Genomic DNA, 56932 nt, shown 5'->3' with positions numbered 1-56932 from the left:
GTGATCAATCGCGATCACCTGATGTGCCCCCATCAGCAATGCGCTTTGCGCGGCAAACAACCCGACCGGCCCGCAGCCCCAGACGGCAACGGTGTCACCTTCTTCGATGTCGCAGTTTTCCGCCGCCATCCAGCCCGTCGGCAGGATATCCGATAGAAACAGGACCTCGTGATCGTCCAGGTCTTCAGGGATGACGATCGGCCCCACATCCGAATAGGGCACGCGCACATATTCGGCCTGTCCGCCGGGATACCCGCCGGTCAGATGCGAATACCCGAAGAGCCCCGACATGGCCTGCCCGTACAAAGGCTCGGTCAGGTCCTGTTTCTCGGCCGGATTTGAGTTGTCGCAGGCCGAAAACTGTTGCTTGAGACAATGGAAGCATGCGCCGCAGGAGATCGTGAATGGCACGACCACCCTTTGTCCCTTTTGCAACGTGCTGTCGCGTCCGGTCTCGACAACCCGTCCCATGAATTCGTGTCCCAGGATATCGCCGTTCAGCACGCCGGGGATCACCCCATCATAAAGATGCAGATCCGATCCGCAAATCGCGGTCGAAGTGACTTCGATGATCGCATCACGCGAGTTGACGATTTCGGGATCGGGAACCGTGTCGACGCGGACATCATGGGTTCCGTGATAGGTCAGTGCGCGCATCTGTGCCTCCCAGTTCGGCTTTGCGGTTGTGCGCCGTGGACACCTCGCCGGTTTCCATCAGCATCTTGAATCGTTTCAGGTCGCGGCGGGTCTGGATCCGTGGCTCGGTCTGAAACAGCTTGGCAATCAGACGGCCAGCTTCACCGGCCGGAGGGTGATAGGCGATGATCGCCTCGACGACAGTGCCGCGCCCGCCGGGGGCGTCCCGAAACATCACCTTGCCCTCTGTCTTGACGTCCGAGCCGTCAACCGAGCGCCAGGCAATCTGCTCATCCGGCTTGTCCGCGACGATGCTTGTCTTGATTTCAACGCTGGCTCCGAGCGGGGCACGGATGGACCAGACTGTCACATCATCCTGCACATCCACCGAGTGGATGTTTTCCATGAAGGCGGGCAGATTGGAAAAGTCCCGCCAAAAGGCGTAAACTTCGCTTCGGGGCCGACTGATTGTGACGCTGCGCCCGATGACGGCCATGTCTTTGAACCATGTTTGACGGCTGGTGCGACCCGGCGCGCTGTCTGCCACACCAGGAACGCGGCCTCCGCTGCGCCTGTGAGCTCCCCATAGTGCAACAGTGCCCGTCGCCAGAACCCCGGCCGCTATGGCGAGGGCCAATCCGGTCTTTGCGGGGTCCCGATGTGTCGGATCGCGAGGTGGGTTTTCGTTCATTCCAGGTTCTCCTTTGTTGGAACGCGCAAACCTCTCAAGCCGCCAAATGTTCCCTGGAAAGGCGTTCGGGCTTCGGGTTCTGCGACGCAACGCGCACCGCAGTGATCCCAAATGCCAACGCGCCAGAAAAACGCGACACGATCTGCTGACACGCCCAAGGATACCGCCGCTGCTGCGGGGGTATCCTATTCTCCGGTATTTGGGTGGGCTGTCTTGCACTGTGTTGCGAATGCTGCGGCGCCGTCACACAGGTTGAGGCTGAACTCAATTAAGGGCTGCGCGAAGTTTGAAGCATGATTGAATGTCGATGCGTCTGTACTTGGCGTTGATATTTTGAAACCGGGTGAAAAGCCGGTCACCCGCGAGTCCGTCCCGCTTGGCAGGCAAGACGCCTAATGGATATCCTGCGGGTCGGCTTCGCCGCCGTCAGCCCTGCCTGTGCTGTGGCTCAGATAAAGCTCACATCGTCAAGGATTGCGCCGGTATTGGTGAGGCCGGTGAAGGTGAGCGTGTCGCCACCCCCGAAATCGAGCAGCAGGAAGCCGTCGGCGTCGAGGCTGGAGATATCGCGCAGATCCTCCGCGTCGGGGTTGCCGCCGCCCAGGAGCGCCGCCTCGAGCGCGACCGCATCCACATTGCCGAAATCCACGATCCGGTCATTGCCCGAACCGAGCCGGAACACGAAGGTATCCGCCCCGAGCCCGCCGCGCAGCACATCAGTGCCCGCGCCGCCATCGAGCGTGTCGCTGCCCGCGTTGCCCTCGAGCCGGTCGTCGCCGTCGCCGCCATTGAGCAGGTCGAACCCGTTGCCGCCCTCCAGCGTGTCGTTGCCCGCCTCGCCATTGAGCACGTCATTGGCAAAGCCGCCCTCGAGCAGGTCATCGCCCGCGCCGCCATTGAGCAGATCGTTGCTGTTGTTGCCCTGCAGCGTATCGGCCCCGTCACCGCCATTCAGTGTGTCGAACCCGCCCTGACCCTGCAAGAGGTCATTGCCGCCATCCCCGCTCATCACATCCGAGCCGATGCCGCCGATCAGCAGGTCGTCATCCGCGCCGCCCGACATGACATCATTGCCGAGATTGCCCTGCAACGTGTCATTGCCGGCACCACCATTGAGTGTGTCGAAGCCCTGCAGACCAGCCAGCAGGTTATGGCCCGCGTCGCCTCGCAGGAGATCCGGACCGGAACCGCCACGCATGTCGTCATTGTCATTCGCGTCAAGGCCCACTGGCGCCACAGAGGTTGCATTGGCAATGGACACGATCGAATTCTGACCCTGGAAGATGAAATCCGTGGCCGCGAAATGGTCGACACTGCTCTCCGACATACCCTCCAAAAACAGAACGGTTCCATATTCGTCCTCAATGCGAATGCGGTTATCTGACCACAGGATCGAGAGGTCTGCGAAAGAGCCTGCGGGAGCCTGCGAGAGATCAATCAGGTCAATCCCGAATTCGAAGTCCATAATGGTATTTCTTGATCCGTTCACCGGACCGATCACAAACCGGTCAGAGCCCGTTCCACCAACGAGCGTATCAGTCCCGCTGCCGCCGATCAGAACGTCATTTCCCCAATCTCCCTTGAGAATGTCATCCCCTTCATTCCCCCTGAGCGTATCATCGCCCCAGCCGCCCTTGAGCATGTCATTTGTCGATCCTCCTGAGATCGAGTCGTCTCCTTCATATCCGCTTATGGTGTTGTTTCCGGTGCCGCCAATTATAACGTCATCGCCCGGCCCGCCCCGCAAGAGAGCACCGGCATCGTCTCCGACGACGGTCCGTCCTGCCCTCCCGTCGCCATCCGAAACGGTGTCGCCAACTTCGAGGATATCGAAGCCCTCGATTTCCATCTTCACGACCGACCAGGCCTGCATGGTCAGAAGGAAATCATCGAAATCCTGGATCGTCATGACATCGGACAGCTGGGTATGACTTATGACCGGTTGTGCTGCTCCGTCGGTACCGCCGACCCCACCGTCCCAGAGTTCGGTCCAGGACACGCGGTAATATGCCGTGTCCAGGTCGGTCACATCCGTCAGATTCATTTCGAGCACGTTTTCGGAACCGCTTCGCTCCGAGAAAAGAAGAACACGCGTGTCTTCATCTCCATAGCCATGGATCGCATACTCACCCGATACCTTGAAATCCAGCACCGGTGTAAGACCGACCAGGGACGAACTCATAAGGGAAAAACCTTCTCCCGCCAGAGTCAGTGACTCGGCGGTATTGTGCACCAGCGTTCCGGAATTGCTCAGGTTGAAGATTGCGGGCCAGAAATGCGCAGCGGTCACATCATGGGTGACCATTTCATAAAAGATCTCGATATTCATGGAGACCTGCTGCAGGCCGCGATTGTTCGCTTCGTCTAGGATGCCGTTCTTGCGCGTGTTCCATTCCGTTATGTAATAATCGAGATCGGGAAGCGCCGTGTCGCGCGCGTGCAATTCAGCATTCCATAGCTCGAGCTGATTGAAGCCATATTGTTCGCCGGTGTTCACAACATCGAACCCACCATCCACGTAGTAATGATCCACGACCCCGTCGATCGCGTTTGCGACCCCCGGGATATCAAACTCGGACAGGTCGCCTTGCGCGCTTTCAACCAGCACATGCGCCTGCTCGAAGGATGCGATGATATCGCGTGCCTGCACGCGCGCATTGCCTTGGGCGGGTATGACAACTTCGTTCAACCGGGCCGCCACATCGTCATCAAGATTGGCCAGATCGGATGCGAGATAGATGAAACTTGTGACGGTATCGACATAAACCGTCTTTTCGCTCCGTGGCGACATGAACCCCGCCGAACTTGTCGTCTGCACAACGATGTCGGGTTGATCTTCCGGTGCCGCGTCAAGATCTGCCAGGGTCGTTGCGATCACATGGGACATTGCGGCGGCCAGCTTGCCGTATTCAGCGGCGGCCATCTGGCCTGACGCCCAGAATTCGTTTCCGATCTCGATTGCCGTGATGTCCACGCCATGCGCCTGCGCGATACCGGTCGCCACGCCGATGAACTCTTCCACATCCGCGAGATAGTCCGCGCTGATCACCCGTTGACCGTAATTCCCCGCTGCAAGCGCTTCGCCCGCGGTTTGCGTAAACCCATTCATCGTCGGAACGACAAGCGTGGCGCTTGCATCCAGCTCGGCGGCAAGCTCGATGAACGCGGTAAATGTGGTCAACGGGCGCTCGTTGCCCTGGTAAGACCCAAAGGAATTGTCGTGGCTGCCACCCAGGGCGTCTGATATGTCGAAGTACCATTCCGTTACAGACCCTCCCGGAAAGCGCAGGTTCGTAACCTCGAGTTCACGGTATCTGTCGTGCATCAGGACGTCATCCGTGGCCTCAACCGTTGTCAGGGCATTAAGGCCGAACATTTCCTCTGTTACAATTGTAGCTGAATTCTCGTCTGTCTGGTCATATATACAGGTCATGGCGGCGCTCGGCTCCTGAATCAAAACGGATGACTGTTCTGTTCGGAGACCCTCGCCCACGGGTGTTGTCGGCTTAGGTCGGGCGCTTGGAATTGCGTGCTAAAACTTTGCCCATGTGCAGTTACATCTTTAGATTGTGCAATCGAGCCACCTGCTCGCCTCAATCTCGCCACATTGCCCGACGGTCCCGAACCGGGCGTGCGCGGTCAGATGTCAGAACGTCGCGGCTCACCACGCATGCGGCGTGCGCGGGAGCGATCCGGTGCTGGTTGGGAGACTGGTCTGGCGGGTGGCTCGGGGCGCGCGCGATCTCTCGGGCAAATGATGCTGGCGCAGGTAGCGCGCGGGCGAACTGACCGTCGGCCCTCGCGCGTCGATTTCAGAGCGGCAGCGAAAATCTCAGGCCTCTGGCGAAAGCTTGCACCCGATTACATTCCCGAGCTGTCGAGCGCGGCGCGGATCCGCAAGGCAAGATCGTTGCGCCGCCACGGCTTGCTCAGCAGCATCACACCGGGATCGAGCCGACCGTGGTGAACAATGGCATTGCGGGTGTAGCCTGAGGTGTAAAGCACCTTGAGGTCAGGGCGTTCGGCGCGTGCGTGTTCATAGAGCTCCCGCCCGTTCATGCCGCCCGGCATCATCACGTCTGTGAACAGCAAGGCCACGTCGGGGGCGGCGCGCAGGGCCGCGAGCGCATCGGGTCCGTTCGCGGCCTCGGTAACCCTGTAGCCCAGGGCCAGAATCGTATCGCGCCCATGTGCGCGCAAAGCGGCATCGTCCTCGACGAGCAGGATATGCTCGGTGCCACCCTTGATGCTCGTATCGGGCATATCGGCGCTCTCCGATTCAACCTTCGCTCCTGAGCGGGCGAAGTAGAGGCGAACGGTGGTGCCTTCGCCAGGTTCGGAATAAAGCGAGACATGACCGCCCGACTGTTTGACGAAGCCCCAGACCATGCTCAGACCCAGACCGCTGCCCTTGCCGGTGGCCTTGGTGGTCAGGAACGGCTCAAACGCGCGGGCCCGTGTCTCGGCATCCATGCCCATACCGGTATCGGACACCGATATCATGACGTATTCACCGGGTTCGAGTTCGACATCACGCGCAGCGTAGGTTTCATCTATCGTGGTATTCGCCGTCTCCAGCGTCAGCCGACCACCTTTTGGCATCGCGTCACGGGCATTCAGGCAGAGGTTGAGCAGAGCATTGTCGAACTGGTGGGGATCAATCTCGGCCGTGCCAGGCTCCGCGTCGGGTATGACCTTGAGGTCGATCTCGGCGGCAAGCGTGCGCCGCAGGAAACCCTCCATATCCATCAGCTTTCGGTTCAGGTCGATCACCTTGGGTGCCAATGGCTGACGCCGTGCAAACGAAAGCATCCGGTCGGTCAGTTCGGCACCGCGCTCTGCAGCATGAAGGATCGCATCGGCCATTTCGCGCTCGCTGCTGGCGTCGTCAAAATGGTCCTGCAAAAGCTCGGCATTGCCGATGACGATTGTCAGCAGATTGTTGAAATCATGGGCAAGTCCGCCGGTAAGCTGTCCGACGGATTCGAGTTTTTGCGAATGCCGTAGCTGATCCTCGAGCTGGCGTGTTTCAGTGATGTCGGTGAGGCTGCCCAGCATACGCCTCGGGGCCCCGCCCCTGTCACGTATGAGAATCGCCCGGTCGAGTACCAGAGCCCATGACCCGTCGGCACGGCGGACCCGGTATTCCAGGTTGCGATCATTGGTCTTGCCGGCCAGGAATGCCTTGTTGGCGGCTCTGACGCGCTTGGCATCATCAGGGTGCAGGGCCTTGCGCCAGAGCCACTTCGGTTTCTGAAGCGGCGTCGGCGCATGGCCAAAGGTCTTGACCAATCCGTCACTCCACCAGATCCGATCCTCGGCGATGTCCCAGTCCCAGATGGCGGTGCTGCCGGCGTTGGAAATCAGGCGAAACCGTTCCTCGCTCTTGCGCAAATCATTCTGTATCGACTTGCGCTGCGTGATATCGCGATAGACGGCGATCCAGTGGGTGATCTGCCCCTCTGCATCATGAAGAGGGCGAATGCTGAGATCCTTCCAGAATGCCGTGCCATCCTTGCGGTAATTCAGGATTTCAGTCTCTACCTCCTCACCGTGTTCGAGTGCGGAGCGGATCCGGGCCCGCGTCGCACGGTTGGTCCCCGGCCCCTGCTGGATCCGGGGGGTCTGACCAATCGTTTCCTCGGCCGTATAGCCCGTCACACGTTCGAACGCGTCGTTGACATAGACGATACGCGGCCCGTCCGGCGGCTCGATATCGGCCTCGGTGATGACCAGGACGTCTCCTTGCTGTGCGACCGCCGCCTCGAGCAGGCGCAGACGGTCTGTGCCAGCGCGTTCCTCGGTTATGTCACGGAAATAGCCGATCAGCCGTTGGCCCACCGGGTAGAGCCGGATTCGGAACCAGGCGTCAAGGGGTGGATAGAAATACTCCAGGTTTTGCGGCTCTCCGGTCTCGACCGCCCGCTCGCAGGCGTGCTGAAACTCGGTATCTTTCGTCTCGGGAAATGCTTCCCAGATCGATTGTCCACGCAGTTCGTCATGCGTCTTGCGCAGCATGTCGCAGGCGAAGGCGTTGACGAAAATGAACCGCCACTCGCTGTCGATCACGTAAAACCCGTCGTTCATCTGCTCCAGCAGGCTGGACAGAAGCTCCGAGGTTTCCTCGGCCTCGCGCCGCATCTTCTCGAACCGGGTGATGTCCTGAAACGCGCCTTCCACCACCACGATCTGTCCTTCGGCATTGTAAACCGGTTGGCCGGTGGCCCGGGCGATGACATGCTGGCCGCGCGCGCTGATGATGTCGACGATCTCGTCGAACGAAACTCCCTCATTTGCGCAGCGGTCGAATACCGTGCGGATATTGGTGCGAGAGGGGTCATCGGCATAAAAGGCAATGGCCTGATCAAGACTGACCTGCCGTGTGCCGGGGCTGTCATGGATCTGCGCAACTTCCGGTGACCATTCGCACATCCCGGCGGCGAGATCGACCTGCCAGCCGCCGAACCCGGCCACCCGGCCAGCCATCCGCAACAGCTCGCCGGACCGGCGCATATCTTCAGAGGCAGCGATCATCGCTGTCACGTCCTGGACCACGCCGACCAGTTTCTCGCCCGTATCGGTCCGGACGGCCTCGCCGTAGCCGCGCAGATACTTGGTTTCGCCGCGCGGCGACATGACCCGGTGGGCAAACCGAAATGTCTCTATCTCGCCGGCCCGCCATGCCGCGAGGTTTTCCTGCATTATTTCGCGATCCTCGGGGTGAACGCGCGCCATGATCTCGGCCATATCCGGGGTCGGGCCGGCCGGTTCCATGTCGTGGATGCGGTAAACGTTCTCGGACCATGTCAGCGCCTCGGACTCGGGGTCGATCTCCCACCAACCGATATTGAGAAGCCGCTCGGCCGCGCGCTTGCGCGCCGTCAGTTCGTCGATTTGTGCCCATGCTGCCCGAAGTTCCTGTCGGAGCAGGCCAGCCTCGGTTTGCAGCGACGATGCAAATCCTGGCGACCTGTCTTGCGATGCTTCGGCCGCGTCGAGACGTAGGATGATCGCTGACAACGCCCCTTTGGCATCGCGCACGGGGATCGCGGTCGCATCGACCACCGCGCCCTCTTCGGCTTGCCCTTGCACGAGCGTGATCCCGCGCGCGTCCTGCTTCTCCATGGTGTTGCGCACATGATCCAACAGCCCGCGCAACGAAGCGATACCGTCACGCGCCTGCGGCGACCTGCCCGGTGGCAGAAGATCGAACAGGGCACGCCCGGTGACGGCCCCCTGTCCACCTGACACGAAGGCGGTGAAGGCATCGCTGGCGATGCGGACATGATCGCCGTCGGGTTCGAGCAGCACCTGACGGCCGGGCAGGGCGGCGGCCATCGCCGCGAAATGCGCCTTGGCCTGCTCTGCCGCCGCAACCTGTCGCGCCACATCCGCCTTGTGGCGCGCGCGCTCTGCCTTGAACGCGACCTGCGCCGTCACATCGCGAAACTGCCCCAGCCTTGCGGCACGGCCCTGCCATTCGATCGGACACACCCGGACATCGACATGCAGCAGGGTGCCGTCGCGGGTCAGGTGACGCCAGACGCCCAAATGCTGCAATCCAGAGACACGCCGCCGCGCCATTTCATGAACCGCCGGAACATCCTCCTCGGGACGCAGATCCTTGATGCTCATGTTCAGGAATTCCGGCCGGGTATAGCCGTACCTCTCTAGAGCGGCGTCATTGACCTCGAGAATATGCAGCGTCTCGTGGTCGAATACCCACATCGGATCCGGGCTGGCTTCGAAAAAAATCATGCACAATGTCCCGTCGACAACGTCACGGCATCTTGCAGCCTAATCACGCGTGCGGCAACCGCCATTCACCGCACCGACAGACTGTCCTCCCGCGACAACCGACCGATCCGTCCTGGTGCGCAACGCCGCTCCGAGGCGTACAGCCCTGCGCTACATTAACGCGTGGGCTTGGTTCCAGTCGGGTCGCGTTATCGGGCAGGCCGTCGTAGCCGCAAGCGTTTCGGTACCATCAGCAAAGCCGCAGCCGGTTGACAAGGCTCCGGCAAGTCGCCTTTTCATGATCGGCCACGCGGCTTTGCTATCAGGAACGTGTCAGCCCGCGCAGGCAAGCGTAGCATAGGCGACATCCCTGGACCGTGTCGAGTCATGACGAATCGAGATCGGATGAGGCTTCATGATCGCAGATTTGGCCGCATCCATTGCGTTTTTCTGATGAACTCGAAAGCGATACCCAATGCCGTATACCGACTGAATCCCGTCAAAATCTGGGTCCAGCTCACGCAACTTTGCGCGGATCCGTTTCATGTGGCTGTCGATTGTACGCTCATCGACGTGGATATTCTCCGCATATGCCTCATCAATAAGACTGTTCCGGCTTTTCACCACTCCAGGGTGCCTGATCAACGCGACCAGAAGCGCCATTTCCTTGCACGTCACCTCCATCTCCTGGTCCCGCCACTTTGCCGTATGGGCATCGAGATCCAGTTCGAGGTGATCGTGTTTCAGTACACGCCGTTCCTGGAACTCGGTCCGGCCGCTGTTTTGGGCCGCATCAAGCTTCAACGCATGCGATATCCGGGCCGCGATCAGCTCGCAGCTGGCACTACCGTCAAGAAACGCAGCAACGCCCATTTCCAGCGCCGCGAGCTCTTCAGACTCGTTGTGACTTTCAGAGACGGCGACCACCGGCACCTTCCCGCTCCGAATCAGCGTGTCCAGGAACGTTTCCTGATCGTTGCCTTTGCTTGAAAGTGCGACAACGATTCCCATTGGTCTAAGCCGATTGGCCTCAACCGCACATTGTTCCTGCGATGCCACACGGAACACGTTGGTATTATTTCTGAACAAGGCGTCAGCGATCTTGCAGGACAGCTTGAAGCTATGATCCAGCATTAAAACGGTGTTCATTTTAACCCCCAATGTCTGATTTCAGTCAGGACATGTTTAGGCCATGGATTTGACCGGGGTTTGCACCGCGCATTCAAGTTTGTGCAATTCTTTGGCTGATCTATTCAGACTGTGTAATCGTGCAACTACACGTCGTGCCCGAAGTTGCGATGTGTTTGACCGCCCGCGAAGTGACGGCATCCGCGCCAGGGCGGGGTACGGAGGAAACCCGCCACTTCCCATATCACGTCATCAGGACAGGGGCGGGTTCATAAAAATCACCAAAGGTCGGTATCATCGTCAATGCCTCTGACGCAGCATGATATGATCACTGACGCAGGCCGCGAGGTCGGTCATGGCGCGCTGCTGGTTCTTGCTCCAGTTGCGCGGCACTCGATCCAATGCGCAAAGTGACCCAAGCGACTCTCCGCGAGGACCGAAGACCGGCGCGCCGAGATACGCAATCAGCCCCATTTCCTCAATGATCGGATTATCCTTCACGCGATCATCCAGCCGCGCATCGGACACGACCAGCATCTCGCGCGTTCGCGTCACAAGCTTGCAGAACGAGTGGTCCAGTGATGTTTCGCGCAAGCCTGCTGGCAGACCTTTTGTAGCTTTGAAATACTGCCGGTCTGCGCTTTCCTGAACGAAGGAGACAAGCGCTATGCGTGCCTGCGTGACATGGCAGGCAAGGCGGGTGAACCGGTTGAAGCCGGGCTCGGGCGGGGTATCGACCAGTGACAATCGACGCAGAACGCTGGCGATTATATCGTCGCAGACTGCTCCCGAGGCTTCGCTGCTGGTTGTATTATGTCGTTCTTGCACGGTTCAAGTCTCCAGTTGTGGATCCAGTTTTGATGGGAGAACACACGATGGTTTACACTCGTCAGATGACCCAAGAAGCTTGGCTTATTCGTGTCCAAAGAATGACCATGCGCATGCCCGCAGGGCAGTACCCGAGAACGGTGAAGTGGCCGCCGTTGGTGACGGGCTGTCTGTTGCGGTCGATTCTCCGTAAACGGCGTGTCCGAGCGGGATCAGCGGGCGAAGGTCGTAGCGTGGTTTCCACCCGAAGTTGTCTTAAAATCGTCAAATGCGCATTTGGCGTTGCTCTTGTCGCCCGCATTATACAACAATAGGATGTAAACTTGTGCCTAAGATGTTTTCAGAAAGGCCTTGATGACCCATTTGGCAATCGTCGTCGATGACGAGTTGGAAATAACGCGGATCCTGGACAGAGCGCTCCGCGAGGAAGGCTTTGACGTCGTATGTTGCCACACCTTGCAGTCTTTCAAGGAAGAATTTGAGCAACATAGCGCTGATCTGGCATTCATCGACCTGGGCCTTCCGGACGGCAACGGACTCGAGGTCGCTCGCTGGATCAAGAAAGTGTCCGATGCCGGTGTCATCATCCTGACGGGACGCGGAGATGAGATCGACCGGGTCCTCGGGCTCGAGCTCGGGGCCGATGACTACATCGTAAAGCCTTTCGGGATCAGGGAGCTGAGGGCGAGAGCGAAGGCGGTCTTGCGTCGTGTTCTGGCCGCGCGCCAGCCGATCGAAGATACGCCCAGAGCCACAACCAACACTGTGAGAATCTTTCATGGGCTCACGATTTCATATGAATCCCGCATCGTCCGCAACAATTCCGGTCAGGAAATCGAACTTACGACTCTTGAATTCGACGTTCTATGTGTCCTCGCTGCACGTCCCAATCGCGTATTTTCCCGCGACCAGATCATGGACAACGTAAGAGGGCCTGACTGGGCCTCATATGATCGCTCGGTCGACGGATTGATCAGCCGGTTGCGGCGCAAGTTGTTCACGGATGGCAGCGGCACGAATAGGATCAAGACCATCCGCGGCGTCGGTTACATGCTTGTGGACGACGGATGACGTCTCATGACGGCACAGTTTCGGTTTCTGATGGGACTGAACCATGCCTCGCCCTATTGGGATGTCAGGTGGATCTCCGGCCCTGCGCCTTGAACGGCCCGTTTCATGTGATGTAGTGTCGGTCGCGAACCAAATTCTGGAAAACGGCGGGGCGCTCATCCGTCCAAATTGTCTGGAACACAACACGGCCAGCGGCTTGTTGTCGCTCCGATCGCTCACGCCGACACCGGGTCGATCGGCGGCACGAACGGAGTGAATGTAGAAAATGAACAATCTCGAAATCCAGGTACTGGGCATGTCCCGAAGTGGCAACCATGCCATTGCCGACTGGATCTGGCTTCAGTCGCGAGGGCCAAAGCTGCTGCTGAACTGCTGCGAAGGAAAAACCAATCCTTACCTCTCCTGCCGCCCCATGGACGACGGATCCAGCGGCTGGCGTGAGAGCGCGGCCGGACTTCATGTCGCGGGAAGGGACGGGCGGCATTGCGTGAAAAATCTGCTGCTCCACAGCTATGAAGACAGTTGGCTGCGTCACGCGTTCAGCGCCCGGCTTGAGGCGGACCATGACGTTTGGCTGGGTCCCTCCCGGAGGAGGATTTCAGTGATCGTTCTGCGCGATCCGTTCAATCTTTTTGCCAGCCGTCGGCGCGCTGGTCGGTCCATGGCGCCGCATATCGAAAGACGGATGTGGAAACAACATGCGCGTGTTGCGCTGAACCAGACAGGGCAGGGTTTACGCGGCGAGGTGTGTGTCATCCGCTATAATGACTGGGCGTGCGATCCCGCATACAGGGCCGCTGTCGCGCATCGTCTTGGGCTGTCATTCACCGATGCCGGGGCCGATCGCGTTCCCGCAACCTGTGGCGGCAGCTCGTTCGATGGCATGCGTTTCGACGGCTCCGCGGCTGCGATGGAGACACAGGATCGCTGGCGGCATTACATCAATGATCCAGGCTATTGCGCCCTGTTTGATCCCGAATTGATTGCCTTGTCAGCCCAACTGTTTGGTCCGCCGCCAACTGAGGTCGCACAGGTCGAAAGATTGGAGGACGTTTGATCGCCGAATGATCGACGCCGAAACCGGGATGACCAGCGGGCCCGCGCACTCTGCCCGAGGCGTGACAGGTCTCCTAGACGACAGCAGCCGATATCGGGGATCGCTTGCACGCGACCATCGACGCGGGAACCATATGCCGTTCAAATCGTTGATGTCCACAACCGAGGGACGCCACAGGCCGGGCTGTGTGATGGATCAGGACAAGGTGAAAACCGCGGCGGGGATTGTGCAACACGCCCGGCTGAACTCTTCGGCCCTGACGAGTCCGACCGATCCACTGAATGAGGCATGACATGACCCCACCAGACGCAGATCTTGACAAGCAGAAGCGCCGCCACCGCACTCCGCTGATCGGCATGGCCATCATCTGCGCCATCGGCGTGGGTGTGATCCTCTACTGGATCTTTGAGGAATCGGCGACAGCACCAGGACCGCAAGACGAGACCGAGGCTGTCGCACCTGCTGACATTCGCGAGGGCGATGTCAATGTTCCGCCCGCCGCCCCGAGTGAAACGGTCGACCCTTCTGCCCCAGATGTCGAGGTTGAGCGGTAAGTCCGGAACCGCGTCGAACTATTCTTGTGACGAGGAATAGGCTCCTATCCCACGCGCCGCGGTGAGCCCGTGCAACAGGACTGAAAGCACGATCACAAGGCTGGTTGCATGCCACAGGGTCGGATCATGTGTCCGCTCCTGGGACAGCAGCGCATAATACAGCGCCGCGACACCCATCGGGCCGAACCAGCCAAGAAACGCCAGGTCTTTACTCTTGAAGTCGGGGCCGAGCAGGGGGCCTACACAGACCAGCGCGACCGGGCGACGCAAAAGTATGACGCTGACAGCAAAAGCAAGTACCGGCCAGCCCAATTCCATCCAGGCGCGCCACGGCAGCAACGCGCCCAACAGCACAAAGATCGGCAGGTTGAAAAGTTTGCTGATCGCCTCCTGAACGTTCTGTTCCTGAAATTCTTCGCTGCGGTCAATCCCGAAATTGAACGCCGCACCGGCGGCAAAAGCCGCAAGAATGCCATCGGAGTCAACAAGCTTGACCACCGCAACCACGCAAAGCGAGAGTGCGATCGACAGCCCAAGCAACGAGTGTTTCTCGACCCAGTTGATCTTGTCAGCGCGGTGGAGAGCGATGGCCACCACATAGCCGATGGCCCCTCCCGTAATGACGGCCAGCAGCACGCCGACCAGAGCCGTGTCCAACAGCCCGCGCCAGAAAGCGGTCTGCCCCCATCCGTGTTCAACAAGAAGGATTGGCAGCAACACAAGCAGATAGGCCAACCCGTCATTGGCCCCCGATTCCAGGGAAAGCGCGGCGCGAAGCCGATCCGGCAGACATCTTTCGGCCAGCCCGCCTGTGACGATGGATGAGGCGACAACCGGATCAGTGGGTGTTAGAATGGCCCCGAGTAGCACCGCAGCCACCGGTGACAGACCCAGCCACACCCACGCCAGGCCAGCAGAAACTGCCCACATCACCAGGATACCAAGGCTCAACAGCAGGGCCACCGGTCGCATGAGACGCCGGAAATCGGATGTTGGCGTCCGCAAGGCGATACCGAACACTGAAATCGCAAGCGTGAACCGCGCGGCCTCTTGGAGGATCAGATGCGGATCATGCCAGCCATCTGGATCAATCCAGCCGAGCAGATTTGGTCCTGTCGTGATACCGACACCCAGCGCGACAAGGGGCTTCGTTACCGGCAAGGTTTCAATGCGTGCCGAGACAAGCCCGACAAGCACGACAACAATGCCAACGATGGCGATGACAGTATTCACCTGATGCAAGGGGTCCTCCTGGATTAGGTCCTCGATGGTATGTCAATCCTGATTGCCGCCCCGGTCCTTTCGGTGCGCGGCCGTCTGTTCCGTGCTGAAGTACTCGCTCAGCTCTGACTTGACGTTGTCGTCAATCAGCATGACAAGCTTGTCACCGGCACGCAGGCGAGTGTCTTCACTCACAAGATCCTCGTTCTCGCCTCGGGCGATGCCGAAGGCCCGGCAGCGACGCGGCAGATCCAGTTCTTTGAGCGTTTGGCCGTCCATCCTGTCCGGCACCTGATGGCCCACCACCTGCAAGCCCTTGTGAAACCGCAGTTCCATCGCGGCATCATCGTGGTCTTCGAGAAGTTGCACAATTGAACGGGCAATTTTCGAATGTGGCGCGATCAGATCTTCCAGCCCCAGCTCTTCGCAGACCGCGATCAGTTCGGCGCGCACGATCTGAGGCAACACCCGCTCGAACCCGATGGATTTCCCCACCGCCGCCGCCAGTATGTTCACGTCATCGGTATTCGTCAGCAACACCATCGCATCGGCATGATCGGCAAAGGCTTCGCGCTGCACGGACGGTAGTGAGCCGTCCCCGTGCAGCATCCCGCAATCCAGGTCCTCGCTCAGCGCGTCCAGCTTGGCGCGATCACTGTCGACCAACACGACCTCATGCCCCTTCTCCAGGAGTTGCTGGGTTGTGGCCTGTCCAAACCGCGATGCGCCCACCACGACGATCCGCATGGGATTACCTCCTTCTCATCCACGTTCCGGGCGAAAGCGCCAGCAATAGCGCAAGAAACTCCAGCCGCCCGAGAAGCATTGCCGCCATCAAGGCGAATTTCAGGTGTGATTGCATGTCGGCACCGGTCACTCCCGACGAAAGCCCCACCGTCGAAAGCGCCGATATGACATCAAACAGTGAAGACAAGGGCGGCTGCCCCGACAACAGAAAAATCATCCATACGACCAGCATGGAGATCGCATAGCACATGACGACCGCAACGATCGAAATGACCCGATCGGCAGGAACGTTGGCGCGACCCTCTTGCAGATTGGTTACGGCGCGGGATGGAACCCGGAACCGCAGCAATGTCAGGCGCACCATTGCAGTCGCCGTGATGACACGGTTGACCTTGATCCCGCCGGCCGTCGAACCGACGCCGCCGCCAATCAGCATCGCCACCATTACCAGGGCCACATGCCCCGGAACATCCGGGATCTGAGTGTTCGTGAATCCTGCCGTGGACAACCCGCTGAGAAAGTTTAGGACCGCGGCCAGCACTTCGGACCCAGATGGAGAACCTGTCAGGCCCAAGACCAGCAGCACAAGAAACATCCCGGCCAGCGCGATCTTTGCGTAGTCCTGCGCGGCGCTGTGACGAAGCGCGGCCCGCCAATCGCGTTTTCGCAAATAGACATAGGCAAGCAGTGATACAGATGTCGCAAGGCAGATAAGGATTGTGACCACCTGCGCGGTGTATGAGTAGCTTGCAAGACTGTCCGGTCGAGGCGTGAAACCGCCCGTGGACACGGCTGTCAGTGCAATCAACAATCCCTCTTCCCAGCTTGGCAACAGGATCACCAACAGGCCGATGGCAATCACGGTCAGACCCACATAAGCCAGCAGCAATTCGCGTGCCTGAGATCGGGTTGATTGCAGGATATCACGGTCAGCCACGCCGGCATTGCCCATGGCTCTCGCGGCATGACCGGGCCCCACGATCAGCACCACACCGGCTACGGCAATCGCAAAGCCGCCCGTCCACTGCAGCCAGCCGCGGAGGAGATGCCCTGCAAAAGGCCAATCCGTCGTTCCCCGGGCTACCGTCAACCCGGTCGAGGTCACGCCGGATATCGACTCGAACAACGCGTCGGTGGCCTCCATCCCAAGGACCATCAGGGCGGGCACCGGAAGCACGGAAAGTATCAAGAACAACATGACCAGAGTGCAGATTGCCTCAATCTCGCGGAGATCTTCCGGGACACCTACCCGCCGGCTGACCCCGGCCGATACAAGGCACACAACCAGGGGGCCGATCAACGCCACGCTCAAAGGCCACTCGGTCTCGGCCAAGGCGGCCAGCAGGGGCACCGCAAAGACTGCGGCAAGAATGATGCCATGCGACAGCACTGTCTGCAGCACGCAGAACGGGCGCGCCTGCCAACTTGTACTGGCCTGTCCCAGATTTTGTCGCCTCATGATCGACCTCTCAGGGCGGTCAACCGAATGCGCAACAGGATGTTCCCTTTTGGGCAGAGCGGCGTGCAGCTTTGCCGGCTTACCACCAGTGCTCGATCTGCAGACCGGCAGTGACCCCGCTGCGGCCGTCGAATTCCGGTGCGATGCCCGCAACCTCGGCATGTCGGTCCCAGGTTGCAGGCGTGACGAATAGCCGTATCGCCGGACGATCCATGAAATCGGGTCCGTGCTTCCATTCGAGGGCTGCGGTCAATTTTCCCAGGGTCCTCTCGGCTTGCGTTTCCGGCACCACGTGGTCAACGCCAGCTTCCAACGCGAAATAAAGATTGTTGCCCAATGACCAGACAGGTCGCAATCCGAGCGAATACCAGTCGGTGTTATCCGACTGCCATTCTGCCAGGGCGCTCGCCATGATCGAGAAGTCGTCATTGGCATTCCATAGATAGCTGCCGACACCGCGCAGGGCCTTGTCGCCATCACCGGCCTCGTCGTTGGAGACAAAGTTTAGACTGGTCCCGGCTCCTATCCCTGCCTGCGCGGCGAGTGTCATCTCGCCGCCCCGAGTATCGGTGCGGTTCCAGAGCAGCGTGGCCGTGCCACCGCCATCGTTGTTCAATCCCCCGTCATCAGGAAACCGAAGGTCAAAACCCACCGTCAATGTGCTGTCCTTGCCGAGCGATATGTCCGAAAACCGAATATCAGCGCGATCATAGGCCGAGCCGTCGAGGGTGGTGGCGAGGTCGAACGCGCTGTCGGTGAAATAGGCGACGGATGCCTTGGACCAGCCGATATCGACATCAGCGATACCAAAGCCAAGACCAGTCCCGTCCCAGAAATAATAATCAATGATATGAATGTCGTGCCGTTTGTAAAAGCGCTGCCCTGCCCAGATCTCTGCCTCGGAAAAAGCGCCATCGGCAAAGCCCTTGAGGCTGCTCCAGGCTTCCACGGTGTCGTAATCGACGTCATCGAAGCTATTGACTTCGGAGGCAATAAAGGAACCCCGATAGTGAAAATCGACGCGGGTTCCGGATTCAGGGCCGAAACTCAGTTCGAGACCTGGCTCGCCATAGATTTCGCATTCATTGCCAAGACGGAATTTGGCCCGCGCACCGGGAAGCTGGAAACAACGTTGCGCACCGCCATCGCCGCGCACGCCCAATCCGGCACGCAGATACCCGAAGGAATTCGCCCGAAAGGTTTCACCTGAGTAGATGTTCGCTTCTTCTTTTTCCTCTTCGGAGAATGCCGCCGTCGGCAGCCCCAGTACCAGACACGTTACGACCACCGCTCTCGAGCCGCAGCTCTGCATCATTTCCTTCACTCCTTGGGTTTGCGTTCATCATCACAAAACCGTGAGTGATCGAGTTGGTTCCCGGAGATGTCTCTGCCATTTCGGTGCGACCCGAGACCAGTTGATGCTCAGGCCGCCGCGACGCGCGCATCCTCATTCCGCGGCGGTATCGGACCCAGCGTCGATCACCACGGAATGGGTGTTCGCGCGCTCGACCGCAGAGATGGCGGCGTTGTCGAACACGAACCAGGCGGCAACCGCCAGACAGACGGCAACCAGGCATCCTGACACGAAAGCGTACATGGCTTAACCTTCCCTCGCGGCATCACCGCGTGCTTCAAGGTCCTTCAACCACAGTTCATGGTGCTCTTCGGCCCAGTTCCGGTCGACCTCGCCACCCCACATGGCCCAGATCGCGCCCTGCATGCCCACCGTGCCGATGTAGATATGGCCAATGAAAATGGCGATCAGCACTGTCGCCAGCGTGGCGTGACCCAGCATGATCCAACCCATGATCTCCAGGTCGACCCCGAAGAATGGAAACATCAGCATGACGCCGGATGCGATCATTGCGATGCCACCGAGCACGGCCGCCCAGAAGACCAGCTTCTGCCCGGCATTGAACTTGCGAGCGGGTGGGTTGTCGGGATCGTCCGAGAAGAATCCGCCGCCACTTGCCAGCCAGTGCAGGTCAAGCCGGGACGGCAGATTGCGCCATGTCCAGAGCAGTATCATTATCAGGAGTCCCACGGCGAACGGCGGGAAGAAGAGCGCGTGCCCCCAGGTCGATATGCGACCGAGAGAGCCGAGCACACCCTCGCCGAACGGTCGGATCAGCGTGTCGCCATAGGCGATCACAAGACCGGTCAATGCCAGCACAATGAAACTTGTCGCTGTCATCCAATGGTTTGCACGCTCAAGGAAGTTGAACCGCTTGACCGTGCGTCCCGAGCGTCCGTAGGCGATCGGCACGCGCCCCCGGACGGCCAGAACAAGTGCAAGCAGCAGGGCAAAGCCCAGAATGATAACAGCCCCGAAATGCGTGATCGTGTCGGCCATGCCAAAGCGCCAGTCGCGGCCTTCGGGCCGCTCAAAGAGCGCGGCATAGGGGTAGGGCAGCGAGGATATGCCGACCACTCTTTCACTTTGCCGGGCCGTCTCGAGTGACTGTGCATCGGCAGTAAGCCAAGCCTGCGTGAGACTGCGCGCGTTACCGACAAACGGTTCCTCAATCAGAAAATGGTCGGTCCGCGGACCTGAAACGGGTGCCTCTTCTGACGGGGCGGGGCCCGTGCGAAAGCGCTCGTCCATCAGGCGGGTGCGGGCCGTGAGAGCATCATAGGCCAGCATTTCCCCGGCATAGCTGCCATCGGGCTGTGAGAGGCGCCATTGGGTTTCGGGAACAGTGAGAGATTCGCCGTCAAAGATCGCAATGATCTGCCAGATGAGCGCGACGAGCAAAAGCAGCGCGGCGATGGCGCCGCCGATGCGGTACGCTGTGAAGTCACGGCCCCGGACGATCGGTGTCTGCTCGGTCATGTCTCCTGCTCCGGATAGTAGGCGGTTTTCCAGCCCCAGGCACCGGTTCCGAACCCGCGGTGTACGACCCGTTCCCGATAGATCTCGCCGATGGTCTCTCCGTCGCCGGCAAGCAGGGCGCGGGTGGCGCAGACTTCGGCGCAGATCGGCAACTTGCCCTCGGCGATGCGGTTGCGGCCATATTTATGAAATTCGGCTTCGGAATTGTTCTCTTCCGGTCCGCCCGCGCAATAGGTGCATTTGTCCATCTGGCCGCGCGAACCGAAAAGCGTCTCCTTGGGAAACTGCGGCGCACCAAAGGGGCATGCGTAGAAGCAATAGCCGCAGCCGATGCAGGTGTCCTTGTCGTGCAGCACGATTCCAAGATCGGTCTGATAGAGTGTCGAGGTCGGGCAAACGGCCACACAAGGCGCATCCGTGCAATGCATGCAAGAGACGGCAACGGATTTCTCACCCGGTTCGCCATCGTTGATCGTGACCACGCGGCGCCGCACCATGCCCCAGGGCACCTCGTGCTCGTTCTTGCACACCGTCGCGCAGGCATTGCACTCAATGCAGCGATCCGCGTCGCAGAGAAACTTAAGTCGCGTCATTGTCGTCTCCTTCCATCGCGGCTACCCGGCAGAGCGTGGCCTTTGTCTCTTGCATCTGGGTGACCACGTCATAGCCATAGGTCTGGACAGTGTTCGACGCCTCGCCAATCACCCAAGGGACGGCCCCCTCGGGATACCGATGGGAAATATCCTCGCCCTGCCAGATCCCGGCGAAATGGAACGGCAGGAAAACCGTGCCGGGACCGACGCGCCGCGTGACCATCGCCTGCACTCGTATCCGCCCCTCGGGTGTATGGACCCAGCAAAAGGCCCCATCGTCAACGCCGACAGAGGCGGCATCACGCGGATTGATCTCGACGAACATCTGCGGCTGGAACTCTGCCAGCCACTTGTTCGAGCGGGTTTCGTCGCCGCCGCCCTCGAATTCGACAAGGCGACCGCTGGTCAGGTTCAGGGGGTAGTCCTTGCTATAGTCGACCTCTTGAATCGAGCGATAGAGCGAGGGCAACCGCCAGATTCGCCGATCCTCGAAGGTTTGGTATTCCGGCAGGAGATCACGCCGCGTCGTATAGAGCGGTTCGCGGTGCAGCGGCACCTCGTCAGGGAAGTTCCAGACATAGGCGCGGGCCTTGCCGTTGCCGTAGGGGGCAAGCCCGTGCTCAATGGCGACCCGTTGCAGCCCTCCGGAAAGGTCGGTCTTCCAGTTCACCTGCATGATACGGTTGCGCAGGGGTGGCTCGTCGTCTCTGTCAGCCTGCGGATTCGCTGCGAGGTATCCCTCGATCGCGGTCAGCGCCGCTTCGGGATAGTTCGGGAAGCGGTCCGAGATGTCTTCTTCGGACGAACCTTGCGAGGCGCCGTTCGCGGTGCCCCAGGATTCCTCGATATCCTCACTGTCGCCGGAGTCGTTGCTCTCGGCGATCCTGCGACGCATGTCCGACTCGAGGGCGTCAAGGGCTGAACCGGCCTCTTCCTCGGATAGCGTCAGCAAGTCGTGACGGTAGCGATCCGCACCGATTGCGGCGATCACCAGCTTCTCGCGCGCGGTCAGTTCGTCAGCAAAGCCGAGCGCATCGAGCATGCCCAATGTAACTTCCGGATATCCATCCTGGATCTCTGAACCTTGCGTATAACTGTCCTCGGCCAGAAGGTTCTCGCCGTCATGCTCGACCCCCCACCGGGCACGAAAGGGCAGGCCACCTTCCGCCACCGGCTTGGAGGTATCGTAGAGCAGGGGCGTGCCGGGATGGCCCTGTTCGGGTTGGCCCCAGCTTGGCCAGGGAAGGCAATAGAATTCTCCCTCGACCGGGCCGGACTTGCCCATCAACGTGATCGAATCGAACTTGTCCTGATGCTCCATATGGGATTTCAGGCGTTCCGGGCTCTGACCGGTATAGCCGATGGTCCAGGTGCCGCGATTGATCTCGCGCAGCATGTCCTCAGCCAGTGGCACGCCATCCTCGCCGCGGCCGATATGTTTGTAGAGTTCCGCGTCAAACCCGAATTCCCTCGCGAGGAGATAGAGAATCTCGTGGTCTGATTTCGCCTCGAAAACCGGGTCCACGACCTTTTCGCGCCATTGCAACGAGCGGTTTGAATTGGTGACCGAGCCGGCCATCTCCATCGTCGTCCCGGCGGGCAGCAGATAAAGGTTGTCGCTGCGCTCGTTCTCGATTGCGGTCTGGGTCGGATAGGGGTCGATGACGACGACAATATCGGCTGTTTCCAGCGCGCGTTTGCGATCCGGGCCACGGGTCTGGCTGTTGCTGGCATGGCCCCAGAAGACCATCCCCTTGATCGGGTGAGGTTGATCGAACGCGTCTTCGCTCTCGAGCACACCATCCATCCAGCGGCTGACCGGAACGCCGGGGGCCTCCATCAACTCCTTGGAGGCGAAACGGTCGCGTATCCAGTCATAGTCCAGATCCCAGACCCGGGCCCAGTGTTTCCACGCCCCCTCGGTCAGACCATAATAGGCTGGGAGCGTGTCATTGGCGACGCCGAGATCCGTCGCGCCCTGGACATTGTCATGGCCACGAAAGATGTTCGCGCCGCCGCCCACTTTGCCAATATTGCCCAAGATCAGTTGCAGGATCGACGCGGCGCGCGTCTTGTTGTTGCCAATGGTGGATTGCGTCAGCCCCATGCACCAGATCAGCGTACCCGGTCGATTTTCGGCGAGCGTGCGCGCCACGCGTTCCAACTGTTCGGGGGCGATGCCGGTGACGCGCTCGACCTCCTCGGGGGTCCAGCGGTCGATTTCTTCGCGGACCCGGTCAAAACCAAAGACGCGCTGATCGAGAAATTCCCGATCCTCCCAGCCATTCTGCAGGATCACCCGAGCAAGTCCCCACATGAAACCCACATCCGCGCCGGGGCGGATACGCACGTACTCATCGGCATGCGCGGCGGTGCGCGTGAAACGCGGATCGACGACGATCAACGGCGCGCCGTTTTCCTTTCCGTTCAGCACATGCAACATCGAGACCGGATGCGCCTCGGCGGGATTGCCACCAATGATGATGATCGAGCGCGAATTGCGGATGTCATTATAGGTGTTGGTCATCGCACCGTAGCCGAAGGTGTTGGCCACACCGGCGACCGTGGTGGAATGGCAAATGCGCGCCTGATGATCGGTATTGTTGGTGCCCCAGAGCGCGGCGAACTTGCGGAACATGTAGGCCTGTTCGTTCGAGAACTTGGCCGAGCCCAGCCAATAGACGCTGTCGGGGCCGAACTCTTCACGAATACGGCTGAATTCGGTTCCAATCTCCGAGATCGCCTGTTCCCAGGAAATGCGTACCCACTCCCCGTTTTCCTTCTTCATCGGATACTTCAGACGGCGCTCGCCCACCGCGACCTCGCGCGTTGCCGCACCCTTTGAGCAATGCGTGCCCTGGTTGATGGGGCTCTCGAACGCCGGTTCCTGCCCGATCCATACGCCGTCCTGGACTTCGGCCCAGATCGAGCACCCCACCGAGCAGAACGGGCAGATTGTCTTGCGGATCACGACATCTGCCTTTTCCACGGGACCCTCAGCGCGGGACCGCTCGACAAGTCCTGCCGTGGCCCCCATCGAGCCAAGGGCGAGCCCCCCCAGACCGCTGTTGCGCAGAAAGGCCCGCCTGCTGAGCGTGCCCGACGCGGGCGGTATCAGCGTGCGGGCCCGTTTGGCGGCTGGCGCGGTGCTGGAAGTTCGTTTCCTCAGCATGCAGTATCCTCTCCTGGCTGGACTTCAGGTTCTGGCGAGGCGGTAGAACGTGCGAATATGGTCGTTATCCTGAAACCGCACCTCACGGGGGTCGGCACGCCGAGGCGCGCTGCTTTGTTGCGCGGTGGCTGATGACGGCAGGGCGGCGCGCGCTCCGGCAAACGGCGCGAGTGCAAGCAGCTGGCGACGTGATAAGCCAGCCTTGTCGCTTTCATCTGTCATGGCAGCTCCCCTTTGATTGTCGCAGGGCCTCCGGGTGCCAGGACGCCCCTTTTGCCAACCTCAACCAGCAACATCAGGGGATGGTTCCAAATTTTTTTCTGCGGCTAAAGAAGGGGCCGTCTCGCCGATGTCAGCACCGCACAGTCACAGGCAAGGGGACGTTACCGCAACCGGGAAGAGAGACCATGCAGTTGCGACAAGGCCGACCCAGCCGGTAATGCGGCTGACCCGACGCACAAAGCGGGATGCCGAACGGGCCCTCGGGTGGTAGAGCGCCGTGAGCAGCGCCGCCTGCAGCACGAGTGCGACCAGATATGCCCCCCACAGCAAGAGCTTTGAGAGCGGAACGCCCCATAGCGTGCCGCTGATGTCATGGCCGCACACAAGGCCATGCACCGCGTAAACGGCGCTGAAGGATGCCAGCCACACAAGCGGCGCAATCAGGATGCGGAGCAGGTCGGTCATTGGCTCACTCCGGGCAGATGCGCCGCCACCAGCACGAGCAGACCGATAACCGACGCATAGTCGACCCAAAGAGCGACGATTGGAAACTCCGCCCGCCGCAGGGGCGAGGTGAAGCTGCGCCCGACGCGGGTGATCAGAAGGGCCACCATCACCGCGACCAGACTGGCATGGAAGAGGCCGTAGCCGCCAAGCACGAAAAGCGTGGCCCCATAGGCATGCCCGCCGGGTGACGGGGTGTAGACCAATACCGCCGCGCACGCGATCCCGAGCAAAAGCGCGCCGATCAGGGCGACCGCGAGAAGGGGAACAACAGCGCGCCTCCGGCGGAGGGCGTGGATCGCGAGACGGATCGCGATGGGGCCGGTTACGCTTCCAAGGGCACCCAAGCCGAATATGCCGACGGACGGTTCGAACCAGGACGGCGGCGGCCAGCCGGGCGCAACCGTCCAGAGGAAGGCATAGCCAAACAGCAGCGAGCCGAACAACGTGGCATTCGCGATCAGCAGAAAGAACGACCCCCACCAACCGGGAGACCGCTCGACAGCGGCTGCATTCGGCAGGGTCAGTCCGCCTCCGATGTTCTGCGGGCCAAGATCCCGCTTGCGACCCAGGGACCAGACCCACTTGCAGGCCAGCGCCAGGACACCCGCAAGGGCAATGGGAACCATCCAGTAAAGTTTCAGAAGCAGCGACAGAAAGAACAGGCCGGTGACGGCCGCCATCACGATGGGCAGTCGTGAGTTTTTCGGGTAGATGATGTGAAACTCCGGTTTACCGCTCGCCACATCCACGGTCAGGGTTTCCCGCCAGCCGTGGCGCGGTGTCCCGAGAAAGCCCTCGCCGCGTGCCAGCCGCCCCGGCAGATCCGGCTCCGCCGCGAGCGGGTCACGGTCCGTGACCTCGGGCAGGCTGGCGAAATTATAGCTTGCCGGCGGCGTGATCATCGCCCATTCCAGCGTCGTCGCGCCCCAGGGGTTGCGCGGTCCCCTGCGCGGCGTCACGATGTGCAGGATCACGTCGAGAATGACGATCGCGATCCCGATCGCAAGAACGAAGCTGCCGACCGAGGAGATGAGATTGATGGCCGTCCATCCATCCTCGGGGGCGTAGGTCGGGATGCGGCGGCGCTGGCCAAGCAGGCCCACCCAATGCATGGCGAGAAACGTGATGTGAAAGCCTGCAAAGATTAGCCAGAAGGCAAGTTCGCCGAGGCGGAGGAAACGTCGGCGCCCGGTGAAATGCGGCAACCAGTAGTATAGCCCGGCGAATATCGGAAACACGAAGCCGCCAAACAGCACATAATGCAGATGCGCAGTGATGAAGGCGGTGTCATGTGCCTGCCAGTCGAACGGGACCACCGCGACCATGACCCCGGTCAGGCCGCCGATGACGAAGGTGACGAAAAAGCCCAGAATATGGAGCATGGGCAGGTGCAACTCGGGTCGTCCCTTCCACATGGTACCGATCCAGGCAAAGACCTGCACGCTTGTCGGGACCGCCACCAGCGTTGAGGCCGCCGAGAAGAAGGCAAGGCCCATATGGGGAATGCCGGTCGTGAACATGTGGTGGACCCAGAGGCCAAATGACAAGAAGGCCAGCGCCACCGTGGCGGCGACGATCCAGCCATATCCGAGCAGCGTCGTGCGGCACATCACCGGCAGAACTGTGGACACCACACCCGCCGCAGGCAGGAATATGATGTAAACCTCCGGGTGGCCGAACAGCCAGAACAGATGCTGCCACAATAGGCTGTCGCCACCATGTTCCGCTTGAAAGAATGGAAATCCGAACGCGCGCTCGACCTCAAGCAGAATGGAACCGAGGATCATCGGCGGAAAACCGGTCAGGATCATCAGCGACGTAATGAGCGCATACCAGCCAAAGATCGGCATCCGCGCAAGCGACATGCCCGGCGCGCGGTATTTCAGGATCGACACGGTGATTTCGACGGCAGCGGCGATTGCAGAGATTTCTACGAACGTAATGCCGATCAGCCAGAAATCGGTGTTGATGCCCGGCGAATAGATCGCGCCGGTCAGCGGGGGATACATGAACCAGCCGCCGTCCGGAGCGATGCCGAACAGCATCGACACAAGCAGCATCGTGCCGCCGAAGACATAGCACCAATAGCCGTAGGCGGTCAGGCGCGGGAACGCGAGGTCACGGCTGCCCAGGATCTTGGGCAGAAGGTAGACCGCCAACCCCTCGAAGGTGGGGATGGCGAACAGGAACATCATGACGGTCCCGTGCATCGTGAAGATCTGATTATAGATGTCAGGCCCTGCGAAAGCTGAATGCGGCGTCGCCAGCTGCGCCCGGATGAGCATCGCCAGCAGGCCACCGATCAGGAAAAACAGAAAGGCCGTCACAAGGAACATACGTCCGAGATCGGTGTGGCTCACCGTCGAGAACCACCCCCGGAATCCCGGCTCTGATGCCCAGATCTCGGTCAGTCTGCGATGGCGCTCGAGTGCCTTCATTGCTCAAGGCTCCCCAGGAACGCGTCCCATCCGTCGATATCATGGGCCGTTACTTCGAAGGTGAACCAACCATAGCCGCTGCCGCTGAACTCGGCGCTGAAACCTTTATAGGTGCCCGGCTCGTCCGCCTCGATCCTGAGGACGTTGACGTGACCCGGGATCGCATCCAGCTTGCCGGCAAGACGCGGCACCCAGAAACTGTGAATGACATCTGTGGTCGTGATTTCCACATCTACGGGACGCCCCGCCGGAATGTGGAGGACATCCTTCGTCGTCTGACCTGAAGCGTCGTCATAGGAAAAGGTCCACGACCAGCGCCGCCCTTCCGCGCCCACACGCACGACCTCTGCATCGTTGCGGGGCAGCAACCGTTCCCCAATCACGAGCCCGTAGGCAAGCAGAGCCGCGAGCACCAACATCGGGAAGCCAATGCCGAGCGTCAAAATCCAGACTCGCACCTGCCGTGGCTCGCCGCCAGCACCCGATCGCGACCGGAACGCCAGACCAAGAAGGACCATGACCAGGACAAAAACCAGAGCACCCCCCGCGAACATGACCCACCACAGGCTGGCGATGGCCCGCGCTGCGGGGCCAGCCGGATCGACAGTCGAAGAGTCTCCATTGCAACCACAAAGCGCCAAAAGAGTTATGGCCATGACGTAACCACGAGGAGACCAGGAACAATGACTGCGAATGAAACCAAGACCGATGAGCAAGAATCGACCGGCCCGGTCGGTGAGCTTGTGCAGTCCGACGAAACAGAGTCGCGGGTTTCCGTGTTCGGGCACCCCATCCATGCGATGAGTGTAGCCTTTCCGGTCGCGCTCACCTTTTGCACGTTCGGCGCAGATCTCATCTATTGGTGGACAGAGGATGGCTTCTGGGCTCGCGCCGCGCTCTGGGCCTCTGGCACCGGCTTTCTCTTCGGGATGTTCTCCGGATTTTCTGGCACGGCGGAGTTGCTGCTCGTTCCAGGAATTCGCGCGCGCGCCATGGCCTGGACCCATTTCATCATCGCGGTGACGCTGTTGGCGATCCTTGGCGCGAACTGGGGCCATCGCCTCGGCGGTTACGAAGCGGCCGTCCTGCCCTACGGCATTCTCCTGTCGGGCCTGAGCGTATTGATGGTGATGTTCACAGGGTGGCACGGCGGCAAGCTCGTCTTCGATTATCGACTAGGAACGTCAAAAGGCAACTGACCGTCGCGTGGCGCAAGCAACCATTCGGGAAACTCGATCCAAGTCAGGTCCGGCTTGGAAAGTACGAGGACCAGGATTGCAAGAACTGGTACGAGACCCGCCGAGATTAACAGAACGGGGTTTGCCGGTCGGTGTTCATTGGGCTCTTCAGAGGAATCGGCGAGGGAATGACCCAGCCAGGCATGGACAGCGACAAGCAGGCCGACAAAGGCGAGCTTGGCGTAGAACCAGGGTACAAAGACCTCACGCATGAAGATCAGCCAGGTGCCCGCGATCACGGCAATCACCGCGGCCGGAGTCACGCAAACGGTGTAGATGACATGCGTCATCCGGCGAATCGTGACGTAGTCTTGCGCCGAGACAGCCGGAGTCTGCTGCGACAGCATCAGCGGAAGCACCAGAAGCCCGCCGCACCAGATCAGCAGGGCCGCGATGTGCACGACCTTGAAGATCGGAATCGTTGAGAGAAACCATTCTAGCACGCTGACAAGTCCCTCAGACGCGACCAGCTCTGCCGGGCCATCAGGGCGGCAACGACAGCGTAGGGAATACCCGCGGGCACCCACATGATCAGGCCGCCAAGCTGCTGATCCGCAAGCGGTGTCAGCCCCCAATCAAATGGCGCCAATGCGTGCGCGGCATAGAGCGCATGTGGGGCGAAGGTAAGCACGGCACCCAGCATCCCCATTTGCGCGAAGGCCGCGACGATTACGACAAGTTGCAGGAAGGGTACTTCCCTGGCGGCAAAAACCGCTCTCCAGAACCAAAGAGCGCTGCCCAGTAGCGTGATTTGCATCAACCAGTAGACAGCCACATTCGCAAGAGCGTGATCATAGGCCACCGGATGATGCCAAGCCCAGAGCGTCAGGGTCGAAACCGCGAAAGATAACCAGACGCGGTCGGATTTTGCCGCAGGCCACGCCCATGCCAGAAGCGGTGCTGCGACCGCGACAAGGAGCACATGATGAACCACCCGCGCCGAGAACAGCGCGGAGGAGAGCGCGCATAACGGCGAGACGAAGGCGACAATCATCACGGCCACCGCAAGACGACCCGTCGGCTCGCGGCGCACCAGAAATGCCAGAACCGCCAGCGCAACAAGAAGACCCGGGTCAAGATTCCATCTCGCCCAAAGTTCAACAGGCAAAGGAGCCGGACCGCAGTAAATCGTGTCCAAGGCGGATGCCCTCCTTTCATCTTGCAGGATGCTTTTCTTGCGGGCTCCTCTGTTAGACTATGTCCGCTGCGATATGTTCCACGCCGAACGACAAAAATTAGCGCCGTGTCCCTGTGAAGTACCAAAAAACCTTCACGCCGCCGATCATGCCCTTTCTGCCACGGGCCAACGTCGCGAAGCACGCGGGTGATCCAAAACGCCTTCCATACGGTCGAAAACGCGGAATTCGAACCGCAAAAACAACCTTTTTCTTCAAGATGTTAGCGGAATCAGAAAGTGAATATAGCGAAGTGGTGCCCGGGGGCGGAATCGAACCACCGACACGAGGATTTTCAATCCACTGCTCTACCCCTGAGCTACCCGGGCACGGGAGAAGGCGGGGCCTTCGGGTGAGCGTGTCTTAGGCGAGGCCGGGCGGGGTGTCCAGAGGGTATGCGCAAAAATCAATGGGGTTTTTGCGGGTCTTTTTCTGCGGCGTCCAGGGCTGCCTCGACATCCTCGGGCTCGGTGGAGGGCACGGCATAATCGCCGCTGAACCACTTGCCCAGATCGACATCGGCGCAGCGTTTCGAGCAGAACGGGCGATAGCTTGTATCGGTGGGTTTCTTGCAGATCGGGCAGGTCATGTCAGCATGTCAGTCAGCGGCAGGCGGTCGCGTTTGCGTTGCAGCTCAAAATGGCCCAGCGGCGTCCATCCCGCAAGGGCGGTTTCGGTCGCGTCCTTGCGAAAGGCGGCGCGCAGGGTGGTCTCGAATGTGCGGCGGTCCTTCTTGGGCATCGGTGCCAGGTCGAGCGTGATCTGCCCTCCGAGGCCGCGCAGGCGCAATTGCCGGGGCAGGTCGCGGGCCATGGCAAGATTGGCCTTGAGCCCGGCTGCGGGGCCGGCATCTCCGCCGGTATTCACATCCACCGCGACGAGCGCCCGGGTCGGCTCGATGAAATACGAGGCCCCACCGGGCAGCGGCACCTGTGCGCCGCGCAGCATATCGACCTGGTCGAGCACGCCGAGCAAGGCAAAACACCCCGGATCGGTGATCACCTCCGAGGGCTCTGCCCAGTCCCGCCAGGCGAGGGCATGCGGGCCGTCGCCTTCGGTCAGCTTTTCAGGCTCGCGCCCGGCGGCATCGGTCAGCACCGCGCGGGCCAGATCCTGCATGGCGCGAATGTCCTCGGCAATCTCATCCGCGTCCCCCTTGGCGCAGGCCGAGCGCAGGATCAGGCCCATGTCGCTCTCGCCCATTTCCGCATGCGCGATCTGCAACAGCCTGTCGCGCAGATCGTCATCCTTGATCGACCGCGACACGTTCAGTCCCGGGGCCTCCGGCGTGACAATGGCATAGCGGCTCTTGAAGAGGAGTTTCGTCGTCACCGGCAGGGCCTTGCCCGGTTCCGCGTAGCCGGTGACCTGCACCAGCAGCGGCTGACCGGGGGCGAGCCCCTTGATCTGCCGCAAGAACGCCGAGCCATCGGGGGTGCGCAGGAACATGCCGCCTTGCCCTTTTACGGGCCGGTCGGCAATGGCGCGGTAGATGGCACCGGGGCGCGGCTGGTCCGAATCGATCAAGAGATCATCGAGCCTGCCCTCCACCATAAGGGCGGCGGCCTCGGACCCATTGATATGATCGAGGGCAATGGTGCGACCGGTCATTGGGTGTCCTTCCAGAGCGGATAGCCGGCGGCTTGCAAGAGCCCGGCGGTCTCGGCCAAAGGCAGGCCGACCACGGCGGTGAACGAGCCTGATATCCACGGGATCAGCGCCCCGGCGGGGCCTTGGATGCCATAGCCGCCCGCCTTGCCCTGCCAATCATTGCTGGCGAGATAGGCGTTGAGTTCCTCGTCCGAGAGGCGCTTCATCCGCACGGCGGTGACCACGTCACGTTCCCAGATATGTGCACCGCGTCGCACCGCGACGGCGGTGATCACCCGGTGACGACGGCCCGAGAGGGCAAGCAGGAACGCGGCGGCCTCTGCCGCCGACTCGGGCTTGCCGAGAATACGGCGGCCCAGCGCCACAGTGGTATCGGCGGCGAGCACGATATCGTTCTCCTCCGCCGGGACCGCCCCCGCCTTTTCCCGCGCCATGCGGGCGCAGTAGGGGCGGGGCAATTCCCCCTTGGCGGGGGTTTCGTCGATCTCGGGCGGGCGGATGTCATCCGCCACGACGCCGATCTGCGCCAACAGATCCCTGCGGCGCGGGCTACCCGATCCGAGAATGAAACGCATGAAAAATCAGACGCTTACTTGAAGCGGTAGTTGATCCGACCCTTGGTCAGATCATAGGGGGTCATCTCAACCTGCACCTTGTCGCCTGCCAGAACGCGGATGCGGTTCTTGCGCATCTTGCCTGCCGTATGTGCGATGATCTCATGGCCGTTCTCAAGCTCGACCCTGAATGTCGCATTCGGCAGGAGTTCCTTGACGACACCGGGGAATTCGAGCGTGTCTTCCTTGGCCATGGTCTCTCCTTGCTTTGGCATTCCGCCATTCTTGCGGAACGCGCTAGTAAATGGGCCTGTTTCACGTTTTTTTCAAGGGCATAATCACCCGAGCGGCATAGATGTGACCTGCATGTCGCGGCCCGCCTGTTCGGCCCAGTGGCGGCGGTTGAGCACGACGCCGTCGTCGCGGACATGCGCGACACGCGCAAGGTCCACTTCGGCCAGCGTCCAGCCGGGGCGGTTGAGCGTGCCTTCGGCAATGACGCCGGTCGGCGGAAAGCCCCTGTCGGGCGGGCCGAAGATGCCGCCCATGCCGGTATTTTCATCCACCGCCGGCGACCATCCCGCATCGCCCACGGTCGAGGACATGACGGTGACGCATTGCAGTTCGAGCGCGCGCGCCATCGCGCCGATGCGCACCCGCCAATATCCCGTCAGCGCCTCGGTGCAGGAGGGCACGAGGATCATGTCCGCGTCCTGCAGGGCGCGACCCAGAAGGGGGAATTCACAGTCATAACAGATCAGGATGCCGATCTTGCCGAGGCTCGTGTCGAACAGGCGCAGCGGCCCGCCGGGCACCACGTCCCACTCTTCACGCTCGAACCGGGTCATGATCTGCTTGTCCTGCACGCCGCAGCCGCCCGAGGGCGTGAACAGCCGCGCGCGGTTGACCGGGCGCGCGCCGAGATCAGGATCGAACACCGGGGCCGAGGCGGCAAGGATATGCAGCCCGTGCTTGGCGGCCAAGGTGCTGTGCAGATCGTCCACATCCGCGATCCGGTTCGAGACCGCATGCAGCGACCGCTCCAGATCGCCCGCCGCCTCCGGCCCGTCGAGCATCGCCAGTTCCATCGCGCCGTATTCGGGAAAGACCGCCAGATCAGCGCCTTGGCCCGCAGCATCGGCAACCCAGTCGGTGATCTTGGCGGCATAGTCGGCCCAGCGTGTCAGGGCGTCGAGCGGGTAGGCGGCGGTGGCGATTCTCATCTTGGTCCTCATGTGCAGCAGTCGCTGCCGTTGTAATCTCTCGGGCGGGCCGCGTCGAGCGATTGCCGCTCTGTGCGCAACCGTGCTATCACTTGTTTTAACGAGGCAGGGCAGCCCCACATATGGCGAAAACGGCACTCAGCAAATACCAGCGGCTCGAAGCGGCGGGCCTGTGGCGCGCCGATGCGGAGGCGCAGCGCATCGACGTGATCGTGTCGGTGGGCGAGGCGACGTTGACCATGACGGATATGCGCGAGCGGGTGCAGGCGCATTGGTCGATCGCCGCCATTGCGCGGGCCAATCCGGGGCAGAGACCAGCGATCTACCACCCCGATGGCGACCCCGGCGAGACGCTGGAACTGCCCGAGGACGAGACCGACATGATCGCCGCCATTGAAACCCTGCGCAACGCCATCGCCCGGCAACGGCCGCGCCCCGGACGGGTGCGGCTCTATGGCGTGCTGGCCAGCGTGTCGGCGGTGATCCTGCTGGCGCTTGTCTGGCTGCCGGGTGCCGCGCGGGACCATGCGCTGCGCGTGGTCCCCGAGGTCAAGCGGGCCGAGATCGGGCAGGCGCTCATCGCCCATTTGCAGCGCGCGACAGGCCCGGCCTGCCGTGCCCCCGGGGGCAATGCCGCGCTCGCCGCCCTTGCGCGTCGCCTGCCGCCGCGCGACGGGGAGGTGCGGTTCATGGTGGTGCGCAACGGCGTGGAAGAGACCCTGCGCCTGCCCGGCGGCACGGTGATGATCAACGCCGATCTGGTCGAGGATCACGACGAGCCCGACGTTGTCGCCGGTTATATCATCGCCGCCTATCTGCGTGCCGAGGCCCGCGACCCGCTCGGCCGGCTTCTGGCCGATGCCGGGCCGATGGCAAGCCTGCGTTTGCTGGCGACAGGCCAACTGACCGAGGAAACCCTGCGTGCCCATGCCGAGAGGCTGCTGACAACGCCGACCGCGCCCCCGCCGGACGCGGCGATGCTCGATGGTTTCGCCCATTGGCAGCTGCGCGCGCGGCCCTATGCCTATGCCCGCGACATCACCGGCGAGACGGTTCTCGGCCTGATCGAGGCCGATCCCTTCGCGCGCGGCGCAGAGCCGCCGCCACAGATTCTGAGCGACGGCGACTGGCTGCGGTTGCAAGGGATTTGCGGCGGCTGAACGGTTGGCTCCGCGCTAAAGATTTTGCGCGATTTCGAACCGAAAAAGTCTATCAACTTTTTCTGAAGTCGCTTTAGCCGATCACCTCGTCCGAGCGGTCATCGGTTTCACCATAGCGCTTGAGCGTCGCCGGGCGGGTGCCTTCGTAGACCCGGTCGAGGTTTTGCACGATCTTGGCATTCTCACGCTCGAAGAGGCAATTGCCGTCGAGATCCGAGGCCACGATGAACGGTCCCATCTTTTTGCAGCGAATGACCCACATCGCCTGCGCGAGGCCCAACTCGTCGCGCCAATGCACTGCCTCGACCTTCTCGATCCCGCGCCCGAGCAACGCGCCGGTCCCGTAACCCACCGTCGAGAGGTAAATCGCCCCATTGGGCACGAAATATTCCTTGTAGTCCTTCGACGACATGCCGCCCTTGCCGATGATCAGCCGCGCGCCGGTCTTTTCCATCCATTCCGGCAGCCATTTGGCAAAGCGGAACGAGGCCGTCGCCGTCACCGCCCCCATGTCGAAACTGCCGTCAGACCGGATCGCGGCGGCAGGCGAGCAATGGAAATTCGCCGCGCTTTCGCTTGGCAGTTCCATCGGGATATTGGCCTGCTCCTCCAGCGCGCGCTTATAAACCCCCTCGCGCGCGGTGTAGAGCAGCCCGTCGAGATAGACGATATCGCCAAGTTGCAACTCGGCCAGCGCCTCGGGCGTCGGCGTGGTGCTCAGCCGGATTTCACGGGGTTTGGTCATTCGGCGGCCTCCTGCGCGCTGCCCGGCCACTCAACCGTCTCGCGCCGCTGATAGGGGGTGAACCAGTCGGGATCGGTGCGGTATTCCACCCGGCCATCGGGATAGACCCGCGCCACCGCGCGCCGCGACGACAGGCAAAAGGCATGCACCGACATCTGCATGCCCCCGGTATGGCAATAGCCCACCTCGATGTTGCAATCGACGACCATGTTCTTGCCGACAAAGCCCATCGCGCCCATGCCGATGGAGTTGCCCAGATCCTTGAACTCCTGCTCCAGCGCCGCGATCCTGGGGTCGGGGTTCTCGCTGCCCACCACGCGCAGGCAGGCGGCGCGCTTGCCCAGCACCATGCAGGTATCCTTGGACCCACCGAGGCCAATGCCGATGATCGCCGGCTGACAGGCCAGCCCGCGCTTGCCAAAGGCCACGAGGCTGTCGAGATAGAACCGCTTGATCCCCTCGATCCCGTCCGACGGGAACAGCATCCGGTAATCGGTGCCAAAGAGGCCGCCCTTGTGGACGGTGATGAGGTCGATCCACTCGCCCCCCGGCTCATAGCCATATTCGATCTCGGGCGCGCCGATGCCGACATTGTTATTGTGATCGGTGCGCCAGAGCGGATGCACCCGATTGGGCCGCAGCGGCACGCCATCGGTCGCCTGCGCCGTGGCGCGGCGAAGGGCGGCCTCAAGCGCCACCGGACCGCCTTCGATCTGCGTCTCGTTGCCCATCTTGACATACCAGCGCGGACAGCCGGTATCGCCGCACATCGCGCGCCGATCCTCCTTGGCGGCCTTGTAATTCTCCAGCATCGCTTGCAGGACGAAGGACGACAGATCCCCGTCCTCGGTCTCGGCGGCGTGTTGCAGCCCGGTCAGGTAGTCGTCGGGGATCTCGATCGCCGCCTTGTCCATCAGCGTCCCGGCGGTGCGTTCTATCACGTCAATCGGTATCATTGTGCTGCCACCAGTGTTTCCGGTGCGTCCTCGGGCAGGATCGTCTCGCCCGGGCGCACGAGGGTGAATTGAACCGGGTCGCGGCGGACATCCAGCGCCTCGCTGGTTTGCGTGACCACGGTGAAATAGGACGCATCCAGATCGCCCGTCTCGGGGAAATCCTCGCGGTAATGCGCCCCGCGAGAATTTTCGCGGGCAAGGGCCGCCAGCGTGATCGCTTGGGATATATCACAAAGCGAGCGCAGATTCAGCCAGTCATGCCAGGTGAGGTTGAAGGCGAGGTCATCGCCCGCGACGCCGACCTCCATCAGCTCCTTGGAAATCTCGCCAACACGGGTCAGCCCGCGCTCCATGCCGGGAGCATTGCGCATCACGCCCACATCCTCCCACATCGCCTCTTGCAGGGCGTGGCGCATCGGCTGCACGAGGCCCGGCTTGCGGCTGAGCGGGTGCAGGGCGCGGTCCACTTCGGCCTGCAACACCTCGGGGCAGGGATCGCGCAGCGCGCCCATGGCGCGGATATCCGCGCCCATCACGTCGCCCGCCACCCCGCCATAGACGGTGGAATTGGCCACGCCATTGCCGCCGAGGCGATTGGAGCCATGCGCGCCGCCCGCGTCCTCTCCGGCGACGTAAAGCCCTTCCATCGCGGTGCGGGTGTCGGCATCCACGACCACGCCGCCCATGAAGTAATGCGCGGTCGGCACCACCTCGACCAGGCCGCCCGCGAGGTCGAAACCGCTATCGGCGCAGCGTTTGACCATGCCGGGGAACTTGGCGCGCACATGGTCGGGGCCGAGATGGGACATCGAGATGAAGACGCCGCCATTGTCCGTGGTGTTGTTCTTGCGCATCTCGGCATAGATCGCGCGGCTGACCACGTCGCGCGTGGCGCGCTCGCCCTTTGGGTCATAGTCGAACATGAAGCGGTTTTCCGCGCCGTTGAGCAACCGCCCACCCGCGCCGCGCAACCCCTCCTCCAGCACGGTGCCGGTCATGCGCGTGTGATCCCCCGCCAAGAGGCCGGTGGGATGGAATTGCACCATCTCCATGTCGCGCAACTCCAGCCCCGCCCGCAGCGCCATGGCCAGCCCGTCCATCGTCTTGTCGCCCGAGGGGGTGTTGTACTTGTACATCGTGGGGCCGCCGCCGGTGCCCATCAGCACCGTCTTGGCCCGGACAAGGCGAAAACCCCCGCTGCGCATGTCGATGAACAGAACCCCCGCGAGCGCATGGCCGTCGCGCGTTGGAATGAGGCCGATGGCACGGTGTTCCTGCAACTTCTCGACAGGCCGCGCCAGAACCTGCTCCATCAACCGGCTGATGATCTCGATACCCGTCAGGTCACCCTTGTGCACCGTGCGGTCAGCGGTCTGCCCGGCGAATGCCTTTTGATGCAGCGTGCCGTCGGGGTTGCGGTCGAAATAGCAGCCGATCTCGTTTTCCAGCTCATGGATGCGCACCACCGCCTGTTCGCACAGCTTCCATGCCATGTCCTGGTTGGGCAGCCATTTGCCGCCTTGAATCGTGTCCATGAAATGCCGCTCGACCGTGTCGCCGCCGCCAAGCGCCACGTTATAGCCGCCCTGCACCATCCGCGTGCAGCCGCATTTGCCAATAAGGCCCTTGACGGCGATGGTGATGCGCGTGCCCTCGGGCGCGGATTGTTGCGCGTGGAGCGCCGCGAAGAGTCCCGCGCCGCCGGTGCCGATGATCAGAATATCGGTGTCGTGCCGGTCGATATGCGCCATCAGATCGCCCTCAGAAAAAATGTGCCGGACAGGAACAGCGCCGCGCCGATGGCGGCGGCGGCATAGGTCTTGTGCCGGTCCGACCAGGGCAGAAATTCGAGCGCCAAGAGGCGCAGGCCACCGGCCATATGGACGGCGAGCAGGAAGACGAGGCCAAATTCGGCAAGCTTCACCAGCGGGTGGTCGGCGAAGGCGAGGAAGCCGTCTAGCGTGGCGGGCGACGTGACCGCTTGGGACAAGAGCCACAGATGCACCGGCAGGAACAGCGCCAGCGCCAGCCCCGAAAGGCGGTGCAACAGGAAGGCGAACCAGAGGGGGTGAGAGCGGGGCGGGGTCTTCATGGCAGAGACACCGCGAATACCGCCAGAATACCGACGTAAAACAGACATGCGCCGATGCCCCACATCAGCCAATTTAGCACCCGCCCCCGCAGCCCGCCCCATTCATGCGCGATCACCCGCAGACCGATGGCCGCATGGATTGAGACGGCGATCACGAAGCTGCCGTAGAACAGGAACCACAGCAGGCTGCCTTGGGTGCGGCCAAGGATTTCGGCGGTGCTGAGCCCGCCTTGAATGGCGTAAATCATCACCGCGATATGGCCCAGAACGAAGGGCACCATCACCAGCGCGCTCAGCCGTTGCGCCATGTAGAGCCGCAAATCAAGCATCGCGCTTGCGCCCCCACGCGGCGCGCACCGTCTCGCGCTTGAGCCCCGCAATCGCCCGCATCGGGTTGAGATCATTGGGACAATACTGCGCGCAACTGCCCATCGAGTGGCAATTGTGGCACCCGCCCTTGCCCGAGACCGCCGCCAGAATACCCTGCGCGTCCGCGTCGCGGCTGTCGTTCAGGAGGGTCCAGGCCCGTTGCAGCGCCGCCGGTCCAAGGTAATCGGGATTGCCCGCCACCGTATCGCAGGCCGCATAGCAGATGCCGCAGTTGATGCACTCGATGCCCAGATCAGCCTCGGCGCGGGCGGGCTCTTGCGACGTGACCGGATCGAACTCATCCCCGCGCCCGGCAGAGGGATGCAGGCGCGCCTCGGCGGCCACCCATTTGTCGAAAAACGGGTCCATGTCGGCGGCAAGATCTTTTATTATCGGCAGGTTACGCAGGGGCGCGATGTCAAGCTCACCGTCAGCGGCAACCTTCTTGACATGCGTCCGGCAGGTCCAGCGCGGCACGCCGTTGACCATCATCGCACAGGAGCCGCACATCCCCACCCGACAGGCAAAGCGGTAGCTCAGCGTCGGGTCGGCCATCTGTTGGATCCAGGTCACCACGTCCAGAACGGTCTGATTTTCATAGGCCGGCACGTCGAAGGTTTCCCGGCGCAGCGCCGCTGCGGTGCCGCGCTGCACGGTGACGCGCAAGGTGTCGGGCGTGGTGGTCACATGTCCCCCGGGGCGATTGGATGGCTATGAGTTTTGTTATAATTATCAGCCCAGCTAACCAAAAGGAATTAATTCTAATATTTTTGGGTAGCTGTACTTTCCAAACCTGCGATCCCCTAAGTCTGGCGGTGTCTGTCCGTCAGGTTGCGCCGCTCCGCCACGATGGGGCGCAGCACGCGGGCGAGATCGGGTTCATGCGCCATCAGCGCCTGCAAGGCGTCCAGCGGTTCTCCGCAATCAGGGTGAGCGCATCCATGCGCGGCGGGCCACCCGGATGGCGGGGCAGGGCGGCGACCGGCTGGATCAGGTCCGGCTTGGGCGCAGGCGCGAGGTGGCGCAGGGTTGCGGCGTCCAGGGTGGTTTCGACAAAGGCATAGAGCCCCACACCCCCCGCAGGCCGTGCGAAGGTGCAGAGCACCACATCCCTGACGCGCCCGCTCGCCAGAAGCGCCGCGCGCAAAGCCGCGCCGTCGCGCGTGACCCCGTCCCCGGTGCCCTCGCCATCGGACCAGTGCATCAGCCGCCGGGTGATGAAATTGTAGACCCGCTTGCCGGTCGCCATCCAAATCCGCGCGGGCCACGCCTTGTGCGCCAGCATCCGGTGCTCGGCAGGTGTCAGCAGGTGCGGCGCATAGGCACGTTTTTGTTTCAAGAGATGGCGCAGGTCCTCGCGCGCCATCAGGCGAAAGAGCGCGCCGCGCCGCCGATGCGTCGAGGCCAGTTGAAAGTCGATCACCGCCGCGCGCCCGTCGGGCGTGCAGAGCCAGTTCTGCGGCTTGGCGATATCGTTATGGGTGACGCCCGCACGGCGCATCTGGCGCAGGAGGCGCTTGGCGTCGCGATACCAAGCAGGATCGCCGGGCCGGGCGAGGTGCAGCGGCGTGCCGTCGGTCCATGTGCGCACCACCCCGTTGCGATCCGCGCGGATCAACAGCGGGCACCCCTCGATGCCCTGCACCGCGCGCAAGCCGCGCGCTTCGCGGCGGGCGAGCCACCTTGCAATCGGCCGGGCATAGCGCGGCACGCCATCGAGTTTGCGCAGCACTACGGGCAGGTCGGCATGCCCGTCCAGATGCCCCGAGATCGTCTCGGAGAAGATATCGCGCTTGTGGACCGTCTCGGGGAGGAACCGCGCGCGGCTGAGGGGCAGGGGGGCGGTCATGGTATTGGTTTAGCGGGTTTTCGAGGCAGGCTGAAGTCGCGAAATCAGAGCCGCAGCCAGCCCTCGGGCACAAGGTCGGGGTTCGAGAGCTTGGGCGTGCCGAACCAGTTTCTCGGTGCGATGACCTGCTTGCCCGGATCGGGGTTGAGCCATGCCCCCCACCACGAGAAGGTCGAATTGGCGATCACGTGATGGGCGCAGTGCGACATCAGGTGCAGGTCGAACGCCCCGCGCGCCGTGTCGTTGATATCCACCACCACCCGGTCGACCCCGAGATCGAGAGTGTCGCGCGCCCAGCCGGGATCGTTGGAGAAGATGAAACAGGTGAGCGGGGCGGGCAGCGCCGCACGGAGCTCAGCGATGGCCTGACGGTAGTACTCGGGCGGGCAGGGCGCATAGCTGCTCGAGGCCAGGTAATCGCCGCGCCGCACATGCAGCGAGACGGGGCAGGCGGCCGCGTCGATGCGGGCGGCCATCGCGGTATTGGCAGTATCGAGCGGGCCGGTGAAGGTCAGGTCGGCGCGCAGCCGGTCGACGATACCGGCGAAATAGCGTTCAGATTGCCAGTAGCCGTGCAGGTAGGTGTCGCCGGGCAACTCGAAGAAATTCGGATCGAAACCAAGGGTTTTCTCACGGTGAAAGCGCGGATGGCGTCCAAAGGCCCGCCAGAGTACGTAGCGCAGCAGCCCATCGGATTTGGCAGGTGGCAGGTGACCGGGCGAGACGTGGCGCGCATCAGCGAAATGGTCCAATGCCTTGCTCTGCGCAGCGTTTAGAGACCGCCGGTCCAGCGCCAGATCGCAGCCGAGGTGATCGGCCAGCGCACGTCCGGCGGCGTATTGAAAGAGCTGGTTGCCCAGGCCCCCGAAAAGTCGCGCGTAAATCACGCGAGCCCGCCTTGCACCGGCGCGGCGCTGGTGCGTGAGGCGCGGGTGACGCCCCGGCGATAGCGAAAGCGCACCCATTCGCGGCTCAGTTTTTCCGGCACGCCGCGCGCGCCGCCCTGAATGGTGGACCCATTAAGCCTGTCGGCGATAGCGCTGATACCCGAGGGGTGGATCGCCGCCGGGCGCAACCCGGTATGCCAATGGCTTTGCACTAAGGTATCTACGGGGCGGTCGAAACTCTCGGTCAGGCGCAGCAGGTGATCGGCGGCCTCCCAGCTGACCATCTGCGCGGTGCTGCGCAGCCCGGTCTGTTGCGGCACGCAGAGCACGCACGGCCCGACCGTATCGACCAGCGTGGCAGGTCCCGCGTGGGGCCGGGTCTGAAACTGGATCAGCCCGAGCGTGTCGATACTCGCGAGGGCGAGACGCAGGGCGTTTTCATAAAGGTCGGGCGCGAGGGCCGCGTCATCCTCAAGGATCAGGCCGAAGTCGAGGTCGCGGCGGACGATCTCGGCCCAGATCTGGCGGTGGCTGAGAAAACAGCCGATCTCGCCTGCGCTGAGACCGAAGGGATAGGCGGGCGCGAAAAGCTGCGCGCCCACGCAGGCGGCGAGATCGGTCGAGGATAGCGCGCCCCCGTCGACGGCAGGCCAGATATCGCCGTCCATCCCGCAGCCCGCCAACACCGCGCGGGCATTGTCACGGCGCGCCGCGGCGCGCGTCAGATGCAGGACAAACGCGCGCCCCGCCACCGGCTCAGGCGTCCGGGGTCCAGCCCGAGACCGCCTTGACCTCGAGGAAATCCTCGATGCCCCAGACACCGCCTTCGCGGCCATAGCCTGACTGCTTCATGCCGCCGAACGGCGAGCCCGCGCCGCGCGACTGGCCGTTCATCTCGACCATGCCGGAACGCAGGCCGCGCGCAAGCCGGTTGGCGCGCGCCGCGTCGCTGGTCTGGACATAGTTGGTCAGGCCATAGGGCGTGTCGTTTGCGATCCGCAGACCGTCTTCCTCGGTGTCGAACGGAATGATCGACAACACCGGGCCAAAGATTTCCTCGCGCGCGATGGTCATGTCGTTGGTGACATCGGCAAAGACCGTGGGGCGCACGTAAAAGCCCTTGTTGAACCCCTCGGGCCGCCCGGTGCCCCCGGCAACAAGGCGCGCGCCCTCGTCGATGCCTTTCTGGATCAGGTCCTGGATCTTGTTGAACTGCACCTCATTGACCACGGGGCCGATATGGCGGCCTTCCTCGCTGGCTGGGCCAACGGTGAGCGATGCGGCGACCTCGGCAGCCTCTTCCACGGCGCTGTCGTAGCGGTCGCGCTGGACCAGCATGCGGGTGGGGGCGTTGCAGGACTGGCCGGTGTTGTTCATGCAGTGGATGACGCCGCGCTTAACCGCCTTCTCGTCGGCATCGGCAAAGATCAGGTTGGCGCCCTTGCCGCCCAACTCAAGGCTGACGCGCTTGAGCGTGTCGGCGGCGGATTTCGCGATCAGCTTGCCCGCCCGCGCGGAGCCGGTAAAGCTGATCATGTCGATATCCGGATGCGCCGAAAGCTGGCTGCCGACGCCTGCGCCGTCGCCGTTGACGAGGTTGAAGACGCCCTTGGGCAGTCCGGCCTCGTGGATGATCTCGGCGAAGACCACGGCGTTGAGCGGCGATTCCTCGCTTGGCTTCAGCACCATGGTGCAGCCCGCCACCAGCCCGGCAATGACCTTGAGCGTGACCTGGTTCATCGGCCAGTTCCACGGCGTGATCATGCCTACCACGCCGACCGCCTCGTGGATGATACGGTCATTGGGGGCGTGATCGCCCAGCGGTGCCTCGAATTCGAACTCGCGCGCGGCCTTGAGGAAATTGGTGATGTGCCAGACACCCGCGCCGACTTGGCTCTGGCGGGCCATGTCGATGGGCGCGCCCATTTCCATGCTGATCGCCTGTGCGAGATCCTCGCTGCGGCTCTTGTAGACCTCGAGGATCTTCTCGACATGGGCAATACGCTCGGCCACCGGGGTGGCCATCCAGCCCGGCAGGGCGGCGCGCGCGGCGGCGACGGCGGCATCGGTATCGGCCTCACCTCCGAGCGCGATCACCGCGCAGGGCTCTTCCGTAGAGGGGTCAATGACGTGATGGTCGCGCCCCGCCATTGGATCTGTCCATGCGCCGTCGATATAGAACTGTCGTTTCTCGATCATCTGATTGACCTCCGTGAATCTCGCGATACTCTGTCAGCGTGCCGGGTGACCCGCAAGGCGGGAAATCGACTGCCTGAGGTGATTTGATCAAATGACCTATGCGCACCGAACCACGACATCAAGAAGGAGGCTGACATGGGCCTGCGTATCAATGACACGATCCCCGACCTGACCGTGACAACCGATCTGGGGGAGATTTCGCTGCATGACTGGGTGGGCGATGGCTGGGCCATCCTGTTTTCCCACCCCAAGGACTTCACGCCAGTCTGCACCACCGAATTCGGCGCGGTCGCGCGGCTGTCCGAGGAATGGCAGAAACGCGGCTGCAAGGTGCTGGGCGTGTCGGTCGACGGGGTCGAGGATCACGTGAAATGGAAGGCCGATATCGAAAAGGTCGGCGGGGCCGCGCCGACCTTCCCGATTGTCGCCGATGACGGCCTGGAACTGTCCAAGGCCTTCGACATGCTGCCCGCCGAGGCCTACCTGCCCGACGGGCGCACGCCCGCGGACAGCGCGACGGTGCGATCGGTGTTCATCATCGGACCGGACAAGCAGGTCAAGCTGATGATGACCTATCCGATGACGGTGGGCCGCAATTTTGGCGAGGTGCTGCGCGCGCTCGACGCGCTGCAGACCACGGCGGGGCATGGCGTGGCGACACCGGCTGACTGGACCGTTGGGCAGGATGTGATCATCCCGCCAAGCGTCAGCGACGCGGATGCGACGGCAAAATTCGGCGCGTTCGATGCGGTGCTGCCCTACCTGCGCAAGACCAAGCTGCCCGGCTGACGGGTTGCGCCCGGGCGATTGGCAAGCCGCTTTCAAACGGCTTGACCTCCAACCCGCACCGGCGCGCTCAGCGGACCACGAAGACCGAGCATTTGGAATGCCGCACCACGCGGGCGGCGTTGGGGCCGAGCAGGTAGTCGCGGAAATCGGGTTTGTGCGCGCCGATGACGATCAGGCTTGCGCCGTCGGCCTCGGCCACACGCAGGATCTCGTCATAGGCGTTGCCGGTGACGACGAGGTGGCGGACCTGCGCGTTGGCCTCTTTGCCGACCACCCCGGCCACTAGGTCGTTCAGACGTCGGCGCGCCTCTTCCACCGCCTTGTCGTGGTGGTGTTCCTCGAAATAGGTGCCGACCACGCTCATCCCGTAATCGGGGACCACGGTGATCACGTCAAGTTGCGCGTCATCGAGCGCCGCGAGCCGGGCGGCGGCGCGCAGCACATGATCGTCACGATGCGGGTTGCTGACATCGACGGCGCAGAGAACAGGACCGGTCATGCGGTGACTCCTTGCTTGGCCTGGGGCTCTCGGGACAGGCGCCCGCGCTGCAATAGGGCGACGAGCCCCAGCAGGATGAACGCGGGGATGAAGATCAGCTCTTGCGGCCACTGCGCGACCGGTGCCTTGACAGATGCCACCGTGACCGGGGTATCGCCATAGAAATCAAAGCCCTGCATCGTCTCGGAGAAGGGCGTACCGAACATCGGTTCCTCGAGCAGAACCTGATCGCCTTCGGGGATGAGGGTGAGGCCATATTCCTGCAACAGAGCGGCACCGTCCTTGCCCTCGCTCGCGGTCAGCAGCAGCGTGGTGTCCTTGGGCTCGCCGCTGATGAAATCGGGCCCTGCGACCACCATGCGCAATTCCTGCCCCGGCGTGGCGTTGTCGAGCGCCTGTTCGAGGTTGGCGGGCTCCACCATCTCGAACGGTGGCTGGATGCGGTTCATGAAATAGTCGGGGCGGAACAGCGCGAAGGCGATCAGCACGAGCGCGATGCTTTCATGGAAACGGTTCTTGGTCAGGAACCACCCCATCGTGCCCGCGGTGAACACCAGAATCGCGATGGTGGCCACGATGAAGGTGATGATCCCTTGGGTCACCGTCACGTCGATCAGCAGCAGGTTGGTGTTGAAGATGAAGACGAAGGGCAGCGCCACGGTGCGCAAGCTGTAGAAGAACGCCGCAAAGCCGGTGCGGATCGCATCGCCCCCTGAAACGGCGGCAGCGGCAAAGCTTGCCAGCCCCACCGGCGGGGTCACATCGGCCATGATGCCGAAGTAGAAGACGAAGAGATGCACCGCGATCAGTGGCACGATCAGCCCCGATTGCGCGCCAAGCTCGACCACGACGCCCGCCATCAGCGACGAGACGACAATGTAGTTGGCCGTGGTCGGCAGGCCCATCCCGAGGATGAGGCTGAGCAGCGCCACGAAGATCAGCATCAGCACGAGATTTCCGCCCGAGACGAATTCCACGAGGTCGGCCATCACCTGCCCCACCCCGGTCAGCGTCACGGTGCCGACGATCACCCCCGCCGTCGCGGTGGCAAGGCCGATGCCGATCATGTTGCGCGCGCCCGCGATCAGACCTTCGAGCAGATCGAGAAGCCCTGCGCGCGTGGCGTTGGCCATGTCGCTCTGGCCGCGAAAGATCGCCTTGAGGGGGCGCTGTGTCAGCAGGATCACGAACAGCAGCGATGTTGCCCAGAACGCCGAGAGGCCGGGCGATTTCTGCTCGATCATCAGGAAGTAGACCAGCACCACGATGGGCAGCAGAAAGTAGAGCCCGGCCTTGTAGATTTCGCCCACGACAGGCAGGCGCACATCCTCGGAGTTGGGGTCGTCCGGCTCCAGATCGGGCACCCCGGCGGCGAGCCACAGGAGCGCCAGATAAGCCAGCACCAGCAGCCCCGAGAGGACCAGGCCGGAATTGTCGGGCATCGCCGAAACGATCCAGCCGACCGGGTATTGCACCCCGTAGCACAGCCCCGCGAAGCCTGCGAAAAAGACGAACATCCCGCCGATGGTGCGCCCGAGGCTGACCACGCGATCGCCCAGGGTGGGCATGTTCTGTTTCACCGCCTCAAGGTGGACGATATAGACCAGCGCGATATAGCTGATCGTGGCGGGCAGGAAGGCGTGGGTGATCACCTCGACGTAAGAGATGCCCACGTATTCCACCATCAGGAAGGCCGCCGCCCCCATCACCGGCGGCATGATCTGGCCGTTCACGGACGATGCCACCTCGACCGCGCCTGCCTTTTCGGAGGTGAAGCCCACGCGGCGCATCAGCGGGATGGTGAAGGTGCCGGTGGTGACCACGTTGGCGATGGAGGAGCCGGAGATGAGCCCGGTGGCGGCAGAGCCGACCACGGCCGCCTTGGCCGGGCCGCCGCGCAGGTGGCCAAGCGCGCCGAATGCCATCTTGATGAAGTAGTTGCCCGCCCCCGCCTTGTCCAGCATCGCGCCGAACAGGACGAAGAGAAAGACGAACTTGGTCGAGACGCCGAGCGCGATGCCGAACACCCCCTCTGAGGTGATCCACATGTGGCTCATCGCCTTTTGCAGGCTGGCGCCCTTCCAGCGGATCACTTCGGGGATCCAGTCGGAGGAGCCGAAGAACACGTAGCCGAGGAAGATCGTGGCGATGATCGCCATCGCCGGGCCGAGCGCGCGGCGCGCGCCCTCGAAGAGGATGATGAGCCCCGCGAGCGCTGCCCATTTGTCGGTATGGTCGGCAAGACCGCCATTGTTGACGATCTTGTCGTAGAAGAAATAGCCGTAGAGTGCGAAGAACGTGCCCGCGAGACCAAGCACCCAGTCATAGATCGGCACATAGCTGTGTGGGCTGGATTTCAGCATCGGGTAGGCCATGAAGGCCAGAAAGATCGCGAAGGCGAGGTGGATCTGGCGGGAATTGTTGATCAGGTCGCCGGGCAGCACGTAATTGGCGAGCGGCGAGGCCAGAAGCACCTGGTAGAGCGACCAGACCACCGCCACGACCGCGATCAACAGCGCCACGGCGCCCGTCGGATTGCGCGCGCCGCCGTCGTTGGAGGCGACCATGTCCTGAAGTTCGTCCTCGCTGAGCGGGCCCTTGCCCTTCGCGTCATCGGCCATATGTCCCGTCTCCCTGAAGCGCCGCGATCAACCCGCGATCTGATATGATCACTCTGAAATAAGCCATAAGGGGATGGCAAGGGCGGCGTGCCGCCCCTGCCTGAGGCGTGAGGATCGTTATTCGATCCAGCCCTGTTCCTTGTAATACTTCGCCGCGCCCGCATGCAGCGGCGCCGAGAGACCGGCGGTCGCCATTTCCTGCGGGTCGAGATTGGCGAAAGCGGGGTGCAGGCCCTTGAAGTCGTCGAAATTCTCGAAGACCGCTTTCACGACCGTATAGACCGCATCCTCGCTGACCGCGTCAGAGCTGACGAAGGTGGCGCCGACGCCGAAGGTCTGGGTGTCCTCGTCATTGCCGCGATACATGCCGCCGGGGATGGTGGCGGTCCGGTAATAGGGGTTGTCGTTGACGAGGCTGTCAACGGCATCGCCCGACACCTCGACCAGCACGCTGTCGCAGGCGGTCGTCGCCTCCTGGATCGAGCCCGAGGGGTGCCCCACGGTATAGACCATCGCGTCGATCTGGTTGTCGCAGAGTGCTGCGGACTGCTCGGCGGCCTTGAGCTCGGTCGCCAGCGCGAAATCGTCGGTGGTCCAGCCCTTGGCCTCCATCAGCACTTCCATCGTGCCGCGCTGACCGGAGCCGGGGTTGCCGATATTGACGCGCTTGCCCTTGAGGTCGTCGAAGCTGGTGATGCCGCTATCGGCGCGGGCGACCACGGTGAACGGCTCGGGATGGACCGAGAAGACCGCGCGCAGGCCCTCGAAGGCGCCATCGTCCTCAAAGCTCGAGGTGCCGTTATAGGCGTGATACTGCCAGTCGGACTGTGCGACGCCGAACTCGAGCTCGCCCGCGCGGATGGTCTTGATGTTGTAGATCGACCCGCCGGTCGATTCGACCGAGCAGCGGATGCCGTGATCCTTGCGGCCCTTGTTCACCAGGCGGCAGATCGCGCCGCCGGTGGGGTAGTAGACGCCGGTGACGCCGCCGGTGCCGATGGTGATGAATTCCTCGGCCATGGCCGCCGGGGCCATCATGGTGGCCAATGCGGCCCCCGCGACAGTGAATTTGAACTTCGAAAACATCATGATCTCCCTTGCTTGATGTTTGGTGGTTTGGAGGTCAGCCGTCCCAGACTTCTCCGAGGCGGCGGCTGCTTTCTTCGACCCGTGCGATCCGTTGACGGGCGGCGGGGCCAGCGCGGCTGACCAGCATCCCGATCATGGCCTCGACGAGCACCATGGTGGTCACGTAGGACGAATAGAAATGCGGGCTGTCGGTGGGCACCACGAAGCTGGCGGAGGCATGGCGCAGCGCCGGGCAGCCATGGGTGTCGGTGATCACCACCACATAGGCTCCCTGACCGGCCGCCAGTTGCGCGGCCTCGATGGAGCGGGTGGAAAACGGCGGCTTGGTCACCACGATCAACGCGTCGCGCGCATCGAGATCGGCAAGCCCTGCGCCCAGCGAGGCGCCCATGCGGCTGGCGATGGACCAGTTGCCGGTGCAGAAATGCGCCATATACGCGAGGTATTCGACAACCCCGGTAGAACCGAGCGCGCCCAGCAAAAGCACGTTGCGCGCCGCGTGCAACCGATCGACCGCGCGCTCAAGCAAGGGCTGATCCATGTCGCGCAAAAGGGTCTGGATGTTGTTTTGGCAGGCCCCGACATGGGCCTCGAAAAAGCCGGTCTCGCCCGCCTCGTGGGCGTTTTGCAGCCGCGCGGCGCGTTCGGCGAAACTGTTGACACGCTGGCCGATCTTTTCGCGCATCGCCTCGCGCAGATCCTCGAAGCTCTGGTAGCCGATGGCACGTGCCAGCCGCGAAAACGTGGCCGGGGCCAGGCCGCTCTCTTGCGCTACGGCACGCAAGGACCGGGTCGCGGTATCGACGGGATGCGCCGCCACATATTCCCCAGCCTGCCGAAGCTTGTCGCTGAGGCCGTCGAAATTCTGCGACAGTCTGTGTTCGAACGAGCTGTTCAAACGGGCACTCCCTGACGTTGTATTTTTTGAAACAATTGGTTCCATCTGTTTCACGTATTGTCAACAGGTGATTCATTTGTTTCAGTGGCGCGAACAGCAAGGATGCGTGCCATGACCCATGTCTTTCCCCGCCACACCAAGGCCCGCCCGCCTGTCGCGGCACGCGGCGAGGGGGCCTATATCATCGACGAGACCGGCAAGAGGTATCTCGACGGGTCCGGAGGGGCGGCGGTGTCGTGCCTTGGGCATTCGGACCCCGACGTGACGCAGGCAATCAAGGATCAGGCCGACCGAATCGCCTTTGCCCATACCGGGTTCTTCACCTCGGAGCCTGCCGAACGGCTGGCCGACCGGCTGATCGCCCATGCGCCCGAGGGGATCGAACGGGTCTATTTCGTCTCGGGCGGGTCCGAGGCAGTGGAGGCGGCGCTGAAACTCGCGCGGCAGTATTTCCTGGAAAAGGGCGAGCCGTCGCGCACCCGCTTCATCGCGCGGCGGCAGAGCTATCACGGCAACACGCTGGGGGCGTTGGGCACCGGCGGCAATGCATGGCGGCGCGAGCCGTTTGCGCCGCTGATGGTCGAAACCTCGCATATCGCGCCCTGTTATGAATATCGCGGGCGTGAGGCAGGCGAGACGCCCGAGGCCTATGGCCTGCGCGTGGCCGACGAGCTTGAGGCGGAATTGCACCGCATCGGGCCCGAGAACGTGATCGGCTTTGTCGCCGAGCCGGTGGTCGGCGCAACGCTGGGCGCGGTGCCGTCCGTGCCGGGATATTTCAAGCGCATCCGCGAGATTTGCGACCGGCATGGCATCCTGCTGATCCTCGACGAGGTGATGTGCGGCATGGGGCGGACGGGCACGCTCTTTGCCTGCGAGCAGGACGGCGTGCGCCCCGATATCGTCACCATCGCCAAGGGGCTGGGCGCGGGCTATCAACCGATCGGCGCGATGCTTTGCTCGAGCGATATCTATGCCGCGATCGAGGGCGGATCGGGGTTCTTCCAGCATGGGCATACCTATATCGGGCATCCCATCGCCTGTGCCGCCGCCGATGTGGTGGTGAGCAAGCTGACCGACGGCGGCATGACGGCCCGCGCGGCACGCATGGGCGAAGTGTTGGGTGAGGCGCTCACGGCGCGACTCAGTCAGCATCCTCATATAGGCGACATTCGCGGGCGCGGCATGTTTCGCGGGCTGGAACTGGTCGAGGATCGCGAGAGTAAGGCCCCCTTTGATCCCGCGCGGGGAATCAACAAGCGGATCAAGGCGGCGGGGCTCAACGCGGGGCTGATCTGCTACCCGATGGGCGGCACGATTGACGGGCGGCATGGCGATCACGTGCTGCTCGCCCCGCCCTTCATCCTGACCGAGGATCAGGTCGGCGAGTTGGTCGACAAGCTGGCCAACGCGCTTGATGTGGCGCTGGCATGAGGGCGCTACCCCGGCTGATGGTCGCGCCTAACGGTGCGCGACGGGGCAAGGCCGATCACCCGGCGCTGCCCGTGACTCTGCCCGAGATCGTCGAGACCGCGCGTGCCTGTCATGAAGCCGGGGCGGACGGGCTGCACCTGCATTTGCGGGACGCAGAGGGTCGGCATTTGCTGGATGCCGGGGCCTATCGCGAGGCGCTGGAAGAGTTGCGCCGCGCAGTGCCGGGGATGGCGGTGCAGGTCACGACCGAGGCGGCGGGTCGCTACAAGCCCCCGCATCAGCGCGATGTCGCACTTGGCTCGGGGGCGGATCTCGTATCGGTCGCGTTGCGCGAGATGGCGGCTGAGGAGCAGGACGCTCCGGGGTTCTACGCCACCTGTGCCGAGCGTGGCATCGCGGTGCAGCATATCCTGTACGATGCGGCGGATTTTGATCTGCTGGCGCGGCTGGTGCCCGAGGGTCTGCGTGATGCATCGGGCTTGCAGCTGATCTTCGTGCTGGGGCGTTACAGCGACGCGCAGGAAAGCGATGCGCACGATCTTGACCCGTTTCTCGCCCGGCTGGCGGCGCGGGAAGCACCCGCCGACTGGGCGCTCTGCGCCTTTGGCCGGGCTGAAACCGCCTGTCTGCGCGCCGCGCATCGGGCGGGGGGCAAGCTGCGCGTCGGGTTCGAGAACGGCCTGTGGCACGAGGGTGGCCGGGGCGCGCGCGACAATGCCGAGCGGGTGCGGGAGGTGATGGAGGTCTGCGGGCTGGGATAGGGAGTGGCGTGGCTCGGCGCGGTCACAGCACCGTCGGTGCGTTTCGCGCGGGCAGGATTCAATGGCAGATCAAGGCCATTGCACCCCCTCAAAGGACCTTTTCGAGACGCGCCCACTCCGCCGCTGTCCCGGCGAGGTCGAGGCGGAGCCAGTGCTGCAATTAGGGAAGATGCGCGACCAGATGTGGTGCCGTGCGAGATGCTCTTGTGCGGCCGCCGCATCGGGCGTGCCGCCTGCGCGCCTGCAAGCGGGGTGACATGGGCACCCGTGCCATAGCAGGCGGCGGCGGCCTCGCGCAGCGCGGTCATGTCGGATGTGGTGGGCAGGTCGGCCACCGCATGCCGGGACAGCGGCGGCATGGGGTAGGGCACCGGGTTGATGCCTGTCGACAGGTCGATCCATTGCGCCCTGTCACCGCCGAACCGGTGCATCGCGGCATCGAGATTGCCGCCGTGATCGCGAGGCGTGCTGTCCATGCCGTCTTAGACCAGTGAAAGCCCGAAGAGCGCAACCGCCATGAGCGTCATGGCGCGGGCATAGAGCGACAGGGCGCGGTGCATGTCATCTGCCGTCGGGTCAGGTGCCCCGGGGTTGAGCCAGGGCTCGTCGCTGACATGGGTGCCATAGACGCGCGGCCCCGAGAGACGGATGCCGAGCGCGCCCGCCATCGCGGCCTCGGGCCAGCCGGCATTGGGCGAGCGGTGGTGGCGGGCGTCGCGGGCCATGATGCGCAGTGTGCGCAGGGCATGGCGCGGGGAGGCGAGGGCAAAGACCAGCCCCGTCAGCCGCGCCGGGATCAGGTTGGCCAGATCGTCGAGCCGGGCGGCGACATTGCCGAAGGCCTCGTATCGCTCATTGCGGTGGCCGATCATCGAATCGAGCGTGTTGATTGCCTTGTAAGCGGCGATGCCCGGCAGGCCCGCGACCACACCCCAGAAAACCGGCGCAACGATCCCGTCGCCGGTATTCTCGGCCAGGCTCTCGATAGCCGCGCGGGCGACGCCTGCGGTATCGAGCGTGGCCGGGTCGCGGCCCACGATCATCGCCACCGCGTGGCGCGCTGCGTCGAGATCGCCGCTGACCAGCGGTTTGGCGACGGTGGCGACGTGATCATGCATCGAGCGCAGTGCAACGAGCGGCCAGGCCAGAAGCCCCCCGATCAGCCAGCCGAGCGGACCATCGGGGAGCATCGCCTGTAGAATCGCGGCTGGAAGCGTGGCGGCAGCGATGGTGATCAGGGTGGTGAGTGCGCCCATACGCAAGCGTATGTCATGCGTGCCGCTGTTGAGGCGCGCCTCAAGCGCCGCGATCAGGCGGCCGAGCCATGTCACCGGGTGGCCGATCCGGGCATAGAGGCGATCCGGCCAGCCCAGCACGAGATCGAACGCGAGCCCCGCCAGCATCATCGCCGCGAAACTCATGCCGAGCCCCCGGTGCGAAAGTGCCGCACGTCGCGCAGCCCGGCCTCTTTCAGCGCGGACCCGGCCCCCGGCCAGATCTCCGCAAGACCGGAGATGTCGGGAAAGTCCTCATCTGCCGAGACGGTCGGCTCGGATGCCCCCCAGAGCCCGCCAACGATCTCGGTCTCGGGAGGGCCGGAATGGCCAAGGCTGCGGGCGGACGCCACGAGACAGGCGGTGGAGGCTCCAGCCCCCGCGCCAAGCGGCATGTCACAGTCGAGCGTCGGCCAGTCGGGAACCCCGAGCCCAAGCGCGGCAGCGAAGGCCTTGAGGCGCGCGGCGTCGAACAGGGCGGGCAGGCGCAGTCCAACGCGCGGCGCGCGCGCCGACAGGGCCGGGCACACAAGCGTGATCAGCACGACCGGGCCACCCCGGGCAAGCCGTCCTTGGATCCATTCGTCGAAATGGCCGGACACGGTGACTGGGGCGCGGGGCATGCCGGTACGGTCTCTTGTTGAAGGGCGGGCCGCTGCCGCTTTGACATGGGTTGTGCACAATGTCGAGCGGGGGAACGCGACTTCGATCTGATGTCATGATTCGGAAAGGGACACACGATTCCATCGCATGTCCTCAAGGAGGCTTGCCACATCTGCCGCAGGCGCCCGTCCGCTGACTGCGGCGCTCGCGGGTTTCTCGGCGGGGCAAGACGAAGCTGCTCAACCATGTGCTGAACAATCGCGGGGACGGCCGCGCGACGACGATCGGGACGGATGTGGCGGACGTGATCCGATACTCGATAGACAAATGGGCCTAGACCGTGTTTCTTGCGAGAGGCCCGGTTCCATGCCAGAAGCGCGGCGTCCCGAAACGCGCGTCGAGCCGTCGTCGAACCGTCATTGACGCCTCTTGCATGCGCGTGACAGTACCGGCGGGGCAGGCCACGCTTTGGCGGGGAACACCGGAACAGTGCAAGGGCTGACAAGGCTGACGCAAGCGCCGGGCGGACCTGTTGACAACCCCCGCGACTCCCCCTATACGCGCCCCATCCAAGGCAAAGGGGGCCGCCCCACCGCCTGTATCAGAACTGAAGTGGTCAAGATCCGGGCGTGACGCCCCGATCCTCTGGAAACCCACCGCGTCGGACCCGAGATATGGGGTGCGATTGCGGTTTTTGCGTATTGCGGACGCGCAGTGCGCGGATGATGAACCGCACGGGTCACCTCGTGCAGACACATGTGTTGAGAGACGGGGAAAGAACCGGAATGCCAACGATCCAACAGCTGATCCGCAAGCCGCGGCAGCCGAAAGTCAGAACCACCAAGTCACAGCACCTGCAGGGCTGCCCGCAGAAACGTGGCGTTTGCACGCGCGTCTATACCACGACGCCGAAGAAGCCGAACTCGGCCATGCGGAAGGTTGCCAAGGTCCGCCTGACCAACGGCTTCGAGGTCATCAGCTACATCCCCGGTGAGAGCCACAACCTTCAGGAACACTCGGTTGTCCTGATCCGTGGCGGCCGTGTGAAAGACCTTCCCGGTGTGCGCTATCACATCCTGCGCGGCGTGCTCGACACGCAGGGCGTCAAGGACCGCAAGCAGCGCCGCTCGAAATACGGCGCCAAGCGTCCGAAATAAGGATTTCGGGCGTCCCGGCATCGGCCCGGGACCTCGCCCGCAGAGGAACAAGAGGAATAACAGATGTCCCGTCGTCACGCCGCTGAGAAACGCGAAATTCTGCCCGACGCCAAGTATGGCGACCGGGTTCTGACCAAATTCATGAACAACCTGATGGTGGACGGCAAGAAGTCCGCCGCAGAGAAAATCGTCTACAACGCGCTGGAGCGCGTCGAGGGCAAGATCAAGCGCGCGCCGGTGGAAGTGTTCCACGAGGCGCTCGACAACATCAAGCCCTCGGTCGAAGTGCGCTCGCGCCGGGTCGGCGGTGCCACCTATCAGGTGCCTGTCGAGGTCCGCCCCGAGCGCCGTGAAGCGCTGGCGATCCGCTGGCTGATCAACGCCTCTCGCGCGCGCAACGAGAACACCATGGAAGAGCGTCTTGCCGGTGAGCTGGTCGACGCTGTCCAGAGCCGCGGCTCGGCCGTGAAAAAGCGCGAAGACACCCACAAGATGGCAGACGCGAACAAAGCGTTCAGCCATTACCGCTGGTAAACCTTTAGAGGTATCTCAATCATGGCACGCGACTATCCGCTCGAACGCTATCGCAACTTCGGCATCATGGCCCATATCGACGCAGGCAAGACCACCTGCTCGGAACGGATCCTGTTTTACACCGGCAAATCCCACAACATCGGTGAGGTGCACGATGGTGCGGCCACCATGGATTGGATGGAGCAGGAGCAGGAACGCGGGATCACGATCACCTCGGCTGCGACCACGACGTTCTGGCAGTGGCAGGAGGACCCCACCAAGGAGGGGACCGACGACACCAAGTTCCGGATGAACATCATCGACACGCCCGGCCACGTCGACTTTACCATCGAGGTCGAGCGCTCGCTGGCCGTGCTCGACGGCGCGATCTGCGTGCTGGACGCCAACGCCGGTGTCGAGCCGCAGACCGAGACGGTGTGGCGTCAGGCCGACCGCTACAAGGTTCCGCGCATCGTCTTCGTCAACAAGATGGACAAGATCGGCGCCGATTTCTACAACTGCGTCAAGATGATTGAGGATCGCACCGGCGCCCGCGCCGTGCCGATCGCGTTGCCGATCGGGGCTGAGACCGAACTAGAGGGTATCATCGACCTGGTGACCATGGAAGAGTGGACCTGGAAAGGTGAGGATCTGGGCGCGTCCTGGACCCGTCAGCCGATCCGCGACGAACTCAAGGACATCGCCGACGAGTGGCGCGCCAAGCTCATCGAGAACGCCGTCGAAATGGACGACGACGCGATGATGGAATACCTCGAAGGCAATGAGCCCGACGTGGCGACGCTGCGCAGCCTGATCCGCAAGGGTACGCTGTCACTCACCTTCGTGCCGGTTCTGGGTGGTTCCGCGTTCAAGAACAAGGGCGTGCAGCCGCTGCTCAACGCGGTGGTCGATTACCTGCCGAGCCCGCTCGACGTGGTCGATTACATGGGCTTCAGCCCGGATGACGAGACCGAGACCCGCAACATCCCGCGCCGCGCGGATGACGCGATGCCGTTCTCGGGCCTGGCGTTCAAGATCATGAACGACCCGTTCGTGGGCAGCCTGACCTTCACGCGCGTCTATTCGGGCGTGCTCAAGAAGGGCGACACGGTTCAGAACTCGACCAAGGGCAAGAAAGAGCGCATCGGTCGGATGATGATGATGCACTCCAACAACCGCGAAGAAATCGACGAGGCGTTCGCCGGCGACATCATCGCACTGGCCGGTCTGAAGGACACCACTACCGGGGACACGCTCTGCGATCCCAAGGCGCAGGTGGTTCTGGAAACCATGACCTTCCCCGATCCGGTGATCGAGATCGCGGTCGAGCCCAAGACCAAGGGCGACCAGGAAAAGATGTCCGCCGGTCTGGCGCGGCTTGCCGCCGAAGATCCGTCCTTCCGTGTGGAAACCGACATCGAGAGCGGTCAGACCATCATGAAGGGCATGGGCGAACTTCACCTCGACATTCTGGTGGATCGTCTGAAGCGCGAATTCAAGGTCGATGCCAATATCGGCGCGCCGCAGGTGGCCTATCGCGAGACCATCGGTCACGAGGTCGAGCATACCTACACCCACAAGAAACAGTCGGGTGGCTCGGGTCAGTTCGCTGAGGTCAAGATGGTCATCTCGCCGACCGAGGCCGGTGAAGGCTTCAGCTTCGAGAGCCGTATCGTCGGTGGCTCGGTGCCCAAGGAATACATCCCGGGCGTCGAGAAGGGCATCCGCTCCGTCATGGATAGCGGCCCGCTCGCCGGCTTCCCGGTGATCGACTTCAAGGTCGCGCTGATCGACGGCAAGTTCCACGACGTGGACTCGTCGGTGATGGCGTTCGAGATCGCGGGCCGGATGTGCATGCGCGAAGGTCTGCGCAAGGCCGGGGCCAAGCTGCTCGAGCCGATCATGAAGGTCGAGGTGGTCACGCCCGAGGAATATACCGGCAACGTCATCGGCGATCTCACGTCGCGGCGCGGTCAGGTCTCGGGTCAGGAGCCACGCGGCAACGCCATCGCGATCAACGCGAACGTGCCGCTCGCCAACATGTTCGGCTACATCAACACGCTGCGCTCGATGTCCTCGGGCCGCGCGCAGTTCACGATGCAGTTCTCGCATTACGATCCGGTGCCGCAGAACATCTCCGAAGAGATCCAGTCGAAATACGCATAACCCGGGTGGCGGGGTGACCCCGCCCTACCCATCACCGTAGGGTGGGGTTCAACCCCACCATCCGCATAAGAAAAAGAGGAGCCACGACCATGGCAAAGGAAAAGTTTGACCGCACGAAGCCGCATGTGAACATCGGCACGATCGGGCATGTGGACCACGGCAAGACGACGCTGACG

General features: G+C 62.6%; 54 protein-coding genes and 1 tRNA gene (1 of these 55 cut by a window edge). 13 read left to right on the top strand and 42 right to left on the bottom strand.

What is annotated here, in order from left to right; all coding sequences use genetic code 11:
• The 6 genes from ACSSV4_RS18910 to ACSSV4_RS18885 all read right to left on the bottom strand — a co-directional run.
• A protein-coding gene (locus ACSSV4_RS18910) for a zinc-dependent alcohol dehydrogenase (RefSeq protein WP_454276657.1) crosses the window boundary here: on the bottom strand, positions 1-657 show its 5' portion. 519 nt of this gene lie to the left of the window's left edge; the window shows 657 of its 1176 coding nt (coding positions 1-657); its start codon is at positions 655-657; the stop codon falls past the left edge of the window.
• On the bottom strand, positions 626-1327 hold the full coding sequence (locus ACSSV4_RS18905) for an SRPBCC family protein (RefSeq protein ID WP_454276656.1): 702 nt from the start codon (positions 1325-1327) through the stop codon (positions 626-628). The genes ACSSV4_RS18910 and ACSSV4_RS18905 overlap by 32 nt, the downstream gene beginning before the upstream one ends.
• A 448-nt stretch (positions 1328-1775) precedes the next feature.
• Entirely contained in the window at positions 1776-4652 is a 2877-nt protein-coding gene (locus tag ACSSV4_RS18900; RefSeq protein ID WP_454276655.1) for a calcium-binding protein, read from the bottom strand.
• 536 nt (positions 4653-5188) lie between these two features.
• Positions 5189-9085: a PAS domain S-box protein gene (locus tag ACSSV4_RS18895; RefSeq protein WP_454276654.1), complete on the bottom strand. Its 3897-nt coding sequence runs from the start codon at positions 9083-9085 to the stop codon at positions 5189-5191.
• Positions 9086-9397: 312 nt separating this feature from the next.
• The gene (locus ACSSV4_RS18890; protein WP_454276653.1) at positions 9398-10213 is read right to left on the bottom strand and encodes a winged helix-turn-helix domain-containing protein; all 816 of its coding nucleotides are present in this window, start codon (positions 10211-10213) and stop codon (positions 9398-9400) included.
• A 279-nt stretch (positions 10214-10492) separates the two neighbouring features.
• Entirely contained in the window at positions 10493-11020 is a 528-nt protein-coding gene (locus ACSSV4_RS18885) for a GAF domain-containing protein (protein WP_454276652.1), read from the bottom strand.
• 354 nt (positions 11021-11374) lie between these two features.
• Between ACSSV4_RS18885 and ACSSV4_RS18880 the strand changes: the two genes are divergently transcribed.
• The 3 genes from ACSSV4_RS18880 (at position 11375) to ACSSV4_RS18870 (ending at position 13702) form a co-directional block, all read left to right on the top strand.
• On the top strand, positions 11375-12091 hold the full coding sequence (locus ACSSV4_RS18880; RefSeq protein WP_454276651.1) for a response regulator transcription factor: 717 nt from the start codon (positions 11375-11377) through the stop codon (positions 12089-12091).
• Between the two features lie 265 nt (positions 12092-12356).
• A complete protein-coding gene (locus ACSSV4_RS18875; protein ID WP_454276650.1) occupies positions 12357-13148 on the top strand; it encodes a hypothetical protein in 792 nt (263 codons plus the stop codon).
• Between the two features lie 293 nt (positions 13149-13441).
• Positions 13442-13702 carry a hypothetical protein gene (locus ACSSV4_RS18870; protein WP_454276649.1) on the top strand — a complete coding sequence of 87 codons (261 nt, stop codon included), beginning with the start codon at positions 13442-13444 and terminating at the stop codon, positions 13700-13702.
• Positions 13703-13720: 18 nt separating this feature from the next.
• Here ACSSV4_RS18870 and ACSSV4_RS18865 read toward each other — a convergent pair whose 3' ends face one another.
• The 12 genes from ACSSV4_RS18865 to ACSSV4_RS18810 form a co-directional block, all read right to left on the bottom strand.
• Positions 13721-14935: a cation:proton antiporter domain-containing protein gene (locus ACSSV4_RS18865; RefSeq protein WP_454276659.1), complete on the bottom strand. Its 1215-nt coding sequence runs from the start codon at positions 14933-14935 to the stop codon at positions 13721-13723.
• A gap of 42 nt (positions 14936-14977) precedes the next feature.
• Entirely contained in the window at positions 14978-15670 is a 693-nt protein-coding gene (locus ACSSV4_RS18860; RefSeq protein ID WP_454276648.1) for a potassium channel family protein, read from the bottom strand.
• Between the two features lie 4 nt (positions 15671-15674).
• Positions 15675-17129, bottom strand: coding sequence for a TrkH family potassium uptake protein (locus tag ACSSV4_RS18855; RefSeq protein ID WP_454276647.1), 1455 nt, complete (start codon positions 17127-17129; stop codon positions 15675-15677).
• 79 nt (positions 17130-17208) lie between these two features.
• The gene (locus ACSSV4_RS18850) at positions 17209-18444 is read right to left on the bottom strand and encodes a carbohydrate porin (RefSeq protein WP_454276646.1); all 1236 of its coding nucleotides are present in this window, start codon (positions 18442-18444) and stop codon (positions 17209-17211) included.
• A gap of 132 nt (positions 18445-18576) precedes the next feature.
• Positions 18577-18726, bottom strand: coding sequence for a hypothetical protein (locus ACSSV4_RS18845; protein WP_454276645.1), 150 nt, complete (start codon positions 18724-18726; stop codon positions 18577-18579).
• A gap of 3 nt (positions 18727-18729) precedes the next feature.
• Positions 18730-19962: a formate dehydrogenase subunit gamma gene (locus ACSSV4_RS18840; RefSeq protein WP_454276644.1), complete on the bottom strand. Its 1233-nt coding sequence runs from the start codon at positions 19960-19962 to the stop codon at positions 18730-18732.
• Positions 19959-20555, bottom strand: coding sequence for a formate dehydrogenase FDH3 subunit beta (gene fdh3B / locus ACSSV4_RS18835; RefSeq protein ID WP_454276643.1), 597 nt, complete (start codon positions 20553-20555; stop codon positions 19959-19961). Before fdh3B ends, ACSSV4_RS18840 begins: the two co-directional genes overlap by 4 nt.
• Positions 20542-23727 (bottom strand): formate dehydrogenase subunit alpha, encoded by a 3186-nt coding sequence (locus ACSSV4_RS18830; RefSeq protein WP_454276642.1) that lies wholly within the window; start codon positions 23725-23727, stop codon positions 20542-20544. The genes fdh3B and ACSSV4_RS18830 overlap by 14 nt, the downstream gene beginning before the upstream one ends.
• A 24-nt stretch (positions 23728-23751) precedes the next feature.
• Entirely contained in the window at positions 23752-23949 is a 198-nt protein-coding gene (locus ACSSV4_RS18825) for a hypothetical protein (RefSeq protein WP_454276641.1), read from the bottom strand.
• Positions 23950-24093: 144 nt separating this feature from the next.
• Positions 24094-24414: a hypothetical protein gene (locus ACSSV4_RS18820; protein ID WP_454276640.1), complete on the bottom strand. Its 321-nt coding sequence runs from the start codon at positions 24412-24414 to the stop codon at positions 24094-24096.
• On the bottom strand, positions 24411-26894 hold the full coding sequence (gene ctaD, locus ACSSV4_RS18815) for a cytochrome c oxidase subunit I (RefSeq protein WP_454276639.1): 2484 nt from the start codon (positions 26892-26894) through the stop codon (positions 24411-24413). Before ctaD ends, ACSSV4_RS18820 begins: the two co-directional genes overlap by 4 nt.
• Positions 26891-27412: a cytochrome c oxidase subunit II gene (locus ACSSV4_RS18810; RefSeq protein WP_454276638.1), complete on the bottom strand. Its 522-nt coding sequence runs from the start codon at positions 27410-27412 to the stop codon at positions 26891-26893. Before ACSSV4_RS18810 ends, ctaD begins: the two co-directional genes overlap by 4 nt.
• A gap of 165 nt (positions 27413-27577) precedes the next feature.
• On the opposite strand from ACSSV4_RS18810, the gene ACSSV4_RS18805 reads away from it, so the two are divergent.
• Positions 27578-28093, top strand: a complete 516-nt coding sequence (locus ACSSV4_RS18805) for a DUF2231 domain-containing protein (RefSeq protein WP_454276637.1) — start codon at positions 27578-27580, stop codon at positions 28091-28093.
• Here the strand turns inward: ACSSV4_RS18805 and ACSSV4_RS18800 are convergent.
• The 8 genes from ACSSV4_RS18800 to ACSSV4_RS18765 form a co-directional block, all read right to left on the bottom strand.
• Positions 28063-28575, bottom strand: coding sequence for a CopD family protein (locus ACSSV4_RS18800; RefSeq protein WP_454276636.1), 513 nt, complete (start codon positions 28573-28575; stop codon positions 28063-28065). The two genes, ACSSV4_RS18805 and ACSSV4_RS18800, sit on opposite strands and share 31 nt — an antisense overlap.
• On the bottom strand, positions 28569-29240 hold the full coding sequence (locus ACSSV4_RS18795) for a cytochrome c oxidase assembly protein (protein ID WP_454276635.1): 672 nt from the start codon (positions 29238-29240) through the stop codon (positions 28569-28571). Before ACSSV4_RS18795 ends, ACSSV4_RS18800 begins: the two co-directional genes overlap by 7 nt.
• Before the next feature lie 321 nt (positions 29241-29561).
• Positions 29562-29636 (bottom strand) — tRNA-Phe (locus ACSSV4_RS18790).
• Positions 29637-29713: 77 nt separating this feature from the next.
• The gene (locus ACSSV4_RS18785; protein WP_454276634.1) at positions 29714-29896 is read right to left on the bottom strand and encodes a DNA gyrase inhibitor YacG; all 183 of its coding nucleotides are present in this window, start codon (positions 29894-29896) and stop codon (positions 29714-29716) included.
• Entirely contained in the window at positions 29893-30918 is a 1026-nt protein-coding gene (locus ACSSV4_RS18780) for a ribonuclease E/G (protein ID WP_454276633.1), read from the bottom strand. Before ACSSV4_RS18780 ends, ACSSV4_RS18785 begins: the two co-directional genes overlap by 4 nt.
• Positions 30915-31493 (bottom strand): Maf family protein, encoded by a 579-nt coding sequence (locus ACSSV4_RS18775; protein ID WP_454276632.1) that lies wholly within the window; start codon positions 31491-31493, stop codon positions 30915-30917. The genes ACSSV4_RS18780 and ACSSV4_RS18775 overlap by 4 nt, the downstream gene beginning before the upstream one ends.
• A 14-nt stretch (positions 31494-31507) precedes the next feature.
• Positions 31508-31726 carry a translation initiation factor IF-1 gene (infA, locus tag ACSSV4_RS18770; RefSeq protein ID WP_005978431.1) on the bottom strand — a complete coding sequence of 73 codons (219 nt, stop codon included), beginning with the start codon at positions 31724-31726 and terminating at the stop codon, positions 31508-31510.
• 84 nt (positions 31727-31810) lie between these two features.
• Positions 31811-32695 (bottom strand): carbon-nitrogen hydrolase family protein, encoded by an 885-nt coding sequence (locus ACSSV4_RS18765; RefSeq protein WP_454276631.1) that lies wholly within the window; start codon positions 32693-32695, stop codon positions 31811-31813.
• A gap of 122 nt (positions 32696-32817) precedes the next feature.
• On the opposite strand from ACSSV4_RS18765, the gene ACSSV4_RS18760 reads away from it, so the two are divergent.
• Positions 32818-33855, top strand: coding sequence for a hypothetical protein (locus ACSSV4_RS18760; RefSeq protein WP_454276630.1), 1038 nt, complete (start codon positions 32818-32820; stop codon positions 33853-33855).
• Positions 33856-33928: 73 nt separating this feature from the next.
• Here ACSSV4_RS18760 and ACSSV4_RS18755 read toward each other — a convergent pair whose 3' ends face one another.
• The 10 genes from ACSSV4_RS18755 to ACSSV4_RS18710 all read right to left on the bottom strand — a co-directional run bounded on the left by ACSSV4_RS18755 (position 33929) and on the right by ACSSV4_RS18710 (position 42952).
• The gene (locus ACSSV4_RS18755) at positions 33929-34600 is read right to left on the bottom strand and encodes a fumarate hydratase C-terminal domain-containing protein (RefSeq protein WP_454276629.1); all 672 of its coding nucleotides are present in this window, start codon (positions 34598-34600) and stop codon (positions 33929-33931) included.
• Entirely contained in the window at positions 34597-35556 is a 960-nt protein-coding gene (locus ACSSV4_RS18750) for a fumarate hydratase (protein ID WP_454276628.1), read from the bottom strand. The genes ACSSV4_RS18755 and ACSSV4_RS18750 overlap by 4 nt, the downstream gene beginning before the upstream one ends.
• The gene (locus ACSSV4_RS18745) at positions 35553-37307 is read right to left on the bottom strand and encodes an L-aspartate oxidase (protein WP_454276627.1); all 1755 of its coding nucleotides are present in this window, start codon (positions 37305-37307) and stop codon (positions 35553-35555) included. The genes ACSSV4_RS18750 and ACSSV4_RS18745 overlap by 4 nt, the downstream gene beginning before the upstream one ends.
• Positions 37307-37648: a succinate dehydrogenase, cytochrome b556 subunit gene (sdhC, locus tag ACSSV4_RS18740; RefSeq protein ID WP_454276626.1), complete on the bottom strand. Its 342-nt coding sequence runs from the start codon at positions 37646-37648 to the stop codon at positions 37307-37309. The genes ACSSV4_RS18745 and sdhC overlap by 1 nt, the downstream gene beginning before the upstream one ends.
• Complete coding sequence (locus ACSSV4_RS18735) at positions 37645-37977, bottom strand: succinate dehydrogenase (protein ID WP_454276625.1); 333 nt, start codon at positions 37975-37977, stop codon at positions 37645-37647. The genes sdhC and ACSSV4_RS18735 overlap by 4 nt, the downstream gene beginning before the upstream one ends.
• Positions 37970-38704 (bottom strand): succinate dehydrogenase/fumarate reductase iron-sulfur subunit, encoded by a 735-nt coding sequence (locus tag ACSSV4_RS18730; RefSeq protein ID WP_454276624.1) that lies wholly within the window; start codon positions 38702-38704, stop codon positions 37970-37972. Before ACSSV4_RS18730 ends, ACSSV4_RS18735 begins: the two co-directional genes overlap by 8 nt.
• Positions 38705-38906: 202 nt before the next feature.
• Complete coding sequence (locus ACSSV4_RS18725) at positions 38907-39866, bottom strand: serine/threonine protein kinase (RefSeq protein WP_454276623.1); 960 nt, start codon at positions 39864-39866, stop codon at positions 38907-38909.
• Positions 39867-39910: 44 nt separating this feature from the next.
• Positions 39911-40753, bottom strand: coding sequence for an alpha-1,2-fucosyltransferase (locus tag ACSSV4_RS18720; RefSeq protein ID WP_454276622.1), 843 nt, complete (start codon positions 40751-40753; stop codon positions 39911-39913).
• Positions 40750-41505, bottom strand: coding sequence for a glycosyltransferase family 25 protein (locus ACSSV4_RS18715; protein WP_454276621.1), 756 nt, complete (start codon positions 41503-41505; stop codon positions 40750-40752). Before ACSSV4_RS18715 ends, ACSSV4_RS18720 begins: the two co-directional genes overlap by 4 nt.
• 4 nt (positions 41506-41509) lie before the next feature.
• Positions 41510-42952: an aldehyde dehydrogenase family protein gene (locus tag ACSSV4_RS18710; protein ID WP_454276620.1), complete on the bottom strand. Its 1443-nt coding sequence runs from the start codon at positions 42950-42952 to the stop codon at positions 41510-41512.
• 135 nt (positions 42953-43087) lie between these two features.
• Between ACSSV4_RS18710 and ACSSV4_RS18705 the strand changes: the two genes are divergently transcribed.
• Positions 43088-43741: a peroxiredoxin gene (locus ACSSV4_RS18705; protein WP_454276619.1), complete on the top strand. Its 654-nt coding sequence runs from the start codon at positions 43088-43090 to the stop codon at positions 43739-43741.
• 67 nt (positions 43742-43808) lie between these two features.
• Here ACSSV4_RS18705 and ACSSV4_RS18700 read toward each other — a convergent pair whose 3' ends face one another.
• From ACSSV4_RS18700 to ACSSV4_RS18685, 4 genes are all read right to left on the bottom strand, one after another.
• Positions 43809-44240, bottom strand: a complete 432-nt coding sequence (locus ACSSV4_RS18700; protein WP_454276618.1) for a universal stress protein — start codon at positions 44238-44240, stop codon at positions 43809-43811.
• Positions 44237-46861, bottom strand: a complete 2625-nt coding sequence (locus tag ACSSV4_RS18695) for a TRAP transporter permease (protein ID WP_454276617.1) — start codon at positions 46859-46861, stop codon at positions 44237-44239. The genes ACSSV4_RS18700 and ACSSV4_RS18695 overlap by 4 nt, the downstream gene beginning before the upstream one ends.
• A 117-nt stretch (positions 46862-46978) precedes the next feature.
• Complete coding sequence (locus tag ACSSV4_RS18690) at positions 46979-47947, bottom strand: TAXI family TRAP transporter solute-binding subunit (RefSeq protein WP_454276616.1); 969 nt, start codon at positions 47945-47947, stop codon at positions 46979-46981.
• Positions 47948-47984: 37 nt separating this feature from the next.
• Positions 47985-48848 (bottom strand): MurR/RpiR family transcriptional regulator, encoded by an 864-nt coding sequence (locus tag ACSSV4_RS18685; protein WP_454276615.1) that lies wholly within the window; start codon positions 48846-48848, stop codon positions 47985-47987.
• A 111-nt stretch (positions 48849-48959) separates the two neighbouring features.
• On the opposite strand from ACSSV4_RS18685, the gene ACSSV4_RS18680 reads away from it, so the two are divergent.
• The 3 genes from ACSSV4_RS18680 to ACSSV4_RS18670 all read left to right on the top strand — a co-directional run bounded on the left by ACSSV4_RS18680 (position 48960) and on the right by ACSSV4_RS18670 (position 51537).
• Positions 48960-50282: an aspartate aminotransferase family protein gene (locus ACSSV4_RS18680; protein ID WP_454276614.1), complete on the top strand. Its 1323-nt coding sequence runs from the start codon at positions 48960-48962 to the stop codon at positions 50280-50282.
• Entirely contained in the window at positions 50279-51043 is a 765-nt protein-coding gene (locus ACSSV4_RS18675) for a 3-keto-5-aminohexanoate cleavage protein (protein ID WP_454276613.1), read from the top strand. The genes ACSSV4_RS18680 and ACSSV4_RS18675 overlap by 4 nt, the downstream gene beginning before the upstream one ends.
• Before the next feature lie 257 nt (positions 51044-51300).
• Positions 51301-51537: a hypothetical protein gene (locus ACSSV4_RS18670; protein WP_454276612.1), complete on the top strand. Its 237-nt coding sequence runs from the start codon at positions 51301-51303 to the stop codon at positions 51535-51537.
• On the opposite strand, the gene cbiB is transcribed toward ACSSV4_RS18670, so the two are convergent.
• Both cbiB and ACSSV4_RS18660 read right to left on the bottom strand, forming a co-directional pair.
• Positions 51526-52464, bottom strand: coding sequence for an adenosylcobinamide-phosphate synthase CbiB (gene cbiB, locus ACSSV4_RS18665; RefSeq protein WP_454276611.1), 939 nt, complete (start codon positions 52462-52464; stop codon positions 51526-51528). The two genes, ACSSV4_RS18670 and cbiB, sit on opposite strands and share 12 nt — an antisense overlap.
• Positions 52461-52940 (bottom strand): hypothetical protein, encoded by a 480-nt coding sequence (locus tag ACSSV4_RS18660; RefSeq protein ID WP_454276610.1) that lies wholly within the window; start codon positions 52938-52940, stop codon positions 52461-52463. Before ACSSV4_RS18660 ends, cbiB begins: the two co-directional genes overlap by 4 nt.
• Positions 52941-53705: 765 nt before the next feature.
• On the opposite strand from ACSSV4_RS18660, the gene rpsL reads away from it, so the two are divergent.
• The 4 genes from rpsL to ACSSV4_RS18640 all read left to right on the top strand — a co-directional run.
• Positions 53706-54077, top strand: coding sequence for a 30S ribosomal protein S12 (rpsL, locus tag ACSSV4_RS18655; protein WP_008281863.1), 372 nt, complete (start codon positions 53706-53708; stop codon positions 54075-54077).
• A gap of 63 nt (positions 54078-54140) precedes the next feature.
• Positions 54141-54611, top strand: a complete 471-nt coding sequence (gene rpsG, locus ACSSV4_RS18650; RefSeq protein WP_454276609.1) for a 30S ribosomal protein S7 — start codon at positions 54141-54143, stop codon at positions 54609-54611.
• Positions 54612-54632: 21 nt separating this feature from the next.
• Complete coding sequence (fusA, locus tag ACSSV4_RS18645) at positions 54633-56756, top strand: elongation factor G (RefSeq protein WP_454276608.1); 2124 nt, start codon at positions 54633-54635, stop codon at positions 56754-56756.
• A gap of 89 nt (positions 56757-56845) precedes the next feature.
• The coding region (locus ACSSV4_RS18640; RefSeq protein WP_133357806.1) for a GTP-binding protein at positions 56846-56932 on the top strand (87 nt) is incomplete at its 3' end.

The organism is Roseovarius sp. MBR-154, from assembly GCF_053628595.1.
This window is presented reverse-complemented; position numbering and strand designations above follow the sequence as displayed.

Excerpts from the sequence above, each read along its gene's own strand:
- ACSSV4_RS18830 (WP_454276642.1), bottom strand. The coding sequence starts at position 23,727 with ATGCTGAGGAAACGAACTTCCAGCACCGCGCCAGCCGCCAAACGGGCC.
- fusA (WP_454276608.1), top strand. The coding sequence starts at position 54,633 with ATGGCACGCGACTATCCGCTCGAACGCTATCGCAACTTCGGCATCATG.
- ACSSV4_RS18880 (WP_454276651.1), top strand. The coding sequence starts at position 11,375 with ATGACCCATTTGGCAATCGTCGTCGATGACGAGTTGGAAATAACGCGG.
- ACSSV4_RS18675 (WP_454276613.1), top strand. The coding sequence starts at position 50,279 with ATGAGGGCGCTACCCCGGCTGATGGTCGCGCCTAACGGTGCGCGACGG.
- ACSSV4_RS18725 (WP_454276623.1), bottom strand. The coding sequence starts at position 39,866 with ATGACCGCCCCCCTGCCCCTCAGCCGCGCGCGGTTCCTCCCCGAGACG.
- ACSSV4_RS18700 (WP_454276618.1), bottom strand. The coding sequence starts at position 44,240 with ATGACCGGTCCTGTTCTCTGCGCCGTCGATGTCAGCAACCCGCATCGT.
- ACSSV4_RS18785 (WP_454276634.1), bottom strand. The coding sequence starts at position 29,896 with ATGACCTGCCCGATCTGCAAGAAACCCACCGATACAAGCTATCGCCCG.
- ACSSV4_RS18695 (WP_454276617.1), bottom strand. The coding sequence starts at position 46,861 with ATGGCCGATGACGCGAAGGGCAAGGGCCCGCTCAGCGAGGACGAACTT.
- cbiB (WP_454276611.1), bottom strand. The coding sequence starts at position 52,464 with ATGAGTTTCGCGGCGATGATGCTGGCGGGGCTCGCGTTCGATCTCGTG.
- ACSSV4_RS18765 (WP_454276631.1), bottom strand. The coding sequence starts at position 32,695 with ATGAGAATCGCCACCGCCGCCTACCCGCTCGACGCCCTGACACGCTGG.
- ACSSV4_RS18850 (WP_454276646.1), bottom strand. The coding sequence starts at position 18,444 with ATGATGCAGAGCTGCGGCTCGAGAGCGGTGGTCGTAACGTGTCTGGTA.
- ACSSV4_RS18745 (WP_454276627.1), bottom strand. The coding sequence starts at position 37,307 with ATGGCGCATATCGACCGGCACGACACCGATATTCTGATCATCGGCACC.
- ACSSV4_RS18840 (WP_454276644.1), bottom strand. The coding sequence starts at position 19,962 with ATGACCGAGCAGACACCGATCGTCCGGGGCCGTGACTTCACAGCGTAC.
- ACSSV4_RS18680 (WP_454276614.1), top strand. The coding sequence starts at position 48,960 with ATGACCCATGTCTTTCCCCGCCACACCAAGGCCCGCCCGCCTGTCGCG.
- ACSSV4_RS18780 (WP_454276633.1), bottom strand. The coding sequence starts at position 30,918 with ATGACCGGTCGCACCATTGCCCTCGATCATATCAATGGGTCCGAGGCC.
- ACSSV4_RS18705 (WP_454276619.1), top strand. The coding sequence starts at position 43,088 with ATGGGCCTGCGTATCAATGACACGATCCCCGACCTGACCGTGACAACC.
- ACSSV4_RS18775 (WP_454276632.1), bottom strand. The coding sequence starts at position 31,493 with ATGCGTTTCATTCTCGGATCGGGTAGCCCGCGCCGCAGGGATCTGTTG.
- ACSSV4_RS18825 (WP_454276641.1), bottom strand. The coding sequence starts at position 23,949 with ATGACAGATGAAAGCGACAAGGCTGGCTTATCACGTCGCCAGCTGCTT.
- ctaD (WP_454276639.1), bottom strand. The coding sequence starts at position 26,894 with ATGAAGGCACTCGAGCGCCATCGCAGACTGACCGAGATCTGGGCATCA.
- ACSSV4_RS18750 (WP_454276628.1), bottom strand. The coding sequence starts at position 35,556 with ATGATACCGATTGACGTGATAGAACGCACCGCCGGGACGCTGATGGAC.
- ACSSV4_RS18735 (WP_454276625.1), bottom strand. The coding sequence starts at position 37,977 with ATGCTTGATTTGCGGCTCTACATGGCGCAACGGCTGAGCGCGCTGGTG.
- ACSSV4_RS18805 (WP_454276637.1), top strand. The coding sequence starts at position 27,578 with ATGACTGCGAATGAAACCAAGACCGATGAGCAAGAATCGACCGGCCCG.
- infA (WP_005978431.1), bottom strand. The coding sequence starts at position 31,726 with ATGGCCAAGGAAGACACGCTCGAATTCCCCGGTGTCGTCAAGGAACTC.
- ACSSV4_RS18875 (WP_454276650.1), top strand. The coding sequence starts at position 12,357 with ATGAACAATCTCGAAATCCAGGTACTGGGCATGTCCCGAAGTGGCAAC.
- rpsL (WP_008281863.1), top strand. The coding sequence starts at position 53,706 with ATGCCAACGATCCAACAGCTGATCCGCAAGCCGCGGCAGCCGAAAGTC.
- ACSSV4_RS18845 (WP_454276645.1), bottom strand. The coding sequence starts at position 18,726 with ATGTACGCTTTCGTGTCAGGATGCCTGGTTGCCGTCTGTCTGGCGGTT.
- ACSSV4_RS18810 (WP_454276638.1), bottom strand. The coding sequence starts at position 27,412 with ATGGTCCTTCTTGGTCTGGCGTTCCGGTCGCGATCGGGTGCTGGCGGC.
- fdh3B (WP_454276643.1), bottom strand. The coding sequence starts at position 20,555 with ATGACGCGACTTAAGTTTCTCTGCGACGCGGATCGCTGCATTGAGTGC.
- ACSSV4_RS18820 (WP_454276640.1), bottom strand. The coding sequence starts at position 24,414 with ATGACCGACCTGCTCCGCATCCTGATTGCGCCGCTTGTGTGGCTGGCA.
- ACSSV4_RS18660 (WP_454276610.1), bottom strand. The coding sequence starts at position 52,940 with ATGCCCCGCGCCCCAGTCACCGTGTCCGGCCATTTCGACGAATGGATC.
- ACSSV4_RS18670 (WP_454276612.1), top strand. The coding sequence starts at position 51,301 with ATGGGCACCCGTGCCATAGCAGGCGGCGGCGGCCTCGCGCAGCGCGGT.
- ACSSV4_RS18895 (WP_454276654.1), bottom strand. The coding sequence starts at position 9,085 with ATGATTTTTTTCGAAGCCAGCCCGGATCCGATGTGGGTATTCGACCAC.
- ACSSV4_RS18855 (WP_454276647.1), bottom strand. The coding sequence starts at position 17,129 with ATGAGGCGACAAAATCTGGGACAGGCCAGTACAAGTTGGCAGGCGCGC.
- ACSSV4_RS18870 (WP_454276649.1), top strand. The coding sequence starts at position 13,442 with ATGACCCCACCAGACGCAGATCTTGACAAGCAGAAGCGCCGCCACCGC.
- ACSSV4_RS18860 (WP_454276648.1), bottom strand. The coding sequence starts at position 15,670 with ATGCGGATCGTCGTGGTGGGCGCATCGCGGTTTGGACAGGCCACAACC.
- sdhC (WP_454276626.1), bottom strand. The coding sequence starts at position 37,648 with ATGAAGACCCCGCCCCGCTCTCACCCCCTCTGGTTCGCCTTCCTGTTG.
- ACSSV4_RS18710 (WP_454276620.1), bottom strand. The coding sequence starts at position 42,952 with ATGATCGAGAAACGACAGTTCTATATCGACGGCGCATGGACAGATCCA.
- ACSSV4_RS18900 (WP_454276655.1), bottom strand. The coding sequence starts at position 4,652 with ATGCACGACAGATACCGTGAACTCGAGGTTACGAACCTGCGCTTTCCG.
- ACSSV4_RS18755 (WP_454276629.1), bottom strand. The coding sequence starts at position 34,600 with ATGACCAAACCCCGTGAAATCCGGCTGAGCACCACGCCGACGCCCGAG.
- ACSSV4_RS18760 (WP_454276630.1), top strand. The coding sequence starts at position 32,818 with ATGGCGAAAACGGCACTCAGCAAATACCAGCGGCTCGAAGCGGCGGGC.
- ACSSV4_RS18890 (WP_454276653.1), bottom strand. The coding sequence starts at position 10,213 with ATGAACACCGTTTTAATGCTGGATCATAGCTTCAAGCTGTCCTGCAAG.
- rpsG (WP_454276609.1), top strand. The coding sequence starts at position 54,141 with ATGTCCCGTCGTCACGCCGCTGAGAAACGCGAAATTCTGCCCGACGCC.
- ACSSV4_RS18690 (WP_454276616.1), bottom strand. The coding sequence starts at position 47,947 with ATGTTTTCGAAGTTCAAATTCACTGTCGCGGGGGCCGCATTGGCCACC.
- ACSSV4_RS18905 (WP_454276656.1), bottom strand. The coding sequence starts at position 1,327 with ATGAACGAAAACCCACCTCGCGATCCGACACATCGGGACCCCGCAAAG.